Here is a 54984-nt window from a genome sequence, read left to right as displayed (position 1 = left end):
TGCCGATGCCGTCAAGTCGCGGCATCATCCGGTCGACGACATAAACGTCATAGCCGCCCTTCTGCGCCTCCAGCAGACCGAAGGCCCCGTCCACCGCATGGACCACGTCGTTGCCAGCCTCGGTCAGGCCACGCACCATCGCCGTGGCCGCCTCGGCGTCATCTTCAACCACCAGAATACGCATGGAATCAGCCCCTCAGATTCGGAATCGCCGCCGATGTTAGCGCATCGGCGGCGATGGGGGCAGTTAAGGCTTGTTCAGAGTCGTGATCATTCGCCGTCGTCAAATTTCAAAGGCGCGACGACATTGCCTTGCGGGGTGCGGATGAACAGCAACACGCTCGGTCGGCCAGCTTGCTTCGCGGCCGCGACGGCCGCCCGAAGGTCGGCGGCGGACGTCACGTTCCGGGTATTCACGCGGGTAATGACAAAACCGGCCTGCAGGCCAAGGCGCGCGGCGGGGGTCGAGCGGGCCACGTTCGTGATCATGACGCCGCTGACGTTGTCAGGCAGATTGTAGCGCGATCGCAGGGCGGACGTCAGCGCCACTACGCCCAGACCTTCTACCGGCTCCACCTGGGCGGCGGGCGGCTGGGTCTGAGCGGTACCGCCGGAACCCGAACCCTCATCGGCCAGCAATTCCTCTTCCGTAGGACGGGTCCCCGCACGGACGTTCAGCGTCTGGTGGCGACCGTTACGAATGACCTCAAGACGGATCGTTTCGCCGGGCCTCGCCTGGCCGACAAGTCGTGAGGCCTCTGTACTGTCCGCCACCGCTTCGCCGTTGACCGAGACGATGTAGTCATCGATACGCGCACCCGCACGGACGGCAGGCCCACCCTCCGTTACGCTCTCGATGAGAGCTCCCTTGAAGTCGCGGGGCTGGCCCAACGCCTCCCAGCCATCGGGGCTCAACGTTCTGAGGCCGAGACCGACATAGCCGCGTTCCACGCGACCGTTTTGCATCAGCTGTTCCGTCACGCCCTTCGCGATGGACGCCGGAATGGCGAAACCGATCCCGACAGATCCGCCTGTCTGCGAATAGATCGCCGAGTTCACGCCGATGACACGGCCGTAGATGTCGAATGTCGGACCGCCCGAGTTGCCCCGATTGATCGCTGCGTCGATCTGCAGGAAATCGACATACTGGGCCGTCTGGTTATCGACGTTCTGCCGGGCGAGGGCTGACACGATCCCCGCCGTGGCCGTGCCGCCCAGCCCAAAGGGATTCCCGACGGCGATGACCCAGTCCCCGACCCGGGGCTGGGCCTGTTCCTCAAACGAGACGAAGGGAAAGTCTGAACCCTCGACCTTGATCACAGCGAGGTCAGTGGCCTGGTCCCGTCCCACGAGGCGGGCGTCCATCTCGCGACCGTCGGCCAGCTTGACGGTGATCTTCTCCGCATTCTCGATGACGTGGTTGTTGGTGACGATGAAACCGTCCGCCGAAATCAGGAAACCAGACCCGGCCCCCATCGCCGTCGCGCCCTCATCCTCCGCACCCGGATCCTGATCCCCGCGCGGGGCTCCCGGAATCGGCACGGCTCCGAAGCCGGGAAGATTGAGCACCCCCCGACGCGAGCGCGGGATCCGCGTCTTGACGTCGATCTGCACCACCGCCGGAGCGACCTGCTGGAAGATGTCGGCAAAGCTGAGCGGCGCGCCCTGCGGCGGCGCAAAGGCCACGCCGGCGGCACCGGCTGACGGGATCAACTGCCCCACGGCCCGGGCCGGCTCGGCGTGAGCCCCCGGCCACTGAATGACGCCGCCCGCCGTCGCGGCGGCGGCAAAGGTCAGGCCGACGGCGGCCCCCAGAATGAATTCCTTACGCTTCATCATCTCGGGCGTGGATCCTTTCAGGCGGGTGCCGTGCACCCGTTCATCGGTGAATATAGGGCGGTCTGGCCCGGGACCAAACCATCAACATCAATTGAATGGTCCAGCTTGTTGCCTGTCGTTGGGCATAGTTGCGTCAGGATCAGGGCAAACAGCCTCATCCCGCAGCAGTTCAGCCAGTCGACGTTCCTCATCCGGCGACAGGGGCAGGGTCTCAGGACGTCGTCTTCGGGCCAGAACCATCAGCCCGCCACCGGCCAGCAATACCAGCGTCAACGGTCCGAACCACAGCAACCAGGTCCCCGCCCGGACCGGCGGACGGAACAGCACGAAATCACCGTAGCGGCGCACCAGATCGTCCCGGATGGCCTGATCCGACTGACCCGCATCGATTTCCTCGCGCACCAACCGGCGCATGTCGCCGGCGATGCCCGCCGGACTGTCGGCGATCGATTCATGCTGACACACGACGCAGCGAATCCCGTCGAACAGCCGTTGGGCCCGGGCCTCCTGCCGCGCATCGGCCAGGGGTCGGTCGGGAGCCGCCGCCGGCTCGGCGGCCATCAGTCCCACTGACGCCAGAGCGATCAACAGAGCCCGTCTCATCCCGGCTTCACCCGTGATTTCATGCCGACCCCGACCCGCAACCGCCGGTCCAGCAGCGACAGCAGGGCCCCAAGCGCCATGATCACCGGCCCGAGGAAGATCAACCGGGCCCACGGATTCCACCACACCCGCACGGTCCAGGCGCGGGCTTCCGTCTCCGTGGAGCGGCGCTCACCCATGACCACATAGACATCGTCCAGACCCCGGAAATCCAGTCCGACTTCCGTTGTGGTCTGACCACCGGCGGGGAAGAAACGTCGTTCAGCCACGACATCATGACCCTTGCCACCACCGCGAGGCTCGACTGTCAGCCGCCCCTGTTCGGCCAGGTAGTTCGGGCCCTCGACCATCTCGACCCCGTTCAGCCGCACGGCCCAGGGCCCGGCCTGAATTTCGCCGCCGATGGCCAGCGGAGCTGCCGCCTCGACCCGGTAGCTGGTCTCGACCACCGCGCCCATCACGAACAGTCCCAGACCAGCATGCGCCAGGGTCATGCCCCAGGTCCCCAGCGACAATTTCCTCAGACGACGACCGGACTGGGCCAGCGGTCCCCGGAACAGGCGCACCCGCTCGGCCACCTCGGCCAAGGTTCCCAAAATCAGCCAGGCCCCGATACCGATACCGGCGGCGGCCAGCGCGATTTTCGGTTCGAACAGCGCCCAGCCCGCCAGTCCCGCCAGCAGGGCCAGACCGGCGGCCAGGGCCAACCGCTGCATCACCCCCCTGATGTCACCGCGCTTCCACGCCAGCATCGGACCGGCCGGCAGGATCAGGAAGGCAACCACCATCAGCGGGGTAAAGGTGATGGCAAACCACGGCGGCCCCACCGAAATGGTCGCGCCGGACGCCGCTTCCAGGATCAACGGATACAGGGTGCCCAGCATCACCGTCGCCGCGGCGGCCGTCAGGAACAGGATGTTGAGCACCAGCGCGCCTTCACGGCTGACCGGGGCGAACAGCCCGCCGCCCTTCAGGGTCGGGGCCCGCCAGGCGAACAGGCCGAAGGCGAGTCCGGACGTCAGCCCCAGAATGGCCAGCAGCATCAGCCCCCGGTCCGGGTCCACGGCGAAGGCATGCACACTGGTCAGCACGCCTGAGCGCACGAGGAAGGCCCCCAGCATCGAAAAGGTGAAGGTCAGCAGCGCCAGGAACACGCTCCACCCGGCCAGGGCCCCGCGTCGCTCGGTCACCACTGCCGAATGCAGCAGGGCCGTCCCCGCCAGCCACGGCATGAAGGAGGCGTTCTCAACCGGGTCCCAGAACCACCAGCCGCCCCAGCCCAGCTCGTAATAGGCCCAGAAGGCTCCAAGGGTGATGCCGACCGTCAGCAACCCCCAGCTGGCCAGGGCCCAGGGTCGCACCCAGCGCCCCCAGGCGGGCCAGAAGCCGGACTGGGCCCGACCCTCGATCAGGGCAGCCACCGCCAGGGAAAAGGTCACCGAAAACCCGACATAGCCCGCGTAGAGAAACGGCGGATGGATGGCGAGCGCAGGGTCCTGCAGCAAAGGGTTCAGCGACGCACCCTGGAACGGAGCCGGGTCCAGCCGCGCGAACGGATTCGAGGTGAAGACGGCGAAGGCCAGAAACAGGGTCGACAGCGCCCCCTGCACCGCGACCGCCGAGGCCTTCAATCCGAACGGCAGTCCCCGGGCCCGGGCCAGGGCCCCGCCGAAAACGGTCATGACCAGGCACCACAGCAGCAGCGACCCCTCATGGCTGCCCCAGGCGGCGGCGACCTTGTAGAGCATCGGCTTGTCGGTGTGGCTGTTGGCCGCGACATTGGCGACCGAGAAATCGCTGACGGCGAAGGCGTGGATCAGCGCGCCGAAGGCCAGGACGACGGCCACGGCCGCCGCCAGGGCCGCCCCCTGTCCGGCCCCGGTGAGGACCGGACTGCGCCTGAGGCGACCGGCCGCCGACAGGCCCATCTGCAACGCCGACAACGTCATGGCCAGGATCAGGGCAAAGGCCCCGAATTCAACAATCACCGGTCAGTCGCTCCAGCTTCGGGTCGCCATTCACCCTTGATCTTCAGGCTCTCGGCCACCTCGCGCGGCATATAGGTTTCATCATGCTTGGCCAGAACCTGGGTCGCGCGAAAGCTGCGGTCGGGCGCGAACGCACCCTGGGCCACGATGCCCTGCCCTTCGCGGAACAGATCGGGCAGGTCGCCGCCATAAGTCACCCGGGTATCGGCCGCATTGTCCGTGATCACGAACTCGACCTGCCCGTCACTCCCGTGCCGGACGCTGTCGATCACCACCAGTCCGCCCAGACGCACCACCCGACCGGCAGGAGCCTTGTCCGGCGTCGCCTCGGACGGCGAGAAGAAGAAGGTCACCGTGTCGCGCATGGCCCACAGGGACAGGCCGACAGCCAGCGCCAGGACCGGCGCGACGGCGACGAAGATCCATAGCCGTCGCCGCGCCTTCGGTGATTTTGGCAACCAGCTCATCAGCGCCCGGCCCCGGCGGCCGCAAGCCGCTCCAGCAGATCGGCCCGACGGGGATCAGACGGCTCCAGCGCCGCGATCAATGGGGCCCAAACCGTACGGGCAGCCGCGACGTCACCCCGGGCCAGAGCGGCATCGCCCAGGAAATAGCGCGCGCCCAGCTGATCCGGATCGCGCCTGAGGGCCTCGCGGAAGGCCGCTTCGGCGTCGCCGCCGACAACGCCGTCCTGCGAGCGCACCAGACTTTCACCCAGCCGCGCCCAGCTGCGCGCATCGTCCGGCCGGATCTCCAGAGCCCGGCGAAAGGCCGAGGCCGCGCCGATCGGATCACCGGCCTCGAACCGGGCGGTCCCCAGCATGACCAGCGCTTCCTGATCACCCGGCCGGTCTTTGACCACCCGTGCCGCCACAGCGGCGATCTGCGGAGCTTCCAGCGTCGCCAGCTCCCCCATCCATTGATCAACCCGGCGGTCATAGGGTTGGTCAGTCATTCCCGGCGCGCCGACGGCGACATAGAGCCCCAGTCCGAGCGCGACGCACAGAACCACGCCTGCCAGAACCTGAAACCGGTCACCCGGCTGACCCGCCGGCGCGGCGCGGGCGTCCCGGCCCGCCGACAGCCAGCGGCGTCCGGCCTCGGCGCGCGCGGCAGCCCAGCCCGCCTCGTCCAGCAGCCCTCTGGCTTTAAGATCATCCAGTTCGGCCAGTTCGCGGCTGGCCAGGTCGGACGTCAGGCCCGACACTGTCTCCGCGCCCCGCCGGGCACCGGCCATCACCAGAAATCCGGCAAGCGCCGCTGTCAGGCCGGTCAAAATCCAGAACACTGTCATGATCGGGGGTTTAGAGCGCGGCGGAAGGAAGGGAAAGTGGTTCCGGGCTGGGCCGGAGGGCGACATCGTCGCAGTGGTTCAGATCAGGACGTCAGGGGTCCGGGCCATCATGGCGGTCCGCGACGCGACGGTCACACGACGCCGCAGGACGATGGCGGAACTCTTCTCGCCAATCAGCATCTGGAACTCTGCCGATACCCCGATCAGTTTGAGCACATGTTTGCTGTCACCTTCACCGCTGTTCACCGCGACGAACGCTTCCTCGGCATAGGTGCTCAGCCGCTGCATCAGGGCGTCAATCAATTGCCGGCGCTCGGACTCACACCCGAATATGGCCGCCGCTCCCCGCACCGCACCGACCAGATGCAGCAGCTTGCGGGCATCCTTCATGGCTTCGCTGTCGAGCGGTGCGTCCAGCTTCGGAGCCTGGCGCGTCATTCGACCGGTGATCGTCACCCGAACGAGCGGCAGGGCCTTGTCGACCATCTTTTCACTGGTCCGCAAAAGAGCGTTCAGCGTCTTGGATATGGCCACACGGGCATGGCGCGCGGACCGACCCCAGACACTGCCGGGCTCCAGTTCCAGGGTCGCATCCAGCTCTGCCAGGACACCTGCGCACCAGTTCACGTCTCTGATCACGTCCTGAACCGACCCGCCGGATGGCTTATAGGCCCCCACTCGTTCCACGCGCTGCGTCACACCCACGATCAGTCGATCCACGAACCCGGCCAGTTCAGAGGCGCTGAGAAAGGACTCCCGTCCGGCGGCACCGGACGTCTGGGTCACGATCCGCAAAATCATCACGGCATCCAGCAGATGCGCGAACAGAATTTCCAGAATGCGCTGTCCGCCATCCGGCATCACATTGGCGCTGTCACGGATCAGCAGCCGCAACTCGGCGAGCTGGTCGCCGTCCGGACGAGTCAACCAGCCATCCAGGGACTCCAGCCCCTGCCGGGCCAGGTGGCAGAGATCAAGACAGGCGGCCAGTTCCGCAAGCCCCTGCTCGCGCGCTTCGGGCGACGACAATTCGGGTGGCCAGACGACGTCGGGCTGGTCGCGCACGGCGGCGGCGGCGGCCACGCAGATCCGGTTCGCAACGATCACTGCACTGGGATCATCTCCCTCGATGCGATGCAGCAGGGCCGGTTCACGATTACTGGCAATCTTCCAGAGACGGGGCAGGACTCCGGCTGGAAAGATCAGCGACTCGATGCCATCCGAACGCGGGTAAAACATGGGCACGATCGGCGCGAGAACGATATTGCGCAGGCGGCGGTCATGGACCTCCTCCGCCAGCATGTCCGACAGCATGCGCGCCCGCTCACCCGGCATGGTGGCGACGGCCTTCGCCAGCTGGGCCAGCATGGGGTCCGCACACCGCTCAATCAGCGGTGCCATGACACTCTGAATAATCGCCTGATCGGCCATTCCGACGTCCCGCGGCCCCGGAATCGGGCCTCGTTTACCCCAACCTCACGGGATAGGGTTAATATCCACTTCCCGACAGGAATATCCTGAGGTTTCTACGTCAGGACTCGGCCGCCGGTAAATCCAGCATCACCTTCAGTCCCCCCATGGAACTGGCCGCCAGGGTCAACCGCCCGTCATAGGCGCGCACCAGATCATCGACGATGGACAACCCGAGCCCGGACCCGGGCGCACTCTCATCCAGCCGGGCTCCGCGCTTGAGCACCTCATCGCGCTGTTCTGCCGGCAGGCCCTCGCCGTCATCCTCGACCACAACAACCATCTGGCCGGATTGTGCCGCGTTGGCATGGGCCGTGATCCGGACGCGACGTCGCGACCATTTGCAGGCGTTCTCCATCAGATTGCCGAGAATTTCCTGCAGATCCTGCCGCTCGCCACGAAAAACGAGGTCATCAGGCGCACGCCAGTCGATCTCGACTCCCTTGGTTTCGAACACCTGCTCCAGCATCACGGCCAGCTCGTCCAGAACTTCGCCGATCGGGGTCCGTTCTCCGATCAACTGGGCCCGCGCCGCCGCGCGCGCGCGCCGCAGGTGGTGATCGACCTGGGCCTTCATGATCTCGGTCTGGCGTCGCACCATGTCCGGCAAGCCGCCGCTGGCGGTTCCCGCCTCCGCCAGCATCACCGACAGGGGTGTCTTCAGTGCATGGGCGAGATTGCCGACATGGGTGCGTTGTCGCTCCACCGTCTCCTGATTGTGGTCCAGCAGACGGTTGACCTGATCGGCCAGCGGCTGGATTTCGAGGGGATAGGTTTGTTCGATGCGGGCCGCCTTGCCCTTGCGGACGTCGGCGATTTCATTTCGCAGTTCGAACAGGGGACGCAGTCCGAATTTCACCTGGACGAACACGGCGGTCACCAGTCCCAGACCCATCAACGCCAGGGCCACCCAGGTCACCGCCGCGAACTGGCGGGTATCGGCCTCGACGTCGGACCGGTCGATCCCCGCCATAAACACCACCGGCCGGGTACGACCGGGCAGTTGTTTCATGCTGGCGGCGACCCTCAATGGCTCACCGCGCGGGCCGTCGGCATTGTAGGTGATGGTCTGGCCAAAAGCCCCCGCGAGCCGCTCCGGCAGGTCGGCGGGTACGATCAGGTCAGACCCCGTCAGCGATTCCGATCGCACCAGCACCGTCAGGTGTCCGTCCGCGCCCGGTTCGGCGACCGCCCAGTATTTTCCCGACAGGGGCCGCAATGACCGGGCATCCTTGATCTCGGCCGTGACCACGGTATCGGCGGTCGCATTCGAGGCCACCACCACCTCGTCGATCGTGTCGCTGAGCGTACTGCCCAGGCGCCGCAGCGCGGATTCCTGGAACAGGGAGGTCAGAACCAGTCCGGTCAGGACCAGGGCGATCAGGATCCAGCTCGAGGCCAGCCAGATCAGACGGCGAGTCAGCGACCGTTCCGTGCGGCCGAACCAGTGGCCCCGGGACCGCTTCAGGACCGCTTCGGCCGACTCGTCCCCCCCGGTGTCTGTCATGAATTCGCGATCACGCCGCGTCGGACTCACCGGCCAGCGGCGTCAACCGGTAGCCAAGACCGCGCACCGTCTCGATCCGGTCGGCCCCGATCTTCTTGCGCAAGCGGCCGACGAACACCTCGATGGTGTTGGAATCGCGATCGAAATCCTGATCGTACAGGTGCTCGACCAGCTCCGTCCGGCTGATAACCCGCCCCTGGTGCATGATCAGATAGTGCAGCAGCCGGTATTCCAGCGAGGTCAGACGCAGCGGTTCGCCGCCGACGCTGGCCCGGGCCGCGCGCGGGTCCAGTCGCAGGTCACCGCAGGCCAGCGTCGCCGAGGCGATACCGGCCGAACGCCGCAGCAGGGCCCGCAGCCGTGCCAGCAGCTCCTCGGTGTGAAACGGCTTGGTCAGATAGTCGTCGGCCCCGGCGTCAAAGCCGGCGACCTTGTCGGACCACGCCCCACGAGCGGTCAGGATCAGCACGGGCGTGGTCTTGCCGTCGCGGCGCCAGCGCTCCAGCACGGACACGCCGTCGATCTTGGGCAGGCCCAGGTCCAGCACCACCACGTCATAGGGTTCTGTGTCGCCGAGAAAATGTGCCTCCTCGCCGTCAGCGGCATGATCGACCGCATAGCCGGCATCGCCCAGCGCGCCCTTCAGCTGACGGGACAGGTCAACGTCATCTTCGACGAGCAGCACGCGCATTCAGCGTTCTCCAATGATGCGGCCGCTGCGCGCGTCCACGGTAATGTCGGCAATCCGGCCGTCCGGATAGGCCCAGCGCACCACAATAACATTGCCCCTGTAGTTGGCATTGAGATAGCGGCCGTTTCGACCCGACCGGACACTACGTTCGGCCTCGGCCAGGCTGATCCGTTGATCTTCCTCCTGCTGGGCCCCGCGATCACGCGGTTGCTCCTGACGGTCGCGCGACTGGGCGGCCGCATCGGCCATCGGCGCGGCGGTCATCAGGACGGCGAGAACAAGGATACGGATGCGGTTCATGCAGATTGGTCTAGGCCCCAGCCTCTGAACGGCGGCTGAACGTCCACTCTAGGGAAAATTAACCGTCATGGGCAGTCCGTTCCTCAACAGGAGCGCCCGTTGACCACGTCCCGGGACATGAACTGAAAATGACCCGGGCTGTTCAGGTCAGGCTCAGCGGCAAAGGTGCATGGTTAATCCAACGCAGCCCTCCCCGGCCTGCGACAAACGGAAGGACCGACCTGATGATCAAGAAAGCATTTCTCCCCGCCCTCGTCCTGGCAGCGGCCTCGGTCGCGGTTCCCGCCATGGCCCAGTCGTACGGTCATGCCCGTCAGCAATCCGGCTTCACCATCAGCATCGGCTCGAGCCCCGGCTATGGCTATAACTCGGGCTACAATTCGCGCTACAATTCCGGCTACAACCGCGGCTACGACCAGTCGGGCTGGCAGGCGATCAACCGGCGCCAGGCCAATCTCGACCGTCGTATCGACGTCGGCGTGCGCAACGGCCAGCTGACCCGGCGCGAGGCGATGAGCCTGCGTCGCGAGTTCAACAACATCGCCCGGCTCGAGTCGCGCTATCGCCGCAACGGCCTGAGCCGTCAGGAAATGGCCGACCTGGATCGCCGCTTCGACCGCCTGTCGGCGCAGATCCGCTACGAGCGTCGTGACCGCGAGACCCGCTACAACCGCAATGGTCGCAACGACCGTTACGACCGCAACGATCAGCATGAACGCCATGACCGGATCGATCACAACCAGCGGAACGACCGCAACGGTCGCCCGCACTAGACACCGGCCATCCTCCCGGGATGATGAGGGCGCGCTCCGCAAGGGTCGCGCCCTTGTCCGTGGTCAGGTCCGGATCACGCTGTCCAGCACGGTCACGGCCTGACCGCGGATCAGCACCCGCGCACCCGCCGCCTCGGTCTCGATCTCGCCGCCGCGCCCGGGGAAGGCCTGCAGAAAGCGCACCACCGGTCGTCCCAGCAGCTCGGCATACATCGGTCCCAACAGACAGTGGGCCGAGCCCGTGGCCGGGTCCTCATCCACGCCGCAGCCCGGGGCGAAAAAGCGGTCGATCACATCGACCCCGTCGCCCGCATCGGCCGGAGCGCAGACGATCACATGGCCGGCCTCGCCCGCCTCGCCCCGGATGGTCGCCAGCCGCCGGAAGTCCGGCGTCACCGCCCGCACCGCCGCCGCATCGGCCAGCACCACCACCAGATAACGCCCGGCCCGCACCTCGACCGGCCCCACCCCCAGCGCCTCGACCAACCCCTCGGGCACCGCCGTGCGCCGCGGCGGATCGGCGGGAAAGTCCATCTGATAGCCGTCGCCCCGCCGCTCGACCATCAGCGGCCCCGACCGGGTGTCGAAGGTCAGCCGCGCGGCCGTCGATCCCAGCTCGGCCAGCAGCACATGGGCCGCGCCCAGGGTGGCGTGTCCACACAGATCGACCTCGGTCGCCGGGGTGAACCAACGCAGATCGAACCGCGCCGGGTCCGCCGTGCGCCGCAGGAAGGCGGTCTCGGCCTGGTTGTTCTCCATCGCCAGCGCCTGCATCCAGCCGGCCTTGGGCCAGACCTCGAACGGCTCGACCACACAGGCCGGATTGCCCCGAAAGGGGGCGGAGGCGAAGGCATCGACGGTCCACTGGCGCATCAGGCGGGTCCTTGCGGTTGGACGATGGTGACCTCGGGCCAGCAACCTCGAGACACGCCCCGTAACATGTTGGGCCGCCGGGTCATGCCTTCAGCGGAATAATGACCTGCCGGATCAGCGAGCTGTCATCATCGATCTTCTCCGACCGGACGGCGTGAAAAATCAATCGCAATTTGAACCGGTCGGTCTCAAGCGTCGCCGCATACATTGGCCGCCCGATCTGCCTTCCCCAATCACTGGCTTCAGCGTCATCATTCAAAGCAGTGATGCCGGGGTAGGCGTTTGACCAGTTGGTTCCCCATATATAGCCGTCCATATCCTTAGAACGCTCCCAGTCGAGGAAGACGTCATCCCATGAGGTCGACCAACCCGACGGGGCCAGGGCCGTTTGGCAGTCCGCTCTAACCACATGCGTGAATGTTAGCCGATGTGTTCCCGGCCTTCCGCTTATGCAGTCCTGAATTATGAGCTGATAGTCTCGCCCGTGCGTGACGAAGCCATGATTGAGCACGGCAAAATCGCAATCTGGCAGCCATTCGGCCATCAGAGCGGTCAGAGGATGAACGTTCATACTGTTATCTCTCAATCTACGATCCACTCACGCCAGGCTGTTTCGACGGGGCCGCCATCAGGGCTTCACGACCGTCAACTCCGGCCAGCGACCCCGGGCATTCTCCACCGTCCGCTGCCATCCGCGCGCCACGCCCCGCAGCGGATTGGGCCGCAGGGTCATTGAGAACACATCCTCCAGCCCGAACGGCGCGGCGACGCTGATCGTGTCATCGGCCTCCAGCCGCACGCCGACGGCGAAGGCCGGGGCGACAAAGCGCGACAGGGCTGTGTCGGTGTCAGGCAGGGCGTCGTACGGCTCGCCGAACCTCTCTTCGAACCACAGATGCACGCGCGCCTGGTTGCGCACCTCGACCAGATCCCGCAGCGGCGGCTCGAAGGCGGCGGCGACGCGTTTGATCACCACGTCCTCGGCGTCCCAGCTGGTGTCCGGGTCGAAATAGCCCAGGTCATAGTCCTTGATGCCATAGCCGACCGGCCGCCCCGTCTGCGCATTCCACACCGCCTGATAGACGGCCCCGGAGAACACCCGCCAGTCCGGCAGGCCCAGCCCGCGCACCGTCGTCAGCACCTGCATCAGCTGCGGACTATCCCGAACGACCGCCGCCAGCTTTCTCTCCAGATCGCTCATGTGCGGTCCCTCAGCGGCCAACCGTGGTCCAGCGGTCCGTGCCCGCCGCCCAGACCCGGCGCGCGACGGATGGCCTCGAACACATAGGCCCGGGCCTCGGCCACGGCGGTTTCCAGCGACAACCCCTTGGCCAGTCCGGCGGCGCAGGCGCTGGCCAGGGTGCAGCCGGTACCGTGGGTGTGGCGGGTATCCAGACGCGGCCCTTCCATCACCGTTTCACCATCTGCCGTCAGCAACAGGTCGATGACCGTCTCGCCCGGCACATGGCCGCCCTTCATCAGCACCGCCTTCGCCCCCAGCGCCAGCAGGGCCTCCCCGGCCCGCCGCTGGCCGTCCATATCTCGCACCTCCAGCCCGGTCAGGGCCTCAGCCTCGGGCGCATTGGGCGTCAACAGCGCCGCGCGCGGCACCATCAGCGACCGGACCGCCGCGATGCCCGCCGCCTGCAACAGCGGGGCCCCGCCCTTGGCGATCATCACCGGATCGACCACCACCGGGGCGTCCGATGTGTCGAGAATGGCCGCGACCCGCTCGACCACCTCGGCCGTGCCCAGCATGCCGGTCTTGATCGCATCGGTGCCGATGTCGTCGAGCACCGCCCGCGCCTGGGCCTCGATCAAATCCAGCGGCAGCGGATGCACGCCATGGACGCCCAGGGTGTTCTGCACGGTGATCGCGGTCACAGCCGTGGCCGCATAGCCGCCCAGCATCGTCACCGCCTTGATGTCGGCCTGCAGCCCGGCCCCGCCGCCGGAATCGGAACCGGCGATGATCAGGACTCGGCCGGGAGATGGAGCAGGGACGGAAGCCATCCCCGTCAGATGCGTCAGGCCGGCCCGCCGGGCAAGCCCGCGCTCACCGCCGCCTGCACCGTCAGGGCCTGGACCGTCTCGCGCACATCATGAACCCGGATCACCGCCGCGCCGCGCTGCGCGGCCGCCAGGGCCAGGGCCAGCGACCCGCCCAGCCGGTCCCCGGCCTCGACCGCCGACGCATCGATCGTCTGGATCATCCGTTTGCGGCTGGCCCCGAACAACACCGGAAAGCCCGTCGCCACCAGCCGCTCCAGCCCGGCCGTCAGGGCCAGGTTGTGCGCCGGCGTCTTGCCGAAGCCGAGACCCGGGTCCAGCCAGATCTGCTCGCGCGCCACTCCGGCCGCCATCACCGCCGCCGCCCGCGCCGTCAGCCAGTCGCTCACCTCGGCGACCACATCGTCATAGCGCGGATCGGCCTGCATGGTCCGGGGTTCGCCCTGCATATGCATCAGCACCACGGTGCAGCCGAGCTCGGCGGCGACCGCCGCGCTGTCGGCCCCACCGAGGGCCGTCACATCGTTCCAGATCGTCGCCCCCGCCGCGACCGCCGCTCGAGCCACCTCAGGCTTCATCGTGTCGATGCTGATCGGCCCGGCCCAGTGCGCGCGCAGCCCGGCGATCACCGGCAGGACCCGGGCCATTTCCTCAGCGGCATTGACCGGCGCGGCTCCCGGCCGCGTGCTCTCGCCGCCGATGTCGAGGATGTCAGCCCCCTGTTCGACCAGTCGCAGCCCGTGCATCACTGCCGCCTCGACCGTGGCCAGCCGCCCCCCGTCCGAGAAACTGTCGGGCGTGACATTGACGATCCCCATGACGCGGGGCCGATCCGGCGTGACGGTGATCGCGGTCATTGGCTGCCTCCGCCGATCAGTCCGGCCAGGGCCTCCAGATAGGCCCCGAAGGCTGACCGCCCCCGGTCGGTGATCGTCACCCGGGTCAGCGGCCGGTTATCCTGAAACCGTCGGACGACCGCGACATAGCCGGCCGCCTCCAGCTTCTTCAGATGCATCGACAGATTGCCCTGGGTCGTTGCCAGCACCGTCTTCAGACGCGTGAATTCCGCGCTTCCAGCGTCGGACAGATAGACCATGATTCCCAGCCGCATCCGACCATGGATGAGGTCGTCGATCCGGCCCAGGTCAGAGATACTCATCCGGCTTCGTCCCTCGGATACGCGGTATGGGTTCAACCTGAACAATAAATCACAGACTGGTTTGTAACACAAACACAAAGCTCCGCGAAAAGGGCGCGCGAACCGGCCGCGCGCCCTTCTGTAGGTCGAACCGGACTCAGTGGACGGTCGGCACAGTCTCCGCCGCGGCCTCGGTCACGGGCGTGATCGGCACCGAGACCGAAGGCCCGGCGACGGGGAAACTGCTCTCGTCGCGGTTCGGGGCGATGCCCTTCTCCAGCAGATCGCGGATCTCGTCGCCCGACAGGGTCTCGTATTCCAGCAGGGCCTGGGCCAGCTTCTCGAGGTCGCCGGCCTTCTTCTTCAGAATCTTGCGCGCCTCGTCCCAACCGGACGTGACCAGCTTCTTGACCTCGGCATCGATGATCCGCGCGGTCTCCTCGGAGACGTTCTGGCTACGCGCCACCGAATGGCCGAGGAAGACTTCCTGCTCGTTCTCGCCATAGGCGACGGTGCCCAGTACATCGGAGAAGCCCCACTGGGTGACCATGCGGCGCGCCAGCTTGGTGGCCTGCTGGATGTCCGAGGATGCGCCCGAGGTGATGTTCTCCTTGCCGAAGATCAGCTCCTCGGCGACACGACCGCCGGCCATGATGGCGATGCGATCAACCATCTGCTGGTATTTCATCGAATAGCGGTCACCCTCGGGCAGCTGCATGACCATGCCCAGGGCCTGGCCGCGCGGCACGATGGTCGCCTTGTGCACCGGGTCGGCCATCTTGACGTTGATGGCGACGATGGCATGCCCGCCCTCGTGATAGGCGGTCAGCCGCTTTTCTTCCTCGTTCATCGCCATCGAGCGGCGCTCGGCCCCCATCATGACCTTGTCCTTGGCGTCCTCGAAGTCGCGGTGGGTGACCATGCGCCGGTCCTTGCGGGCCGCCGTCAGGGCCGCCTCATTGACCAGATTGGCCAGATCGGCCCCGGAGAAGCCGGGCGTGCCGCGCGCGATGGTCTTCACATTCACGTCGGCGGCCAGCGGCACATCCTTCATGTGGACGCGCAGGATCTTCTCGCGCCCCACCACATCGGGATTGGGCACCACGACCTGACGGTCGAAACGACCGGGCCGCAGCAGCGCCGGGTCCAGCACGTCGGGCCGGTTGGTGGCGGCGATCAGGATGATGCCTTCATTGGACTCGAAGCCGTCCATCTCGACCAGCAGCTGATTCAGCGTCTGTTCGCGCTCGTCATTGCCGCCGCCGACCCCGGCCCCGCGATGCCGGCCGACCGCGTCGATCTCGTCGATGAAGATGATGCAGGGCGCGTTTTTCTTGGCCTGTTCGAACATGTCGCGCACGCGACTGGCACCGACGCCGACGAACATCTCGACGAAGTCCGACCCCGAGATCGAGAAGAAGGGCACGCCCGCCTCCCCGGCCACGGCGCGGGCCAGCAGTGTCTTGCCGGTACCCGGAGGTCCGACCAGCAGCGCCCCCTTGGGAATTTTGCCGCCCAGACGCTGGAACTTGCCCGGGTCCTTCAGGAATTCGACGACCTCGGACAGCTCCTCCTTGGCCTCATCGACCCCGGCCACGTCGTCAAAGGTCTTGCGACCCTTGTGCTCGGTCAGCAGCTTGGCCTTGGACTTGCCGAAGCCCATGGCCCCGCGCGCGCCGCCCTGCATCCGGTTCATGATGAACAGCCAGAAGACGATGATCAGCCCGACGGGCAGCAACAGGCTGAGCGCGCCCATCCACCACGGCGACTTCATCGTCTTGACGTCGACCTGCGCGCCGGAGGCCCGGATCGACTCGACCAGTTCCAGATTCGGATAGGGGGTGGTGGTGACGAATTTGCTGTCGTCCTTCAGCGTGCCGGTGATCTCGTCACCCTTGACCAGCGCCTCGGTGATCTGTCCACCTTCCACAGCGGTGACCAGCTGCGAATAGTTGATAACGACCGGTTTGGCGGCAGCCTCGCCTGCGACACCGGGGGACAGCGCGCCGCCGCGTTGCGCGAGAACGGTCACGGCCAGAAGGCCCAGGAAGATGGCGCTGATAACGGCCATGTTGCGAAGGTTCATGCGGTCCTCGGTCACTCGTCTTGCGGGCCGGTTCAGCAGGGACGCCGCACCGGTCGGGAATAGGTCAGCCTGAAAATAGGAGGTCTCGAGCCATTGCGCCATGCAGCGCGTCACCGAGTCCCGTTTCATGCGTCGTTTGGTCCAGAGCCAGCGCCAGTCTTTGCCCGACCAGCGCCCGCACTTCGATCCCCGCCTTCCCTGCAAGAACCGGCGCACCTCCGCCATCCCGGATCAGGACAGGTACAGTCCCCCGCGCCGCAGCCGGCAAACGGTCCAGACGCCTGCGATCGTCGGCTGACAGGGACGCCAGCCGTCCGGCCGCCGCCACGACCTGCCAGCCCGCCGCGGCCGCCGTCAGCTCATACCGCCCGTCCCAGACGGCGGGAATCCCGGGTTTGAGCACAAGCGGTGGAACCGGCCGTCGTCCATACTCCCCCGCCTCGCGCATCAGGGTCACACTCCGGCCCTGCGCCACGATCCGCGCCCCACACATCACAGCGGTAAAGTCTTCGCCGGCCACCAGCCGCACCGCCAGCCCGTCCAGCCGCGTGCCGCGCGGGGGTCGTGAACCGCCGCCGGCACAGACGGCCGCCGCGGCCAGGGCCCGCAGACCTGTCGTTCTCGTCACCGTGACCATGCCTGCCGTCGTCACCACTGGCATCCGCCCGGAAATCCGGCGCACGGGCGGCACGGGCGTCACCACCCCCGGCCCTGTTTTCGCCAGCGCCTGTCGCGCCCGGCTGCGCCCGAACCGGATATCGACATTGCCCGGATCCTCGACCCAGCCCAGTCCGCGCGCACCCAGATAGGCACGGATCGACTCCCGGCGCTCGGACAGCAGGGGTCGCAACAACATCAGGCCCCGTCCCTCGGGCCAGGCCGGAGACGGCGACCAGACCCGGACCTTGCCCACGGTCGAGCCCCGCGCCCGCATCCAGTCGGCCTCGGCGACATCCGACAATGTATGGGCAAACAGGACCACCCGGGCCCCGGCCGCGCGCGCCGCATCGGCGATCAGGGCATGTCGAGCCGCGCGGGCAGCGGCTGGCAGGCCCGTCACTGGCCGGGGTCCGGTCCAGCGCACACCGTGCCAGTCCGCGCCGGCCACGGCCGCGGCCTCGGCTGCCAGCCGGTTCCAGCGCCCGCTGTCCGGATTCAGTCCATGATCGACGGTGATCGCCAGTAACCGGCGTCCGCGCCGCCCGGCCCACTGGCCGGCCAGATCCAGCAGGGCCATGGAGTCCCCGCCCCCGGACAGGGCGACGGCCACGGGCCGCTCGACCTCATGTTCGAGTCGCGCGTCCAGCCGGTCGAACACCCGCGCAGACAGACCTTCTCCGGCCGTCGTCGCTTCGGCTGTCAGGTCCGTCAGCTGCACCCGGCGCGGGTTTTGATCTGGGCCGCCCGGGCCCGCAGCGCGGGGGTCGCCCCTTCGGCATAGCGCCGGGTAAATTCGCCCAGGGCCCCGCAGGACTGGGTGTCGCGGTTGAGGACTTCCAGGGCCGTTGCCAATTTCAGGGTGGTTTCAGCCGCCCAGGCCGTACGCGGCCAGCCGCTCAGTGCGGCGGCATAGGCCTGGACCGCGCCGGCATGATCACTGGCGGCGGTTCTGAGATCGCCCAGCCGCAGATTGGCCTCGCGCGCCTGCGGCGTATCGGGCCAGGTCACCACTACCGTCTCCAGGGCGCGGCCACCGCGGGCGGCATCGTTTCCGGCCAGACGCACGGCCGCCGCCAGATCCTGGGCGGCGTCTCCGGTCGGGGAGTTGGATGTGATCGGCGCATTCAGCTCCGCCTCGGCACGGGCGACGTCCTCAATGGCCTTAAGCCGGCGCTCGGCATCGGTCAGACGCGAGCGCAGGGCCGCATTGTCGCGACCGGTCTCATCCACCAGGAAGGTCAGGCGTTCGACGTCACCGTTGACCCGCTGCAGGGTGGCCTCAAGATCATCCAGCCGACGATCCAGGGTCGCGACCCGCCCCTGCAGGGCCACGACCTCGGGGTCGGTCTGCAGGATGAAGGGCTCGCCCGCGGCACTCGCCTGGTTCAGGGCCCGGTCGACACGGCGCACCGTGCGCTCCAGCTGCTCCAGCCGGCGCTTGTCCCACTGGATCGGCTCATTGGAGGCGGACTGGGCGAAGGTCGTCCCGGCGATCAGGGCCAGGCCGACGGCCGTCAGCACGACCTTCTTCGAGCGGAACAGTTCAGGCTTCAACATCATGGATCAACGGTCCCACCGTTTTGCGGCAGCCGCAAGGCGGCCCTCCCCGTCACAGTGCGACGGAGAGGGTCCTTAACGTCAGCGCGGCGCGCCGGAAACGATCGCCGTATGGGCGTTGCGGTTACGGGCCCAGGCTTCCTCGTTCGACCCTTCAGCGATCGGGCGCTCCTTGCCGTAGCTGATGGTGTCGATACGGCCGGCGGGGATGCCGCGCTCGACCAGATAGTTGCGTACCGACTCGGCACGACGCGCGGCCAGGGCCAGATTGTACTCGCGCGTGCCACGCTCGTCGGCATTGCCCTCGATCCGCACGGTCACCTGCGGATAACGCTGCAGCCACTGGGCCTGGGCGTTGAGACGGGCAAAGGCCTCGGGACGGATCTGGTACATGTTGAGGTCGAAATAGACCCGGTCGCCGATGTTGACGACGAAGTCCTGCTCCGAGCCGGCCGCGGGTGCACCGACGTTTCCACCACTGACCGGTCCGGTCGGGGCCGTCGGATATTGCGGTCCTGCAGGAGCCGGAGTCGGCACCGAACCTTCGACCGGGCGACGCGGGGCACAGGCGGCCATGGCAGTAACGGCAACGCCGACGAGGGCGAGACGCATGAGGGTCGAGGTATTCATCGGGTCGTCTCCTGAATCTGAACTGACTGGAAAGTCTCAAGCTGGGCTATAATCGACTGCTACGGTTACACCAGCCAATTCACCAGCCACGATAACGAACAGTTGAGCGGATGGCTCCAAACCCACACCGGGTTCAGTTCGGACAACTGTCGGGCCCCTGGCCGAAGCCTATGTTCGAAGGCGGGCCGTCCAGCAACGGGGACCAGGCCGGATCCGAGCCGCGCCCGGCATAGCCCGCCTGGGACACGACCCGTCCGCTCAGGTCCACGGTCCACAGCCGGGCGTCGCCGCCGGGGGCCTGCCGCGCGAACATCACATACCGGCCGTTCGGAGCCCACGACGGGCCCTCCTCGAAATAGCTGGACGACAGCAGACGCTCGCCCGAGCCGTCGGTGTTCATCACCCCGGTCGAGAACCGCCCGCCCGACTGTTTGGTGAAGGCGATCATATCGCCGCGCGGGCTCCAGGCCGGCGAGGTATAGATGCCGCCGCCGCGCGAGATCGGGCGCTGGCCCGAGCCGTCCGATCGCATCACATACAGGCGCGGGGTGCCGGTGCGGTCCGAGTTGAACACGATCTGCGACCCGTCCGGGCTGAACGAGGGCGAGGTGTCGATGCCGGGATCCGAGGTCAGGCGTGACAGCTGCCGTGTCCGCAGATTGATGACCCAGACATCGGTATTGCCGCCCTTGATGATCGAGAACGCGATACGCGATCCGTCGTTGGAAAAGCGCGGGGCCAGCACCTGGCCGTCGAACTCGCCCAGGCTTTCGCGACGCCCGGTCGACAGATTGTACAGATAGATACGGCTGTAATCCCGGCCCAGCGCCACATAGGTGATCTGGTCCGGGTCCGACGTCGAGAAGCGCGGCGACATGATCACTTCGTCGCCCTGGGTCAGGAACACCGGATTGTAGCCGTCCTGGTCCGAGATGGTCAGACGGTTCAGCTTGTTCAGCTGGGTGCCGCTCTCGGCCACGAAGATGACCCGGCTGTCGAAGAAGCCCGATTCCCCGGTCATGCGCTGATAGACGACGTCGGCGATCTTGTGCGCGATCCGCCGCCACTGCTCGGGTGTGGCGGTGAATTGATAGCTGACCAGCTGGCACTGGCGGTACGGATCATACAGGCGGAAGCCGACGTCGTTGCGTCCGTCGGGTCGCGGCGTGACGCTGCCGTACAGCACGGCCTGGGCCCCGATCGCCGTCCACTGCGGGAAATTCGGGGCGTTGGCCAGGGTCAGGCCGGTCTCGACGAAACCGGCCGGATCCAGTGGCTCGAAATAGCCCGACCGGCGCAGATCCCCGCGCACCACGCCCGACAGCTCGGCCCCGTACTGGCCCGCGAACGGCACAACAGCGATCTGGAGGGGGCGCAGCACGCCCTGGTCGATCTCGACCTCGACCGGCTGTCCCGGCCGTGCCGGCGTCTGTGCCTGGGCCGCCAGCGGCACCGCCATGGCCAGGACCGCAACCGTAGCCAGAAGTCGTTTGAGACGCATGATGGGCTCCCGCAAATTCACGTTAGGTCAGTCCTTATCGCCAGACTGGACACCGAAGGCCAGTGATCCGCCTGAATGGGGCGACTTTGCGGTCGGCAAGGACTGCCGCCCGCCCGTCGTCGATCCTATCGCCCCCGACAGGCGCGTTCGGTGTTGAACACCAGTGGGAACTCTCCCCCCTCGAACCCGGACGGTACATCGAACGGTGCGGTCTGGCGCAGGGCCCGCAGGGCCCCATCGGCGGCGGCCCGATAGACCGGGTCCGACCGGGGCGACACCAAGGTCGGTCCATCGGTGATCCGCCCGTCGCGGGCGATAGTCACCTTGACCCGAATTTGCAGTTCATTGGCCCCGGGGACGTCACAGGGCAGAGTCCAGTTGGCATAGACTTGGTTGAAGAAGGCCGTCGATTGCGGCCCGGTCGCCTGCGACGCCGATCCGCTGCCGGTCTGGCCGGTCGGCGGGGTCCGGCCACGGGTGGGCGCGGTGCGCGGGGCCCCGGCCAGGGCGTCAAGATCGAGGCTGGGCTCCTCGCGGCGCGGGGCCGGGCGCGGCGGAGTCGGGGCCGGAGGCGTCGGACGGGTCCGTGGCGGCGTCGGTGTCGGCGTCGGTGCCGGTCGGGGCAGGGGCGGGGTCGGTCGCAACGGCGGCTGCGGTTCCGGCGGAGCGGGCTCCGGGGGAACGGGTTCGTTCACCGGGGCGGTGGTGGCGTCTTCATCGTTCGGGGTCTCGGCCGGATTGTCCGGGGCCGCAGCGGCGATGACCATGTCCGACACGATCGTCACCGGTACCGACGACACCAGCGGCGTCAGGTCGTCCTTGCGGCTGAACGACACGAAGGCCAGCGCGATCACCCCCGCATGCAGGGCGATGGATCCGACAATGGCAAGGCTGGGCCGGCGCAAGGCGTCAGCCCTCCGGGTCGGCCGCGGCGCTGGCCTGCGGGGCCGTATCGGTGATCAGGTTCAGCTTGGAAAAGCCCGTGGCGCTCAACCGGGCCATCACCCGGGCCACCGCCTGATAGGGAGCGGCACCGTCGGCGCGGATGAACACCGGGGTCTCGCGCCCGGTCTCGCCGGCCGCCTCGGCCACGCGCAGCGCCAGATCGTCCCAGCGGGTTTCGGTTTCCGCGACATAGATGGCACCGTTGCGATCGATCGAGATACTGACCGGCTCGTGGCTTTGCTCGACCGCGCTGGCCTCGGTCTTGGGCAGCTCGACCGGCACCCCGACGGTCAGCAGCGGGGCCGAGATCATGAAGATGATCAGCAGCACCAGCATCACATCGACCAGCGGCGTGACGTTGATCTCGCTCAGCGGCCGTTTGCGCGCCCGCCGCCGTCCCCGCACATGTCCGCCGCCCCCGGCACCACCCATCGCCATGGGTCAGACGCCCCGGCTGAAGCTGGTGTCGACAGCCGGTGCCGGTGCGGGCGGGATTGAGCCGCCCAGACGCCGCGCCACCGCGGCCTGCAGGTCATCGGCGAAACTCTCCAGCCGGCCGGTGAACTTGCCCGCGTCGATCGAGAATTTGTTGTAGGCGATATAGGCCGGAATGGCCGCCGCCAGACCGATGGCCGTGGCGAACAGGGCCTCGGCGATGGCCGGGGCCACCGTGGTCAGATTGGTGTTTCCGGCCGTAGCGATGGCGTCGAAGGCATTCATGATGCCCCAGACCGTGCCGAACAGGCCGATGAAGGGTGAAGAGGTCGCCACCACCGACAGCACGCCCAGCCCCTCCTCGATATGCTGACCTTCACGCGCGATCGTGGCGTCCAGCGCCCGGTCGATCCGGGCCATCAGCATATTGCCCTGCCCCTCGGTCAACGGGCCCTGGGCCCGGGCTTCACGCCAGTCGGTCACGGCGATGACCAGCATGCGCGGCAGGGCATGGGCCGGCTCGGGTCCGGCGCGATTGGCGATCTCCTCCAGCGGACGCCCGGAGGCAACCTCCCGCTCAAAGGCTTCGGCCAGACGGTTCAGGCGTGTGTACCGGAACGCCTTGTCGATGATGATGGTCCAAGACCACAGGGATGCGATCCCCAGGCCGACCATCACGACCTTCACCACCCAGTCGGCGGTCCTGAACAGCTCGACAGGGTTTATCATCGAGGCGTCGGCAGGCACGGTCATGCATTCGATCCTTCGCGCGGTTCACGCCCTATCCAGCGGGCAGGCGTGACCTTTGTATGGCATATGCCCCGGGTCTAGAGGCCTCTAGCCGAGCCGTCACCTGCATACACCTGACAGGATCGTGAACGGTCAAGCTTCTGGTGCCAGCCACGGCCCGACCTTGTCGATCAGGGCCCGTGTCGGCCGGCGGGGTCGCCCGTCCATATGGATACACACCACCACCACCTCGGCCCGGCACAGCACGTCGTCGCCGCGCTCCACGGTCTGCGAGATCAGCAGGCGCGGCCCCTTCACCGCATCATAGCTGGTGCGCACCACCAGGGCGTCGTCGATCCGGGCGGGCTTGTGGAATTTCAGCTCGAGGGTCGAAACCACAAAGGCCATCGGCTGATCGCCGTCCAGCAGGTCGGCGTGACCGATCCCCATCAGCCTCAGACAGTCCGACCGCCCCCGCTCCAGATAGCGGACATAGTTGGCGTGATAGACCAGACCGGTGAAATCGGTGTCCTCGTAATAGACCCGCACAGGCAGCAGATGATCGCGCCCGTCGAACCGGCCGGCGGTGGGAGAGTCGGTCATGGGTAATCAATCACTGGACGCGCACGGCAGGCGGCGATTCCGGAAAGCCCGGGCACTCGGCAGCGAACATGCTCGAAAACTCGGCGGGCAGAGGGTCTGAATCAAAGAGGATACGGTTCCGGCGCGATATGAATTTCCATCCCGGAGGCACGGCGATGTCCGTCACGACCCGACGGTCGACCCCTGCATAGCCGCACACCACCCCGTCAGTCCGCCCCGGCTCGATATAGAAAGGCTGCAGCCCGGGGTGGCGCTCGACCAGTTGCCGCTGCACACGGACGGCCACCGTCTCGCGCGGGCCGAAGCCATCGCCGCGGCTAATGCCCCAGAGAATACCGCCCCCCAGCAGCAGAACCGCAAAACCCAGCACCGCGATCAGCCTGTCGATCCGTATCGCCCGTCTTCGCATGCCGCCTCCGTCCGAAGCCCCAGCATGACCGGCTTTGCCGGCGGGGTGAAGGCCCTGCCTTGCGTCATTTTCCGCCGAACAGACCGCCCTGTTCCGGTCCGGCCGGCGGCGCGGTCAGGCCCAGATGCTCATAGGCCCGGGCACAGGCCATCCGCCCGCGCGGCGTACGCTGGATGAAGCCCTGCTGCAGCAGATAGGGTTCGATCACATCCTCGACCGCGTCGCGCGCCTCGGCGATGGCCGCCGCCAGCGTGTCCATCCCCACCGGCCCGCCGCCGTAGTTCTCGATCAGGGCCCGCAGGAAGCGCCGGTCCAGCGAATCCAGCCCCGCCTCGTCGACCTCCAGCCGCGCCAGGGCCCGCGCCGCCACCCGTCCGTCGATGGTCGCCGCCCCCTCGGCCCCGGCGAAGTCGCGCACCCGCCGCAGCAGCCGCCCGGCCACCCGCGGCGTCCCGCGCGACCGGCCGGCGATCTCGCGCGCGCCGTCGTCGGTCATGCCCACGCCCAGCTTGCGCGCCGCGCCGCTGATGACCCGCATCAGCTCCTCGGCCGTATAGAATTCCAGCCGCAGCGGAATGCCGAACCGGTCGCGCAGCGGCGTGGCCAGCAGCCCGGCCCGCGTCGTCGCCCCGACCAGGGTGAACGGGGCCAGGTCGATCCGCACCGACCGCGCCGACGGCCCCTCGCCGATGATCAGGTCCAGCACATGGTCCTCCATCGCCGGATAGAGGATCTCCTCCACCGTCGGGGCCAGCCGGTGAATCTCGTCGATGAACAGCACGTCGCGCGGTTCCAGATTGGTCAGGATCGCCGCCAGATCCCCGGCCTTGGCCAGGATCGGCCCCGAGGTGGTACGGAATCCGACGCCCAGCTCGCGCGCCACGATCTGGGCCAGGGTGGTCTTGCCCAGTCCCGGCGGTCCGAACAGCAGCACATGGTCCATCGCCTCGCCGCGCCCGCGCGCCGCCTCGATGAACACCTTCAGATTGCCCTTGGCCTGTTCCTGACCGACGAAATCCGCCAGCACCTGCGGCCGCAGGGCCCGGTCATGCGGTTCGCCGGGGGCCGGTTCGGCCGAAATAATGCGCTCGTCCGTCACCGCCCCAGCTCCTGCAGGGCCGCGCGGATCACCGCCGACAGATCAGCGTCCTCGCCCAGCCGCGTCAGGGCCTGATCGACCGCACGGCGCGCATTGACCTCGGCCACACCCAGACCCAGCAGGGCCGAGACCGCCTCACCGGTGACGCTGGGCAGCGAGGCCACGACCTCGGCATGCCCCCCCGCCCCACCGGGCGTGAAGCTGACCTCGCCCAGCGACTTGCCCTTCAGTTCGAGGACGATACGCAGCGCCAGCTTGGGACCGACGCCATTGGCCCGGGCCACAGCCGCCTTGTCATCACGCGCCACCGCCGCCGCCAGCTCGGCCGGCGGCAGCACGTCCAGCACGCTCAGCGCCGCCTTGGGCCCCACGCCCTGGATGCCGGTCAATGTGGTGAAGGCGCGCCGGTCGTCACGGGTCAGGAAGCCGTACAGGCGCGGCCCGTTCTCGGCCGACCAGCTGGACTCAATGTGCAGAGTGGCCTCGTCGCCCGGGGCCGGGAGCCGCTGCAGCGTCCGCGCCCCGCAGGCCACGACATAGCCCACCCCGGCACAGTCGATCAGGCAGTGGTCCGCCTCGACCTCGGCCAGCATGCCTCTGAGACGGCCGATCATCTGCTCCTCCCCCATTGGGGGAGGTGGCGCGGCGTGGCTTCGCGCCGTGACGGAGGGGGCTCACCACCGACACGGTGGCGCGGAGCGCCCTCCACCACCGCTTCGCGGTCCCCCGCCCCCAACGGGGGCGGAATAAGCAGCTTCAGCCGCCGCAGCTGCGCATGGGTGATGGCCACGGCCAGGGCGTCGGCCGCATCGGCCTTCACATCCCCCGCCGCCGGCAGCAGCCGTTTGACCATAAAGGCGATCTGGCTCTTGTCGGCGTGACCGGCCCCGACCACCGCCTTCTTGATCAGGTTCGGTGCGTACTCAGCCACGCTCAGCCCGGCCCGCGCCGGAGCCAGCATCACCGCTGCCCGCGCATGCCCCAGTTTCAGGGTCGAGGCCGGGTTCATATTGACGAACACCTCCTCGATCGCCGCCTCGTCACAGCCGTGGGCGGCACAGACCTCCCCCACCGCCTCCAGCAGATGCAGCAGCCGGTCACTGAACGGCGCGCCCTCGGGTGGGGTGACCACCCCGTGCGCGACCCAGCGCAGCCGCGACCCCTCGGCCACGATCACGCCCCAGCCGGTACGGCGCAGACCGGGGTCCAGACCCAGTATCCGGGTCGCAGCGGGAATCGGAACGTTCGTCATTCGTTCCATTCATGCCTCAAACGCGGTTACCGAACAATGACCAGCGTTTCCGTGGTCTCAATTGTCGCGCGGTATGACCGAAAATCCGGCCAGACTGGCACTGGTGGAAAACCGCCGGACCAGCGAGTCGATGTCCAGCGGCATCTGCCCTCGCGCCTTGATGTGATGCTCGTGCAGTTGACCGTCAGGACTGAGAACATGGCCGATCTGCATACATTTCAGACCATTCTCGGACAGCAGAACGCGCACGGCGGCCTCGTCCGGAGCGGCGCCACGGATCCAGCGCAGATGCACGTCCAGCACCCCGATATGGGGCAGTTGCGCGTCCAGCAGTCGCAGGATCGCCAGCACCGCCAGGGTGGCCACCGACCCGATCAGGGCCAGTTGCAGCATACCCACGCCGTACAGCACCCCGATCGCCGAGGTCACCCACAGCGACGCCGCCGTGGTCAGCCCCTTGACCGAAAACCCCTCGCGAAAGATCACCCCGGCGCACAGAAAGCCGATGCCGGTCAGCAGGCCGTGCGCCATCCGGGTCGGATCGATGACGACGTTCTGTCCGGGCAGGGAGGTGAAGCTCCACGAGCTCTGGTGCATGGCGGCCAGCATCAGCAGGCACGAGGTCATACACACCAGGATGTGGGTCCGGAATCCGGCCGGATGGCCATGATAGGTCCGCTCCACCCCGATCAGGCCACCGGCGACCATGGCCGCGCCCACAGGCCAGAACAGGCTAAAATCGATCATGGAATTCGCTCCGTTAACTGACGAATCCACAATCTAGAACCGCTTCGCCGGTTTGGACAAGGTGAAGCTTGCCGACGTGCCCGCCGGAACATTCGCAGCCGCCCGACCCCGCCGAATCGCAAGGGCTGGCAGGCGACCTTGCTCCGGTGCCCTACGGCTGCAGCGGCGTGCCTATCCGGCCTTGGCCTGGAACATGCCCGCGTCCTCGGCCGCGTCCGCGTCGAACTCGCGACCGCTGCGCTCACGCCGGGCCAGGTCGAGCGCCGCCGTGGCTATGGCGGAATCGGCTCGAACCCCCTCCAGCTCGGCCCGCAGCGTCGCGACCTGCTCGGTCAGGGTCTGAACCTGATCCTGATGCGCTGCCTGGGCGTTGCTCAGACGAGTCTGCAGCTTCGCCACCCGCTCCTCGCTTCGCGCCAGGGCTTTTTCCTGGGCGGTGGTCGAGCGGGACAGGGTCTCGGCGCGATCGACGGCGGCCAGACGGGCAGCCTCCATACCGGTATGGCGCTGACGGGACTCCTCGGCGGCCGCCTCCATGCCGCGGATACGCTCCATTGCCCGCTCCAGCGCGGTCTGCATTTCCTCGCTGCGGCGCTCGGCGGACTGTGCCGTCGCCTGCAATTCCACCAGACGACCGGCCTGATCGGCATTGAGGGTGTCCAGCCGGCTGGACCGCGACGACAGGGTCTCGAGCCGCGCGGCCAGGGCCGTCGCCTCGGACCGGGCGGCCTCGACCTGGTTTTCCATGCCGCGCAGGGCCCGGACGCTCTCGGCCTGCTCGGCCGTGGCGCGGGCACGTTCGCTGGCCAGCTGGCCTTCCATCGACGTCGCGGCCCTGGCCAGACCGGCCACCTCGATCGCGACCTCTTCCATGCGGCGCTTGAGCACCTCGTTCTCATCGGACGCCAGGCTGTAGTCACGGCCGAGCTGGGTGCGTGCCGCCTCGTTTTCCGTGCGCGCCGCCTCGAGCGCGTGGATCTGGGCACGCAGGTTGTCCTGGTCCTGTTCCAGTTCCCGGATGTGCTGTCCGTTGGTGCGCTCGGTCGCCTCGAGCGTTTCCGCCCGGGTCTGTGACTGGGACAGGGCGTTACGCAGCCGGTCCAGCTCCAGCCGGGCTTCCTGGATGCTGCTCGCCTGCTCCTGGCCGAGGGCCTGAAGCTCCTCGACCCGGGCCTCGGCGTTGGCGATGGCGGTCTTCAGTTCACGGTTTTCGGCGGTCAGGACCTCGACCCGCTCCCCCATCTCCAGATGGGTCGTGCGCAGGTTGATCAGTTCGATATGGGCGTCGCGGCGCGCCTGGAACTCTTCAGCCAGCGGCTGGCGCATATCGGCCAGAAGCGGTTCGAAGGTGCGGAATTTCTCGGCCAGGTCGGCCAGCTGGGACAGGCTGTCCTGAATGGCTTCATGGCGTTCGCCGATGATACCCGACGCCGCCTCGACAGCGGCCCCGTCCATGACATCGTCAACCGCGTCGCGCCCGTTCTGGGCCCGGGCGGCACGGCCGGCTCCACCTGAAAGAGCCCGGTCAATTTTGGACAACAGCAGCATGATCGCACCCCTGAACCGTAATAAGAGACCGGCACCTTCCGGACCAGAAGCGGTCCGGAATGGCTTCGGCGCGACTCAACGCCGTCCCGATCACTGATCAAAGGTTAATGAAAGTCGCCCCCCCTGTCGAGGCAACAACGTTCGGCCCGCAGGGCTATCCCCGACTGAATTTCATTCCGTGTACTGAACCACCCCCTCGTCAGCGACGTCCTCGCCCGAATAAACCGGCGACACATCGCCCGGTCCCCCGGCCCAGACCCTCGAAGGCGATCCGGATGGTGTGACACGGCCCCCTCAGCCGTGGGCGTCGACATAGGCTTCGGGCTCCTTGTTGACCGGCCTCACCCCGGTGATGTGCGTCGCGACAAAGGCGGCGAACCGCACACCCAGGGCGTGGCGCGTCTCCAGCGGGGCGTTACGGCGGAAGTCGGTCAAACCCTGCCGCTCCTCCTCGCCCATGTGTTTTGAGTTGACCACATTGGCCTCGCCGACCGCCTCGACCCAGGCCTTGCTGCCGACCCTGTGTTCGCCGACCGCCCGGACCGCGTCGCGCAGCTTGTTGTGGTCCTCGATGGCGTCGACCGTCTCCGGCCCCGCATCATCGCCCTCGGCGTCGTTGGCGGCCTCGCCCACCTTCAGCAATTCCGGATAGAAGAACCGCTCCTCGGCCTCGGCGTGGGCATCCAGAAAGGCCGACAGCCGCCCCCACACCGCCGTCAGCGCCTCGGTGTCCCCGGCATCGATCTGTTCGAGGATCGAGAACAGTCGCCGCTGCTCGGCGTGGTCGTCGAGGATCAGCTGGGTGATGTCCATAAGGCGGCTCCGGTGTGAACGGTGAAGCTGCAGTACGCGCCCTTCGCCCCCTGGTTCCGTGAGAACGACTCGCGTCACCTATTCCAGCCGGAACGCCACCGAGTATCTGATCATTGCGTCGACCGCCTCACCGTCGACCGTCCCGGGCTGGAGGCGGGCCTGCACGGCCCCGACCAGGGCCGCTTGGCCGAAGCCCGCACCGGCCGGTGTCTCGCTCAGGATCCAGCACGACGGAATGTGGCCGTCGGCTGTCACCGGACATTGCAACTCGACCCGGCCACTCTCGACCCCCTGCCTTAGCGCAAGGGTCGGGTATTCGGATTGGGGGGTGACGAGCCAGGTCGGGCTGACGATGACCCGGCCCTCGCCGTTCGCGTCTGTTTCCGGCGGCGAAACGGCCGGTATGGTGGGCGGCACACCGGGGAGCGGCTCCACGACCAGCCGGGGCCCGTCGCCCTCGACTGCCTCGGCGACGGCGGTCTTCCACCAGTCGTCGATCACCTGCCTGTGCGCACCGATGACCTGAAAGCCGATTGTCGCCAGTCCGGCCAGCCCGATGGCGACGATAGCTGCGCAACTCCACGCCAGAACGGCGAGCCAGTCGGACCGGCGTTGTGCCACGGCGACCGGTTCCGGCGCGCCGGACGGTGCCTTCTCCCCGATATCGCCCCCCGGCGTCGTCATCCCGCGTACTGGGTCATGTCCTCGTCCGAGACATCCTCGTTGGAATAGACCGACGACACATCATCCTCGGCGTCCAGCGCGTCGAGCAGCTTCATCAGCGTGCCGACCGCTTCGCCCGTCACCGGCACCTCGGACTGGGGCTTCCAGACGATGGCGGTGGACTTGGCGTCGCCGAGAAGTTTGGACAGGGCCTCGGCCACCTCGTTCAGGTCCTCGAAGGCGGTCCAGATCACGTGACCCGGCGCGTCCTCATAGATGTCCGGCTTGACCAGATCGCTCTCGACGTCCTGGGCCCCCGCCTCGATGGCGGCCTCCATAACCGCATCCTCGGACCCGGCCTCGGCCGGATAGTGGATCCGCCCGACCTTGTCCCACATGAAGGCGACCGAATTCATCTCGCTCAGCGCCCCGCCGTTCTTCTTGAACGCGGTGCCGATGTTCGAGGCGGCGCGGTTGCGGTTGTCGGTCAGGGCCTCGACGATGATGCCGACCCCGCCGGGGCCGCGGCCCTCGTAGCGGACCTCTTCCATCGTATCGACGTCGCCGCCGGCAGCCTTCTTGATGGCCCGGTCGATCACGTCCTTGGGCAGGCTCTCGGCCTTGGCATTGTTCACCGCCAGACGCAGGCGCGGGTTCAGCGCCGGATCCGGCATCCCCCCCTTGGCCGCCACCGTGATGTCGCGTGACAATTTGGAGAACAGCTTGGATCGCACCGCATCGGCGCGCCCCTTGCGGTGCATAATGTTCTTGTATTTGGAATGGCCGGCCATGAGTCTATCGTCTGATCTGGCGAAAACGTGAGGCGGGCCGTCTAACCCGGACCGCGCGCCTTGTCACCACGGGCCGTGTCCGGAACCGCGACCCTGACCTGTGATATTGAGTCCTTTACCCCGGCCGGAGCTGCCTGATGACCGCTGAAGACGTCCTCTACGATGCCGCCAACTATCTGGGCGACGAGCTCGATGGTGACGACCTCGTCGACTGGGCTCCGCCGCGCCCGTTCACCGTCACCCCGGCCGCCGCCACCGGCACCCTCGTCGCCGCCTTCGCCCTCGGCGTGCTGACAGCCGTCGGCGTCCTGGCCCTGATGGGCCGGATCGAGGACTAGCCGGACCGGCCTGACGGCTGAAATCTCAACCACCCGGCCACACCGGATCCGCCTTCCGGCCGACCGTCCGCCGGGTGATTCACCCCATCCATGACGGGAACTTCCGCAAAATCGAAGGGGCTGACTCCGTCCAGACAGGCGACGTTGATCCCGTATTCATCGGGATTCGAACGCCGCCGATGGTGGGTATAGATGCCGCAGACGGAACAGAAATGATGCTCCGCCGCGCCCGTATTGAAACGGTAGCCGCTCAGTTTTTCGCTGCCGGTCAGGACCTGCAGATCACCATACCGGGCCGTCACCGCCACCGCCCCGCGCATCCGGCAATAGGAGCAGTCGCAGCGTCGCGCGCTGGCCAACCCCCCACTGAGTCGAACACGAAACCGCACAGCCCCGCAGTGGCAACCGCCTTCACAGAGGTCTGGCGCGCGCTCCGTCATCACACCTTCAACGACTCCAGAAACCCGCGCATCGCATCGGTCAGCGGCACCGGCTTCTTGGTCTCGCGGTCGACATAGACATGGACGAAATAGCCGACCGCCGCGGCCTCGTCCTCGGCATTGCGGAACAGGCCGATCTCATAGCGCACCGAGGACGAGCCGACATGGGCGACCCGCACCCCGGCCTCGATCTGGTCGGGAAAGGCCGTCGGCGAAAAATAACGGCAGCCGGTCTCGGCCACCAGTCCGATGACCTCGCCCTTGTGGATGTCGATCTGCCCGGCCACCACCAGCAACCGGTTCACCGCCGTGTCGAACCACGAATAATAGACGACATTGTTGACGTGGCCGTAGACGTCATTGTCCATCCACCGCGTCGAGATCGCCTGAAAGCGCCGGTAGTCGCTCCGCTTCGTCCGTTCGATCGTGCCTGACATGAATTCTCCCCTGTTGCGCTATCGCTCGGTGCGCGGCACCTCGCTGCCTGAGCGCGTTGGCGCGCTTCATTGCCCTGACGCTCGGGCTTGGCGAACGCCGCGTCAAGCGCCTAGCGTTCCCCCATGAAAACCCGCGCCGCCGTCCTCCGCACCCTGGGTGCGCCCCGCCCCTATGCCGACAGTCGCCCACTGGCGATCGAGACCGTGAGCCTGGACCCGCCCGGCCGCGACGAGGTGCTGGTGGCGATCCGGGCCGCGGGCCTGTGCCATTCGGATCTCAGCGTCATCAACGGCGACCGCCCCCGGCCCCTGCCCATGGCGCTGGGCCACGAAGCCGCCGGCGTGGTCGAGGCCCTGGGCGAGGGCGTCACCGACCTGGCCGTCGGCGACCATGTGGTCATGGTCTTCATGCCCAGCTGCGGCCACTGCAATCCCTGCGCGGGCGGCCGTCCGGCCCTGTGCGAGCCGGGGGCGGTGGCCAACGGCAAGGGCGAGCTGCTGGGCGGCGGTACACGGCTGCACGGTGCCGACGGCGACCTCAACCACCACCTCGGCTGTTCCGCCTTCGCCGAGCGGGCCGTGGTCTCGCGCCGCTCACTGGTCAAGGTCGACGCCGACCTGCCCTTCGCCGAGGCGGCCCTGTTCGGCTGCGCCGTCCTGACCGGGGTCGGGGCCGTAGTGAATACCGCCGGCGTCCGGGCCGGCCAGTCGGTCGCCGTGGTCGGTCTCGGCGGGGTCGGCCTAGCCAGTGTGCTCGGCGCGCTCGCCAGCGGGGCCTCGCCGGTCGTCACCGTCGACCTCAGCGAAGACAAGCTGGCCCTGGCCCGCAGCCTCGGTCCGGTCCACACCGTCAATGCCGCCGACCCCGACGCCGTCGACCAGGTCCGCGCCCTGACCAATGGCGGCGCGGACTTTGTGTTCGAGATGGCCGGCTCGGTCCGCGCCCTGGAGTCCGCCTGGAAGATGACCCGCCGCGGCGGCACCACCGTCACCGCCGGCCTGCCCCCGCCCGAGGCCGCCCTCGCCGTCAATGTCGTCAATCTGGTCGCCGAGGAGCGCACCCTGAAGGGCAGCTATATCGGCACCTGCGTCCCGTCCCGCGACCTGCCCCGCTACGTCGCCCTCTATCGCGCCGGCCGCCTGCCCGTCGACCGCCTGATGAGCGGCAGCATCGCGCTGGACGACATCAACGAAGGCTTCGACCGCCTGGCCGCCGGCGAGGTCGTGCGGCTGGTGGTGGAGTTTTAGCCACCGGACATCCCTCCCCCTCCCGTCATCCTCGGGCTTGTCCCGAGGACCCATCGTTCAACAGACCCCAGACCCGGATCAAGGCGCACCCCTGATGGCGGCAAGCCCTCAACCGCTCGTGCGTCGGAGAAATGGGTCCTCGGGACAGGCCCGAGGATGACGGGATCAATAGGGGAACCTCACCCCTCCAGAATCGCGTCGACTTCATCGCGCATCGGCAGCTTGGCCTAGGGGTCGATGGTGTGCCGTGGGTAGTCGTCGAGTTGAACGATAAGGCCTTGATCAACCCAGACATTGGTTAGCCGGCGACCATTGCTGAATGCAACCCTGTACTGGGCTTCCGCGCAGTTCTCACTCATCAACTCGAATGGATTGAGGTTGCCCTGCGAACCATCGCGAACCGGAGGTCCACAGCGCACATCCAAGACTCCGCCGATACGGTCATCAATCCCGTACCCGAAGGCGGTCGAGACCGGCTGCCCAACGCAAACCGCCCCTCCCGCGACACACTGGACCTTCTGACCACCGACAGACTGATTGACGGCCCATTCAACGAACGGCCGCGTCGCATAGCCCAGCCCGAGAGCCAGAACGGCGGTAATGAAGACAGCGAATCCGGTTCGCATGTGCAGGCTCCTGTGAAGCTAGGCCGTACCACACCGGGAAGTGGCTGACGTTGCAAGTCACCCCTCCATCATCGCCTCGACCTCATCCCGCGTCGGCAGCGACGGCTGGGCCCCCGGCCGCGTCGCCGCAATCGCTCCGGCGGCGCAGGCGAACCTCAGCGCGGCTTCCGGCTCCATCCCTTCCAGCAGGGCGACGGTGATGGCCCCGACGAAGGTGTCGCCGGCCCCGGTGGCGTCGACCGCCGTGACCTTGGGCGGTGCCGCCTCGGCGATCAGGCCGCCGCGCTGGAACAGCTGCGCCCCGCGCGCGCCCAGGGTCACCACCACCCGGCCGCCGCCGCTGTGCAACAGGTCACCGTAATAGGCGGCCTCGGTCTCGTTGACGACGATCAGATCGGCCCGCCGCAGCAGGGCCTCGGACACCGGCGCGGCCGGGGCCAGGTTGACGCAGACAAAGCCGGTGGCCCGGCCGACGGCGGCCTCGACCGTCGCCACCGGCAGTTCCAGCTGCAGGATCAGCGGCCCCTCGATCCGTTGCGGCAGCTGTTCCGGCGTCACCCGATAATTGGCCCCCGCCGCCACCACGATCTGGTTCTCGCCCGACGGGTCGACGGCGATCAGGGCGACGCCCGTCGGGGCCTCGGCGTCGGTGATGACCCCGGCCACATCGACGTCGGCCTCCAGCAGCAGGGCCAGGGCCTCGCCGGCCATGCCGTCGCGCCCGACCCGACCGATCATCGTCACCTCGGCCCCCAGCCGCGCCGCCGCCAGGGCCTGGTTGGCTCCCTTGCCGCCCGGATGCCGCGCCAGCGTCGCCCCGGTCACCGTCTCGCCCGGTCCGGGCAGATGCGGCGCGCTGGCCACGAAATCCAGATTGATCGAGCCGACGACGGTGATCCTCACGGCAGGCGCTCCAGACTGGCATTGATCCGCGCGAACACACCGCCGGCGTCGACCGACACCGCCCAGTGATGCCGCGCCGTGGCCGCATCGACGCGGAACTCCACCGCCGTATGGCCCCGGGTCAGGTCGCTGACCGTCTCGACCTCGATCCGGCACGGCTTCAGCCCGAACAGATCCCGGTCCAGCAGCCAGGCCACGGTGCACGGATCATGCAGCGGCCCCGCATCCCAGCCGACGATCTCGCGCTCGACCCGCTGCGAGAAACGCAACAGCTCGCCCGCCGTCCGCGCCGACTCCCCACCCAGCACCTCGATGGCCACGATCCGGTCCTCCGAGACCCGCACCTGATGGGTCACATCCAGACCAAAGACGGTGATGTCGCAATCCGAAGCGAAGACCTCGGCCGCCGCATCGGGATCGGCATAGATGTTGAACTCGGCCGAGGCGGTGATGTTGCCGCCTTCGGATCGCGCGCCACCCATCACCGACACCGGACCCAGATGCGCCGCCAGCTTCGGCTCCAGCCGCATCGCCAGAGCCAGATTGGTCATCGGCCCCATGATCGCCAGCGCCACCGACCCCGCCGGTCGCGCCATCACCAGATCGACGATCGCCTGCGCCGCCGGCCCCGGGGCATTGCCCACACGCGGCTCGAACGGCGTCATGTCGCCGATGCCGCCCTCGCCGTGGAATTCCGCGGCCGCCACCGGCTCCCGCACCAGCGGCCGGTCGGCCCCGGCATGGACCGGCACGTCCTCGCGCCCGGCCAACTGCCGCATGATCCGGGCGTTGCGCGCGGTGATGTCGCCCGGGACATTGCCGCCCACGGTAGTCACCGCCAGCAGCTCCAGTCCGGGCGACCCGAAGGCGAGGAACAGACCCAGGGCGTCGTCGACACCGGGGTCACAATCGATAATCAGGCTTTGCTTTTTCACCGGCCCAGCTTTGCCGGGCGTCGGCGGGATGGGCAACTGTTTCTAGCGACAGGCCTTCACACAGGCCCGGGCCAGCACATCGGCCGAATCGATCAGCGGCACCGACACGTCCTTGGGGCCCAGCAACAGCGGCACCTCGGTGCAGCCGGCGATGACCCGCTCGGCCCCGCTGGCCACCAGGGCCGCCGCCAGCCGCCGCATCTCGGCACGCGGGGCCTTGCCGGTGTCGCCGCGTTTGACCGCCGCGATACAGGCCGTGAAAGCCTGACGGTTGGCCCCGACCAGTCGCACGATCTTGGCCCCGTTGCTCGACAGGGCCGCCGTATACAGGGCCTCGCCGCCCGGCGTGGCCAGAACCCCGACCTTCTTGACCTCACCCTCGGTCGCCACCGCCGTCGTCTCGGCGATCATGTCGATGAAGGGCAGGCCGATGCCGCGCAGGCCGGTCGACTGGGCGTGGGCCGTGTTGCACGGCATGGCCAGAATCTGGGCCCCGGCCTCGCGCAGCCGCGCCGCCATCTCGCCCAGCATGTCGTCGGCCGCCTGCGGAGCCCGGTTACGATCGGGCACCTGCGGATTGATGTCGACCAGCATGCGGATGTGGTCCTGATCGCCGGTGGCCGGAGTCAGGGCCTGCACCCGCGCCAGGAAGGCAACCGTCGCCGCCGGCCCCATTCCACCCAGAACACCCAGTACCCGCATCGTCAATTCTCCCTGCCGCCGCCTTGCCAGTTGGCCGCGAACTCGTCCTTATGCCCCAGAATGCCGGAGAAACGTAATGCCCATCGATCCCGCGGTCCCGACAGCCCTGATTACCAATGACGCCGTCGTGCTGGGCCTGCTGGCAGCGATCCTGGCCTTCGTCTTCTGGAGCGCCGACCTGAAGACCGGTTGGGTGCGGAAATTCTACGCGATCTTCCCCCCCATCCTGCTGTGCTATTTCCTGCCCTCGCTGCTGACCACCTTCGGTGTGGTCGATCCCGAGACCTCGAAACTCTATTTTATCGCCTCGCGCTTCCTGCTGCCCGCCGCCCTGGTGCTGCTGACCGTCTCGGCCGACCTGCCCGCCGTCATCGGCCTCGGGCCCAAGGCCCTGATCATGTTCTTCACCGGCACCGTCGGCGTGATGATCGGCGGGCCCGTGGCCCTGTTGCTGACCAGTATCATCGCCCCCGACCTGATGGGCGGGGCCGGACCCGAGGCCATCTGGCGCGGCATGGCCACCGTGGCCGGCAGCTGGATCGGCGGCTCGGCCAACCAGACCGCCCTGTATGAAATCTACGGCGCGGGCCGCGACACCTTTTCGATCTGGATCGCCGTCGACGTCATCGTCGCCAATATCTGGATGGCCGTCGTGCTGTGGATCGCCGCCAACCAGCGCCGCGTCGACCGCCTGTTGCGCGCCGACAGCTCGGCCGTCGACCGGGTGCGCGACAAGGCCGAGGCCTATGAGCTGGCCCATGCCCGCATCCCCGCGCTCAAGGATCTGGTGTTCATCTTCGGCGTCGGCTTCGCCGCCGTCGGCCTCGCCCATGCCATCGCCGATCCCCTGTCGGCCTGGTTCGGCAGCCATTTCGAGATCGCCCAGCGCCTGTCGCTGGATTCCAGCTTCTTCTGGCTGGTGCTGACCGCCACCGCCATCGGCGTCGCCCTGTCCTTCACCCCGGCGCGTCGGCTGCAGGGCGTCGGGGCGTCCCGGGTCGGTTCGCTGCTGGTCTATGTGCTGATCGCCACCGTCGGGCTGAACATGAACATCGGGGCCATCCTCGACTCGCCCGCCTATTTCGTCATCGGCGCGGTGTGGATGCTGGTCCACGTCAGCCTGATGGTCGCCATGGCCTTCCTGATCCGCGCGCCCAGCTTCTTCCTCGGCGTCGGCTCGATGGCCAACATCGGCGGGGCCGCCAGCGCCCCCGTCGCCGCCGCCGCCTTCCACCCCTCCCTCGCCCCGGTCGGCGTCCTGCTGGCCGTGGTCGGCTATATCGTCGGCACCGCCGCGGCCTGGTTCACCGGCCTGGTCATGATGCAGATCGCGGCGGGGGCGGGGTAGGGCGGCGCGCCGCCGGCGTCATGACCTCAGCGAACGAGTTCGCTGTGGCGCGCTTCGAAGACGGCGAAATCCTCGACCACATCGACGTTCAGCGCCCGGGCCCGCTCCAGATCGTCGCGTCCCCCCGCATCGCCCAGCGCCAGACGCGCCAGCCCGCGACCATAGAGCGACGGTGACAGATTGGGCGCGGCTGCCAGCGCCTGCTCGTAATCGGCCCTGGCGTCCTCGTAACGACCCAGTTGCAGCAGCACCATCGCGCGGCTGTCGATGATGCCGGCCTCGCCGGAGGCGACCGCGATGTCGCAATCGGCCAGGGCCTGTTCGAGGTCGAAACCGCTGATCGCCTGATTCCAGCAGACATTGTTCATCAACGATGAATTCCCGTTCGCCATGCGACGCAAGACGGCGAAATCCGCCCGCGCGCCCGACTCGTCACCGGAAAGCGCCCGCACCTCACCCCGCAGCGACATCAGGCTGAAATCGTCTGGCGAGGCCACGAGACCGGCATCCAGCGCTTCCAGAATGTCCCGATACTGCCCTTCACCCTTGCCGATCCGGGCCAGCGCCCCAAGGGCCACGCCGTTCGCAGGCGCGGTGTCGAGTTTCGCCTTGATGATTGTCCGGGCTTCGTCCGTGCGATCGAGACGCGTCAGGGCACGAAGCTCTCCGAACAGGCCGACGTCTGACGACGGCAGGGCAATCTTGAGCGCCCGGTAATCCGACAGCGACCGGCCCCAGCGCCCGATCTGGTAATAGGAGGCCCCGCGCGCCGACAGGGCCGTGCCATGGCCGGGGTTCAGCCGCAGGGCGACAGAGAAGCTGATGATGGCGTCGGCAAAGCGGCCATCAGCCATGGCCACCCGTCCCTGGCCGACCGTTGCTTCCACATCTGCGGGATCAAGATCGACGGCGCTGTCAAAGTCCAACTGCGCCCCCTCAAGATCTTTTGCCTCAAGACGAACACCCCCGCGCGTGCGCAGAGCCTCGACATTATCCGGCTCCTGTTCAATGACCGCGTCCAGCAGGGCGAGTGCCCCCTCGGTGTCGCCCGTGCCCCAGAGACTCCGGGCACGCTTGATCAGATCGGCGACGGCGGCATCGCCGGGATCGAGGCGGGCCAGATCGGCCTCGGTGGGGATATAATGGGCCGGAGCCCGAAACCGCAGCGTCGTATCGACCATATTCTCGGCGCGTGACCGGGCATCGGCCATGTCCTTGGCAGACAGTTCGGCGGCCAGGCTGGTGGTGGTCAGGGTGATGTCCGCCACCCCGTCCTGCAGGGTCGCGCGCCGCTCCATACGATATCCGCCCGCCTCCACGGTCTGGTCTCCGCCTTCGATCTGAAAGCCTTCCCCGCCACCCGGCAGGCGAATGTGGATCGTCATCCGGTTCAGATAGGGGTGGGCCAGGGTATAGGGCGCGTCCGCATAGGGGGCGAAAACCCCCTTCCGCTCGGCCTGATAGGGGATGGATATCGCGGCCTCCGGCACCGCCATGATCCGCCCACCCGTACTGTTCACCCAGCTCATTCGGGCCGCACCCCGGATGATGAGGTGGAAGGTGTTGGTGTCATCGTCATAACGGGTATCGAAGGACACCAGTCGAGCCTGCCCGCTCGGATCATCCATGGCGCTCGCCATCATGGTTTGCAGCTGATCGGCGGGGATGGCGCTGAACTTCTGGCGAGTCGTGATCGCGGCGTCGCCATAGTAGGTCATGTCCACCGTGGTGGTCGCCTCGGCGTCCAGTCCGGCAGTGGCGTCGGTCTCGACCACGGTTTCGAAGGTGGGCACATGCGGCGAAGGCTGCTCGATACGCACCATCTCCGCCCCCTGCGCGCGCACAGGCAGGGCCCAGTGATAGGAGGGCGGGCTGAGATCGGCCAGGCTGCGATCACCGACCCGGGTCCCGTCGAGCCAGTACGTCTGTCCGTCGATCGTCGCCCGCACCAGAACATGGTCGAACCATCCGACCAGCGGCGACCGTTCCGGCAGGCCGTCACCGTTGTCCATACTGACCATCGCAGCCTCGGCCTCGATGCCCAGGCCGTGAAGCAGGGCCAGCAACAGGACCGTCTTGCCCTTGCAGTCACCATAGCGGTAGCGCCAGACCTCATCGGCGGACATGGGCACATAGCCGCCCTCGCCCATTGAGAGCGCGAGATAGCGAACCCCGTCCTGCACCAGCCGCAGGGCCGCGGCGGCGCGGTCGGTATCGGTCCCGTGTGCCGCCCGGATACGCGCGATCTCGGCTGCGAGCGGCGACTCCGGCTCCAGCGTCGCCGCGCGTTCATACAGGGGGGCCATCAGAACCGACGCTGCGCTCCAGTCGGCCATATCGGTAAATTGTGTTGTCCGGGTCAGATAGAACCGGCCCGGCAGGTCGTCAGGAAACTGTTGGGGCGCGAGGTCCCGGGCCTCGATTTCGAACGTCCAGTTCTGACCGTCGCGGCGGGGACGGACATCGGCCCACGGAGCGGTCGCCGCGACATGCAGCGACAGATCCGCCGGCCAGCTGGCGCGCAGCCGGTAGTAGTCGACCGGTCGGCCGGTCCCCAGACTGGTCAGGGCCTCGTGATGCGGGGCCAGAACACCGCCGTTGTCATGAATGGTGAAGGCGAATTCCAGAACGTCGCCGACGCGCAGGTCCCGCGGCTGCAGGGTCGCCGTCAGCTGGCCGTCCAGCATCGAGGACTCCAGATTGTTCTCGCGACGCAGGGTCTGGAAGGCCTGATCCGCCAGCACGTCGATCACCTGATCGCCACGGAGGATGCGAACTCCATGCACCTGAAGCGTCTCGCGCGGTGGGCTCCAGACTGCGCTGACGGTGCTGACCTGGGGCAGGCCCTGCCGGTTCTGCACCTTCATGCGCCGGAAGTAATAGGTGTGCTTGCCCTCGGCGTCGAACCGCACCTGGTCGTCGACCGCCAGCATGCGAATCGCCGCGTCACTGGCCTGCGATGGCCCGGCCTGTTGCGGTACCGGCACGACCCAGGCCGGTACCGGGGCCCGCTCCACCTCCTGCGCCGATGCCGGCCCTCCGGCCAGAATCATCCACGCAGCCGCCAACGCAACCAGAACTCGCAACATGTCACCCCCACCCTTTTGACGACCGGCTTAGCATGAAAAACGGAAAGTGCCAGCGGCCTCGGTGACTCGCGGCAACCGCGTCCGCCGGGCCATGGCCGGTCCGCATCCTGCCGGTCGGAGTCCCCTGTCAGTTGATGATGCAGATCAGGGCGGGCGCTGACCTTTTCTCTCCCTGCGGGATCACATCACCCGCTGTCGTCATCCCGGACAAGCCGCGCAGCGGCGCGATCCGGGACCTACAACGCCCCCTCGATCTCGCCCTGATAGCCGAACAGCCCCTGGGCCCCGCCGGTGTGCAGGAAGACCACGGTCTCGTTCTCGAACGCGCCCGTCTTCGCCAGGGCGATCAGCCCCTTCATCGCCTTGCCGCTATAGACCGGGTCCAGCACGATGCCGTCGGTGCGGGCCGCCAGTTTCAGCGCCTCGATCACCGCCCCGTCGATCAGGCCGTAGCCTTCGCCGACATAGTCACAGTCGGCCACCACCATGTCGGCCGTCACCGCATCGGGCCGCCCCAGCAGGGCTGCCGTCTCGCGCGCCAGCTTCAGCACATTCTCTTCCTGCTTGGCCTTCGGGGCCCGAACCCCGATGCCCAGCACCGGGATGTCCGCCCCCATCACCGCCAGCCCGGCGACCAGACCCGCATGGGTCCCGGCGCTGCCGGTCGCGGTGATGATCCGGTCGACGGCCATGTCCAGCTCATCGGCCTGGACCACGATCTCGCGGGCGCAGTCGACATAGCCCAGCGCCCCGACCGGGTTCGAACCGCCACCGGGAATGATATAGGGCTTGCCGCCCCGGGCCCGCACCTCGGCCGCCGTCTTTTCCAGCTCGGCCGGCATGTCGCTGCCGCCCGGCACGGTGCGGATCACCGCCCCGAACAGCCGGTCCATCAGCACATTGCCGTTGCGGGTATAGTCGGTCGCCGTCGACCCGGTCCGCTGTTCCAGAATGACCTCGCAGGCCAGCCCGTGGGCCGCCGCCGCCGCCGCCGTCTGGCGCACATGGTTCGACTGCACGGCCCCCTGGGTGATCAGCGTATCCGCCCCCTGTTCGAAGGCGTCACCCAGCAGGAATTCCAGCTTGCGGGTCTTGTTGCCGCCCCCGGCCAGACCGGTGCAGTCGTCGCGCTTGATCCAGATCTCGACCCCCAGCGCCTCGCTCAGCCGCGGCAAGGGCTCCAGCGGCGTCGGCAGATGGGCCAGGCGAATACGGGGAAAGCGGGCGAGATGCATGGGCGGGCTCCAGGGTTCGGCCCGTTCTAACGCGCCCATTCGCGCGAAGCGACGCCCAATCCATGCCCTGTCTGCATCCCCTCAGTCCGCGTCGGCCTCGACCGGAGCCGCCGCCACCGGCAGGGACCGTCCGTTCAGGGCCGCGTCCAGCGCCTCGCGATCCAGCTCGCCCTCCCAGCGCGCCACCACGATGGTGGCCACGGCATTGCCGATGAAATTGGTCAGGGCCCGGCATTCGCTCATAAACCGGTCGACGCCCAGGATCAGGGCCATGCCCGCCACCGGCACGCTGGGCACCACCGCCAGGGTCGCGGCCAGGGTGATGAAGCCGGCCCCGGTCACCCCCGCCGCCCCCTTGGAACTCAGCATGGCCACGCCCAGCAACAGCAGCTGTTCGCCCGGCGACAGCTGCACCCCCACCGCCTGGGCGATGAACAGGGCCGCCAGCGTCATATAGATGTTGGTGCCGTCCAGATTGAACGAATAGCCGGTCGGGATCACCAGCCCGACCACCGACTTGTCGCAGCCGGCCGTCTCCATCTTCTGCAGCAGACTGGGCAGGGCCGCCTCCGACGAGGAGGTTCCCAGCACCAGCAGCAGCTCGGCCTTCAGATAGCGGATCAATTTGAAGATCGAGAAGCCGTTGAGCCAGCCGATGGCACCCAGCACCCCGACCACGAACAGGGCCGCGGTCAGATAGAAGGTCCCGACCAGGGCGGCCAGGTTGATCACCGAGCCGATGCCGTATTTGCCGATGGTGAAGGCAAAGGCCCCGAAGGCCCCGATCGGGGCCGCCCGCATCAATATGGCCACCAGTTTGAAGAAGGCCGCCGAGGTGCTCTCCAGCACGCTCATCAACGGGGCTGCCCGCTCACCGACCATGGCCAGCGACACCCCGAACAGGATGGCGAAGAACAGCACCGGCAGGATCTGGCCGCCGGTAAAGGCTCCGACCACGGTCTCGGGAATGATGGCCATCAGGAAGCCGGTGACCGTGGTTTCGTGGGCGCTGGCGACATAGCCGGACACCGCCGTCGTATCGAGGCTCGCCGGATCGACGTTCATTCCCGCCCCGGGCTGGATCGTATTGGCCACGACCAGACCGATGATCAGGGCCAGGGTCGAGACCGCCATGAAATAGGCCAGCGCCTTGGCCGCCACCTTGCCGACCCGGCCCAGGTCGCGCAGATGGGCGATGCCGGTGCTGACGGTCAGGAAGATCACCGGGGCGATGATCATCTTGACCAGACGGATGAAGGCGTCGCCCAGCGGTTTGAGGCTCTCGCCCACGCCCGGCCACAGATAGCCGATCAGCGCGCCCAGACTGATGGCCACCAGCACCTGGACATACAGCTGGGCCCACAGCGGCGTCTTCGGCGGGAGCGGCCCCTGACCGGGGGCGGGAACGGCGGGCGAAACGCCCGGAGCGGCCTGGATCACGTCACATCTCTCCCCGACGATTCGGGCCATTGACGCGGCATATGTCGGTCAGCGCAATCAGGGATTTCCCCCGGGAACCAATTTCGCCGAACGCGGTTTACCCACTGGATCTCCCGGATGACCTCCTGAGCCCGGAAGTCCCCGGCGGCCCGGCCCTGTCAACGCCCCCCCGACCTAGGCCGGGTCGCCCCCCTTTCCGCTTCGCCGGGAACTTCGGACGTTCGGGGGTCCGCGACGATTCCAGCCCGGCACTGTGAAAATTCACAGGTTTGCCGACCCGACCATCCGGGTCAGTCTGGGTCCGACGCAACCGGGCGGGACGGCGCATGCAAGAGACACTCGAAAAAGACAAGCTGACCCTGCGGGAATCGGCGATCCAGCATGTGACCTGCGGTCGCTGCGGTGTCCCCTATGACTATGATCACACGGCCGAGGCTTCGGCAGCGGCCGGATATTCCATGACCGGTCGCGAGATCCCGTGGGAGGAGGCCCGTCAGAAGGCCGGCGCACGGCTGACCCGCCGGTTCGAGCGCGGCAAGGTCGTGCCCTGCCCGGACTGCGGAACCCTGACTCCCGCCATGCAGCGGCAGCAGATCAAGGCCGCCCTGCAGGATCTCGGCGTCGTCGCCATCGCCCTGCTGGTCGCCTGGGGGGTAGCGCTGGCCATGCTGGAGTCCGGGGCCCTGGCCTGGGGCATCGGCATCCTCGCCCTGCTCACTGCCCTGGGCTTCACCCTCAAGCTGCTGAGCCTGCCGTTCGGCGGCTATCACGAAAAGATCGGCCGGCCGGCCGGGACCGCGTCGACCGACGGCGGCGACCTGTTCGACAGTCTGCGCCTGCCGCCCAAGGACGCCCGTTCACACCTCTGACCCCCTCAGTATGGAGCCTTCCATGGGCCGCAAGCTGACCCTGACCCAGACCGTCCACCGCGACGTCCATTGCCGCCGGTGCGGTGCCGATTATTTCTATGACAAGGTGCTTGAGGCCACGACCGGCATCGGCGGGAGCCCCACGGCCGAGTCGGAGGCCCACATCCGCGCCGAAAAGGAAATGACCCGGCTCCTCGCCGACCCGTCCGACAGCATCGTGCCCTGCCCGGCCTGCAAGGCCCTGACCCCGGACATGCAGCGCACCCACCTGCTGGTTCTGGTCTTCGTCGTGGTCGGGACCCTCCTGTGCCTGGGCGTGGCCTTCGGCCTCATGCTGATGGCCCTGGAGTCCGGCGTCCTGATGTGGTGGCTGATCCTGCTCGCGCTGGGCGGGGCCCTGATCGGCGTCTGCATGCTCGTGGCCTGGCCCTTCGGCCTGTTCAAGGAGAAGATCGGCCGCATGGCCCCGCTGCCGGGTGCGGCGGTCACGCCGGACGATATTGAACCGGAGACGCGCCCGGCGTAGGGTCGCCCCGTTCTCCGGGGGGCCGCGTCAGGCGGCTGAGATAGGGCCGCGCCCTGACCCGTCGAACCTGATCCGGGTCATGCCGGCGAAGGGATGGGAATATCGTCCGGTGTGAGCCGGGCCCCAGGAGATCCGGTCCGGTCCGCGGGCCGGGCTCGCCCCGGCGTCGGCGACCTCTCACCGGAGGCTCGCTATGGACCGTTCCCGCTTTCTCGCTGCCCTCATCGGGCCGACCCTTGCGGTCGCCTCGCTCAGTATTCTGCTCAACCGGAGCCGGCTGGCCGACTGGATGCTGGCCGCCGACCCCCTGTTCATCCTGATGGCCGGGGTCATCACCCTGCCGGTCGGCCTGGCCATCGTCATCACCCATCCGGTCTGGCGCGGCTGGCCGACGATCATCACCGTGTTCGGCTGGCTGGCCGTGCTGGGCGGGGCGGTCCGCATTCTGGTCCCCGGCTGGATCAGCACCATCGCCCCCCACCTCGTCGCCGCCGGCAATCCCTTCCTGACCGCCGGCATGGCCGTCGGGCTTCTGCTCGGCCTGGTCCTCAGCGCCATGGCCTTCCGCGCGCCCCGCGCCTGATCCCCCGTTTCTCCCGGAGCCCCCTCATGAACATCGCCGTCACCCCGCCCGAAACGTCCGAGGCTCAAGAGGCTCAAGAGGCTCAAGAGGCTCAAGCAGCGAGCGACCGCGTCGCGAGCGATAGCCACGACCAAGGTGTCGATCTCCCGCTCAAAGACGCCCGCGACGAGGTCATGCGCGAGACCGGCACCATCCCCACCGGTGAGCGCGCCGGCAGCCACAAGGTCTATGCCGCGGGCGAGCTGTTCCCCGACATCCGCGTGCCGTTCCGCGAGGTGGCCCTGCACCCGTCGGCCAATGAGCCGCCGCTGACCATCTACGACCCGTCCGGCCCCTATACCGACCCGGCTGTGACCATCGACATCACCAAGGGCCTGCCCCTGGTCAAATCCAGCTGGCAGCTGGATCGCGGCGACATCGCCCCCGTCCTCAACCCGCGTGAGGTCAGGCCCGAGGACAACGGCCACGCCAGCGGCAAACACCTGGCCCCGCGCTTCGACACCTCCAACCACAAGGTGTTCAAGGGCGTCGAGGGCCGCCCGGTCACCCAGTACGAATACGCCAACGCCGGCATCATCACGCCCGAGATGGAATACGTCGCCATCCGCGAGAACCTGCGCCGCGAACAGACCGCCCCCTGCATCCGCGACGGCGAGGATTTCGGGGCCAGCATCCCCGACTTCGTCACGCCTGAATTCGTCAGGCAAGAGATCGCCCGCGGCCGCGCGATTATTCCCCACAACATCAACCACCCCGAGGTCGAGCCGATGATCATCGGCCGCAACTTCCTGGTGAAGATCAACGCCAACATCGGCAACTCGGCCGTCCTCTCCAGCGTCGACGACGAGGTCGACAAGCTGGTCTGGGCCACCCGCTGGGGCGCCGACAACGTCATGGACCTGTCGACCGGCCGCAACATCCACAACATCCGCGACTGGATCGTGCGCAACAGCTCGGTCCCGATCGGTACCGTGCCGATCTATCAGGCCTTGGAGAAGGTCAACGGCGTGGCCGAGGACCTGACCTGGGAGGTCTATCGCGACACCTTGATCGAACAGGCCGAACAGGGCGTCGACTATTTCACCATCCACGCCGGCGTGCGCCTGCCGTTCGTGCCGATGACCGCCAAACGCGTCACCGGCATCGTCTCACGCGGCGGCTCGATCATGGCGAAGTGGTGCCTCAGCCATCACCGCGAGTCCTTCCTCTATGAGCATTTCGAGGACATCTGCGACATCATGCGCGCCTATGACGTCAGCTTCAGCCTCGGCGACGGCCTGCGTCCCGGCTCCATCGCCGACGCCAATGACGAGGCGCAATTTGCTGAGTTACGCACTCTTGGCGAGCTGACCAAGATCGCCTGGGCCAGGGGCTGCCAGGTCATGATCGAGGGCCCCGGCCACGTGCCGATGCACAAGATCAAGGCGAACATGGATGAGCAGCTGAAACACTGCCACGAGGCGCCCTTCTATACGCTCGGGCCCCTGACCACCGACATCGCCCCGGGCTATGACCACATCACCAGCGCCATCGGCGCGGCCATGATCGGCTGGTTCGGCACGGCCATGCTCTGCTACGTCACGCCCAAGGAGCATCTGGGCCTGCCCGACCGTCAGGACGTCAAGGACGGCGTCATCACCTACAAGATCGCCGCCCACGCCGCCGACCTGGCCAAGGGCCACCCCGCCGCCCGCCTGCACGACGACGCCCTCAGCCGCGCCCGGTTCGAGTTCCGCTGGGAAGACCAGTTCAACCTCGGCCTCGACCCCGAAACCGCCCGCAAATACCACGACGCCACCCTGCCCAAGGAAGCCCACAAGACCGCCCATTTCTGCTCCATGTGCGGCCCCAAATTCTGCAGCATGAAGATCAGCCAGGACATCCGCAGGGATGCCCAGGCGCAGAATGACGCGGGCGAGAGTTTGGCTGCGGAGGCGGAGAAGGGGATGGCGGAGATGAGCGCGAAATTCAGGGCGGGGGGGAGTGTGGTGGAGGTGAAGGTCTAAGGGGGCCCGCCACCTCCTCCAGCCCTGCATCCCGCCGTCAGACGCAGTCGATCTTGACTTCCAGCGCTTCGATTCGCCTGTGAGCCCCGGTCGAGCCAGCCGGCAGTCCGTCGTAGTACCAGGAACTCCAGCCACCGGCGTTGGTGCCCAAGACGTCCTTCCGCGTGTGCACCCTGTAGCCGATCGTGCAGCAAACCGGAGCCAGGATCAGCCGGAACTCGACCGCTTCCATCCTTCGCGCATGGTTAGTGATACCGCAATCCGACCCGGCCGGCGTCCAGGGCGTCCAGCCGGCAATCTGCATGTGCGCGCGGTACTCCAGCGCGGTCCCGGGGACTACCGTCCCGGTCAACCAGGCCCGCATCGCCTGCACCCGCCGGTGCTGTCCGGTGGTCCCGGCCTCGCCGCCGTTGCTGATCACCCCCGACCACCAACCGCCATCCTGTTGGAAGAAGAAGTGTCGGGTATAGACCTCGTAAGATATCTCTGGACACGGCAGGCGCGGCACATCCTGACCGGCGCACAAGCCGTTCTTCGCCGTCAGTTCACCAAGGAGTGCCAGACCGACTGGCGATCGCTCGGAGTTGGTGACGACCACCGTAATCTCGTTGTCACCCGCCTTGAAGTGGGTGTTGGTTGCGAAGACCACCGGGGAGCTGAAGTTCGGTCCGCCTGTCTGCACGGGTGAAATCTGGTGCCCGTTGAGGAAGACATTCGCGAAGTAGTCGGCCAACAGGCTCAGCTTCAGGCTCGGCTGCGAGAAGCCCGTGCACAGCTTGAACGGCAGGCGGAAGGTGTAGTTTCCCGCGGCCAGCTCATCACCCGGCTTAACCCACAGCGACCCGGCCGGCGGGGCCGCCCACGGCCCGATCGGCAGGCTCAGCGTCGCAAGGTCGAAATTCGCTCCCGCCGCCGGTCCCTTGACCTCCCACGGGGCCACCCCGGTGCTGATGTCAGCGTCGAAATCCTCACACGCCGCCAGGCGGCGCGGGCATACCCGTTCAGTGTGGAAGGTCGCTACCGACCCCTCCTGCGTCTGGGCGCTGCCGTAGACGGCAACGACGTCCAGCTCGGTCGGGCTCTCAATAACCAGCCAGCCCTCGACATGCCCGTCCTTGCCTCCCAGTCGCTGCATAATGTCGGCGTTGTCGATCTCCAGCGCCTCGTCGGCGCAAAGGGTTGCCTCGGCGAAGTCGCTGATCGGCCCCACTTTCAGGCCGGGCAGGCCAACGGCCACCTTCCAGCGAAAGGTCACGCAGTCGCAGCGCGAGAAATTGTGGATATTGGTCTTGGTGTAATAGCGGCCGGGCGGCAGTGGGGGATTCCTCCCCTTCGCCACCACGCCGCACACGATCTTCACCGCGTACTGAAAGTCGGTTCGCGTGCCCGTCAGGGGCTCAGAACAGCAGCTGCAGCCCATGGCTTAAGTCTCCTGTCGACGTTCGACGAACATCGCTCTCCGCTTATGTTAACCCTAAGTCAATACGTGCGGCTTTCTCGATCATGGGTTGCAGATCGTCGATCTCGCTTTATCCTGCGCCTACTCTTGCGCCAGCGCCCATCCTCCCGCCGCCAATCACCCGCTTCGAGTTCCGCTGGGAAGACCGGTTCAACCTCGGCCTCGACCCCGAGACGGCGCGCAAATACCACGACGCCACCCTGCCCAAGGAAGCCCACAAGACCGCGCATTTCTGCTCCATGTGCGGCCCCAAATTCTGCAGCATGAAGATCAGCCAGGACATCCGCCGCGATGCGGCGGCGCAGAACGATGCGGGCGAGTCCCTGGCCGCCGAGGCCGAGAAGGGGATGGCGGAGATGAGCGCGAAATTCAGGGCGGGCGGGAGTGTGGTGGAGGTGAAGGTGTGAGGGGGCGTGCCTAGCCACACTACGCGCAAAGGCGCACGCATCAGCGCCACCTATGCGCGAGAGATGGTTTAGCTTATGTCATTAGGCGAAGCAGTTAGCGGAATCCGATGACCATCCCGAAAGTCTTCATTTCGTATTCCCATGACTCGGACGTCCACAAGGAATGGGTTCGACGACTAGCGACAAGTCTCATGGAGAATGGCGTCGAGGTTGTCCTTGATCAGTGGGATTTGGCATTGGGGCAAGACCTCTCGCTCTTTATGCAAGAGGGAATTTCTTCGTCTGATCGAGTCTTGATGATCTGTTCCGACACCTACGTCGCCAAGGCCGAAGCCGGAAAAGGTGGAGTAGGATTCGAGAGACTTATCGTGACCAAGGAAGTCATCGCCTCGATAGAAACCAAGAAATTCATACCGGTGGCGCGAGGAAATGCAGCGGAGCCGAGAACGCCAAACTTTCTTGGACCAAGACTATACGCGGACTTCAATTTCGAAGACGGCTATCATGCAAGATTGGATGAAGTTTTGCGCGAAATCCACGGCGTTCCGCAAAACCCCAAACCTGCTATCGGGCAGAACCCATTCTCTGGTGTCGTTGCGGCCTCCACGGAGACACCCAGAGAGGCCGGGCCAACGGGGAGAGTTTCCGGCGGAAAGTCCCTGTTGGATGATGAGTGGTTCAACAAACATCAGGATGCTGCAAAGGCAGGTGCATCTGAGCTAAAAATTAAGGGCACGTTATCGCTGAGATTTGGCCTTCATGAGCCAATTGAGAAGTCTCAAATAGAGTTGCTCGAAGCTATAGACAGCTCAACAATCAGTACATTTGGCTGGCCTATTGGCGTTACCCTTAGAAACGTTGAAGGATTTAAACCTCGACCATCAGGAGATGGCATTCGAGCCGAAATTGCCATAAAACGAGAAGCAATCACGGATCGAGAATCTTACGACTATTGGGCGGCTAGAAAGAATGGGGACTTCTACTTCCTTCAGAATCTATTTGAAGATCAAAGAACTGAAGGAAAAATTTTCTTTAACACAAGAATTATTCGAGTCACCGAGTCATTAATGTTTCTAGGGCGGATGGCGGAGAAGCTCGGCGTTCCGGAGGAAACAAAGTTCAGCGCCAGATTTGTTCATGATGGACTTAAGGGGCGCGTGCTATCTGCAGTTGGCAATCGAACTATCTTTGATAGATCTCGAGCAGATGAAGATGTCGTTTCTACAGAAATAATATCAACCGTTGGGGATATTGCTCCAAAACTAGACGCTTTGGTTAAGCAGGTATGCGCTCCATTGTTTATGATGTTTGATTTCGCAGAATTTGGCGACCCTATATACACAGATATAGTTCGAAGATTTGAAAAAGGCGAGGTTTCCTAGACATCGAGATTGACGTAAGTCGATACAGGACCATCGGGATTGATGCTGAGTGATGCCCACCCTCGTCCTCCTCGCCGGACCGAACGGTGCCGGAAAAACGACCTTCATCAACGGCTTCCTGCGGGAGCGGGCGGAGGCATTCGCCTTCGTCAATCCGGACGAGGTCGCCCGCGATCTGCCGGGCACGGGTCCCCAGCGCGATCTGGCCGCCGGGCGGCGGGTGCTTGAGCGGCTGGATCAGCTGTTCGCCCAGCGGGCCGATGTGGTGCTGGAAACCACCCTGGCCACCCGCGCCCACGCCGTTCGCATCCGCGCGTGGAAGGCGGCGGGATATCGGGTGGAACTGATCTATCTGGCCTTGCCAACAGCGGAGGACTCGATTGCCCGCGTGGCGCGGCGTGTCGCCGAAGGCGGCCACAGCATTCCCGAGGATCGATTACGTCGCCGCTTTGATCTCAGCCTCGAATACCTAGATGCGATCTACAAGCCGCTGGTGGACCAGTGGGAAATGTGGGTCAGTGGCGACGACGCTTACGATCTGCTAGATTGGGGATCACGATGAACACGATCTTCGACCGCGAAACGATCTTGAAAGGCCTCCGGCGTGCCGCCGATATGGCCAAAAACGGCACGCGCGAAGAGAAGTCGGGCAAATTCCTGCCGCCGCCCGGCTGGAAAGGCCGCGTCGTCACCGCCACCGACGACGGCCTGTCGAAACCGAAAAAAGGCAAGGCGGCGTAAGCTCCGCTACCCCCTCGTCTCCCTGATCTTCCGCCACCGCGCCTCAACGAACGCAAACGCCCCGAACGCCATCAGCCCCACCGCCGTCGCCCCCAGCATCCAGCTCCCGCCCGGCTGTTTCTCCACCGCGTCCAGCGCCTCGCCCAGACTGGTCACGGGGCGCGGTCCATCTTCCTTCTCCCCTCGTGGGAGAAGGTGGCTCGCAGCGCGAGACGGATGAGGGGGCTGGTTGAGGTCGCTCAGGGGTCGCCGGTGAGTCCCTGTCCGGCAGCCCCCTCATCCGCCCCCTCACGGGGGCACCTTCTCCCACAAGGGGAGAAGGCTCAGGTTTCGCCCGCGATCTTCCGCAACGCCTCCTCGAACACCGCCACCGGCTGGCCGCCGCTGATCAGATATTTGCCCTCGACCACCACCGCCGGCACGCCGCTGATGCCGCGCGCCACCCACAGGGCCGCTTCGGCCCGCACCTCATCCGCATAACGCCCCTCGGCCAGCACCGCGAGCGCCTCGGCCCTCGTCACCCCCGGGCTTGACCCGAGGGCCTTCGCCGCCGCATCGGCCAGCACCTCCGGGTCGGTCAGATTGCGGCCCTCGGTGAAATGGGCGTCGAACAGCGCCATCTTCAACGCCCTCTGGTCAGCCATGGCCTGCGCCGTCGTCACCTCCGGGCGCGACCCGGGGGCGGCCCAGTACAGCAGCCGGTGGGCATCAAAGGTGTTCCAGATCCGGCTGTCGGGCCCGGTGTTCATGGTGAAGCCGACCTCGGCCGCCCGATCGTGGATCATCTGCCGCGCCCCGGCCGACTGTTCGGGGGTCGAGCCGTATTTGCGCCCGACGTGCTCGACGATGTTCTCGCCCTCGGGCGGCATCTGCGGGTTCAGTTCGAACGGCTGGAACGTGATCTCGGCGTCGATCCCCTCGCCCTTCAACGTCTCCAGCGCCCCCTCCAGCCCGCCCAGCCCGACCACACACCAGGGGCAGACCACATCCGAAACAAAATCGATCTTCAACGTGCGGGTCATGGCGGGGCTCCTTGGGGGGAGACCCGATATAGGGCGCACCCGCGCCGGGGCCAGTGCCGCGTCTCCTCCCCATTCCATGGGGAGGAGGACCGCGCAGCGGTGGAGGGGCACTAGCCTCACATACCGACCGGGGACACTGACCCACCCCATGGGGAGGGGGACCGCGCCTTTAGCCCTCGGACTTGATCCGGGGGGGGTGGAGGGGCACTAGCCGCGCACGCCAATCTTGTCGTCATCCTCCGGCAAGCCGCGCAGCGGCGCTGACCGGAGGACCCAGCGGCGCCCACGCGAAGCGTGGGCGAAACGCCCCCGTCGCCCCGCCCGCCCCATCGCGCTGCCGCGCGCCGCTGGGTTCTCCGGTCGCTGCGCGCCGGAGAATGACGACGGCGGGGTCCACCCCGTCACATACCACCGGTTCACAAACCGGCCCCACAGGCCTAACCTGCCGCCATGACCCATAACGCCCTGACCCCCGCCTTCGCCCCTGCCCTCGCCCTCGCCGCCGCCCTCGGCCTGGCCGGCTGCAGTCCGGGGGGCGGGGCCCCGGCCGATGCGCCCCAGGCCCCGGTCGCCGCGCCAGTTGTGGCCCAGAACAACGCCCTGCCCGACGCCCTGCTCGAGGCCGACGGCTTCACCCCGGCCAATCCCGGCGGCCACGGCACGGCACTGAAAATGACCTTCGGCCAGCCCCGGGCCGAGATCATCGACTTCATGACCACCCTGCACGGCGGCACCGCCCCGACCCTCAGCCACAATGACGAATGCGGGGCCGGGCCGATGAATTTCGCCCGCTGGAGCGACGCCTTCACCCTGGCCTTCCAGGACGGCAAATTCGCCGGCTGGTGGGCCGACGAGCACGCCCCGTCCGGCTTCTCCACCCTGGACGACATCCGCGTCGGCTCGACCCTGGCCCAGGTCCGCGCCGCCTGGCCCGAAGTCCAGGTCATGAACGACTCCATCGGCCCCGAATTCCACGCCGCCGGCCTGTCCGGCACCCTGTCCGGCACCGCCCCCACCGCCACCGTCACCGCCCTCTGGGCCGGTGCCTCCTGCATCTTCCGCTAGGGCCGACCCATCGTCATCCCGGCGGCGCGCGATAGCGCGATCTGTTCAGGCAGGGACGCTGAGCCCCTCTCCCTGGGGAGAGGGGTTGGGGAGAGGGGGTACGGTGTCCCCATGATCGCACCATAACCCCTCACCCTTTGACGCTTCGCGCCGCCCTTCGGGTCGCGCCAGAACGACGGCGGTCGCCGCCGTGCGCTCAAGCCCTCTCCCGCCGGGAGAGGGATGACATGCGAGGTGTTTGCGAAAAATCCGCCTAATCCTCCCCCCCAATCCCTTGCCCTGCACCACCTTGCCCGTTTCTCCAGCCCATTCCCCCACCCCCCTTCCAGCCACACCGATAATACCCCCGTCCCGTCGCAAGGAAGGGCCGCCTGGCCTGCGACCTGGTGTGCGGCGGGAGTGGAGAAGCGGGGGCAGGGGCGGGGGGGATACCCGTCCGGTCCGGGGATTCTGTCGCAAGCAGGACCCGCCCGTCAGCGGCACTGCGGTAAGGCGCCAAGACCGCCACCCGACGCAGGCTGCTGAAAACTCGCCACGCGGAGCGTCAGTCTTCGTCGAAACGGTAATCCATCAGAACACCGGGCGAAGGCCCGGCGCTCCGCCTGCCCTTCCATCACCGCCGCCGGTCCGGCGCGGTCGATGACCCGTACCCGGGGCCCAATGTTTACGTCTTGCAGACTAACACGCTACAGTTGGCCAATGTCCGCCGAACCCGCCCCCGCGCTCGCCGCCGCGCCCGACCCGCAGATCGCGCACGATATGGCCGCCATCGACCGCATCGCCGCGGTGCCGTCGATCCTCGAGGTGATCACCGCCGTCACCGGCATGCGTTTCGCCGTGGTCGCCCGGGTGACCGAGGACAATTGGACCGCCTGCGCCGTTCACGACAATGTCGAATTCGGCATGGATCCCGGCGACGATCTGGCCATCGAGACCACCTTCTGCGACCGGGTGCGGCGTCAGGATACCCCGGTGATCATCGACCATGTCGCCAATGACCCGGTGTTCCACGACCATCCGGTACCGGCCATGTACGGCTTCCAGAGCTATATCTCGGTGCCGATCACCCGCCCCGACGGGGCCTTTTTCGGCACCCTGTGCGCGCTTGATCCGAATCCGGTCGAGATCTCGCGGCCCGAGCGGATCGAGATGTTCCGCCTGTTCGCCGAAATGATCGGCCGCCAGCTCGAGACCGCCGAACGGCTGACCGAGTCCGAGGCCGCCCTGCT

58 protein-coding genes, 2 pseudogenes and 1 riboswitch (2 of these 61 running past the window's edge) are annotated in these 54984 nt (G+C 67.1%); of the genes and pseudogenes, 14 read left to right on the top strand and 46 right to left on the bottom strand.

Annotation, left to right across the window (positions count from 1 at the left end; all coding sequences use genetic code 11):
- The 10 genes from AAC050_RS09395 to AAC050_RS09350 form a co-directional block, all read right to left on the bottom strand.
- On the bottom strand, window positions 1–184 hold the beginning of the coding sequence (locus AAC050_RS09395) for a response regulator transcription factor (RefSeq protein WP_339914820.1). The gene continues 488 nt to the left of window position 1, outside the view; only the first 184 of its 672 coding nucleotides appear in the window; it begins with the start codon at window positions 182–184; its stop codon lies beyond the left edge, outside the window.
- Between the two features lie 86 nt (window positions 185–270).
- Window positions 271–1839, bottom strand: a complete 1569-nt coding sequence (locus tag AAC050_RS09390) for a Do family serine endopeptidase (RefSeq protein ID WP_339914819.1) — start codon at window positions 1837–1839, stop codon at window positions 271–273.
- Between the two features lie 87 nt (window positions 1840–1926).
- On the bottom strand, window positions 1927–2442 hold the full coding sequence (locus AAC050_RS09385; protein WP_339914818.1) for a cytochrome c-type biogenesis protein: 516 nt from the start codon (window positions 2440–2442) through the stop codon (window positions 1927–1929).
- On the bottom strand, window positions 2439–4430 hold the full coding sequence (locus AAC050_RS09380) for a heme lyase CcmF/NrfE family subunit (RefSeq protein WP_339914817.1): 1992 nt from the start codon (window positions 4428–4430) through the stop codon (window positions 2439–2441). Before AAC050_RS09380 ends, AAC050_RS09385 begins: the two co-directional genes overlap by 4 nt.
- Entirely contained in the window at window positions 4427–4897 is a 471-nt protein-coding gene (gene ccmE, locus AAC050_RS09375) for a cytochrome c maturation protein CcmE (protein WP_339914816.1), read from the bottom strand. The genes AAC050_RS09380 and ccmE overlap by 4 nt, the downstream gene beginning before the upstream one ends.
- Window positions 4897–5724: a c-type cytochrome biogenesis protein CcmI gene (gene ccmI / locus AAC050_RS09370; protein ID WP_339914815.1), complete on the bottom strand. Its 828-nt coding sequence runs from the start codon at window positions 5722–5724 to the stop codon at window positions 4897–4899. The genes ccmE and ccmI overlap by 1 nt, the downstream gene beginning before the upstream one ends.
- A gap of 78 nt (window positions 5725–5802) precedes the next feature.
- The gene (locus AAC050_RS09365; RefSeq protein ID WP_339914814.1) at window positions 5803–7155 is read right to left on the bottom strand and encodes a hypothetical protein; all 1353 of its coding nucleotides are present in this window, start codon (window positions 7153–7155) and stop codon (window positions 5803–5805) included.
- 100 nt (window positions 7156–7255) lie between these two features.
- Window positions 7256–8701, bottom strand: a complete 1446-nt coding sequence (locus AAC050_RS09360) for a sensor histidine kinase (protein ID WP_339914813.1) — start codon at window positions 8699–8701, stop codon at window positions 7256–7258.
- A gap of 10 nt (window positions 8702–8711) precedes the next feature.
- Window positions 8712–9392: a response regulator transcription factor gene (locus tag AAC050_RS09355; protein ID WP_339914812.1), complete on the bottom strand. Its 681-nt coding sequence runs from the start codon at window positions 9390–9392 to the stop codon at window positions 8712–8714.
- A complete protein-coding gene (locus AAC050_RS09350; protein ID WP_339914811.1) occupies window positions 9393–9692 on the bottom strand; it encodes a hypothetical protein in 300 nt (99 codons plus the stop codon).
- 224 nt (window positions 9693–9916) lie between these two features.
- On the opposite strand from AAC050_RS09350, the gene AAC050_RS09345 reads away from it, so the two are divergent.
- Window positions 9917–10465, top strand: a complete 549-nt coding sequence (locus tag AAC050_RS09345; RefSeq protein ID WP_339914810.1) for a hypothetical protein — start codon at window positions 9917–9919, stop codon at window positions 10463–10465.
- A gap of 63 nt (window positions 10466–10528) precedes the next feature.
- On the opposite strand, the gene AAC050_RS09340 is transcribed toward AAC050_RS09345, so the two are convergent.
- From AAC050_RS09340 to AAC050_RS09225, 24 genes and pseudogenes are all read right to left on the bottom strand, one after another.
- Window positions 10529–11338 (bottom strand): PhzF family phenazine biosynthesis protein, encoded by an 810-nt coding sequence (locus AAC050_RS09340; protein WP_339914809.1) that lies wholly within the window; start codon window positions 11336–11338, stop codon window positions 10529–10531.
- Between the two features lie 82 nt (window positions 11339–11420).
- Window positions 11421–11909 (bottom strand): hypothetical protein, encoded by a 489-nt coding sequence (locus AAC050_RS09335; RefSeq protein WP_339914808.1) that lies wholly within the window; start codon window positions 11907–11909, stop codon window positions 11421–11423.
- A gap of 57 nt (window positions 11910–11966) precedes the next feature.
- The gene (locus AAC050_RS09330) at window positions 11967–12539 is read right to left on the bottom strand and encodes a nucleotidyltransferase family protein (protein ID WP_339914807.1); all 573 of its coding nucleotides are present in this window, start codon (window positions 12537–12539) and stop codon (window positions 11967–11969) included.
- Window positions 12536–13351 carry a bifunctional hydroxymethylpyrimidine kinase/phosphomethylpyrimidine kinase gene (thiD, locus tag AAC050_RS09325; protein WP_339914806.1) on the bottom strand — a complete coding sequence of 272 codons (816 nt, stop codon included), beginning with the start codon at window positions 13349–13351 and terminating at the stop codon, window positions 12536–12538. The genes AAC050_RS09330 and thiD overlap by 4 nt, the downstream gene beginning before the upstream one ends.
- 14 nt (window positions 13352–13365) lie before the next feature.
- Window positions 13366–14205, bottom strand: coding sequence for a dihydropteroate synthase (gene folP / locus AAC050_RS09320; protein WP_339914805.1), 840 nt, complete (start codon window positions 14203–14205; stop codon window positions 13366–13368).
- Window positions 14202–14507 carry a transcriptional regulator gene (locus tag AAC050_RS09315; RefSeq protein ID WP_339914804.1) on the bottom strand — a complete coding sequence of 102 codons (306 nt, stop codon included), beginning with the start codon at window positions 14505–14507 and terminating at the stop codon, window positions 14202–14204. The genes folP and AAC050_RS09315 overlap by 4 nt, the downstream gene beginning before the upstream one ends.
- 136 nt (window positions 14508–14643) lie before the next feature.
- A complete protein-coding gene (ftsH, locus tag AAC050_RS09310; protein ID WP_339914842.1) occupies window positions 14644–16572 on the bottom strand; it encodes an ATP-dependent zinc metalloprotease FtsH in 1929 nt (642 codons plus the stop codon).
- Between the two features lie 64 nt (window positions 16573–16636).
- On the bottom strand, window positions 16637–17950 hold the full coding sequence (gene tilS, locus AAC050_RS09305) for a tRNA lysidine(34) synthetase TilS (RefSeq protein WP_339914803.1): 1314 nt from the start codon (window positions 17948–17950) through the stop codon (window positions 16637–16639).
- Window positions 17941–18792, bottom strand: coding sequence for a tol-pal system protein (locus AAC050_RS09300; RefSeq protein ID WP_339914802.1), 852 nt, complete (start codon window positions 18790–18792; stop codon window positions 17941–17943). The genes tilS and AAC050_RS09300 overlap by 10 nt, the downstream gene beginning before the upstream one ends.
- Window positions 18793–18870: 78 nt before the next feature.
- Window positions 18871–19419, bottom strand: coding sequence for a peptidoglycan-associated lipoprotein Pal (pal, locus tag AAC050_RS09295; protein ID WP_339914801.1), 549 nt, complete (start codon window positions 19417–19419; stop codon window positions 18871–18873).
- 133 nt (window positions 19420–19552) lie between these two features.
- The gene (gene tolB / locus AAC050_RS09290) at window positions 19553–20920 is read right to left on the bottom strand and encodes a Tol-Pal system beta propeller repeat protein TolB (RefSeq protein ID WP_339914800.1); all 1368 of its coding nucleotides are present in this window, start codon (window positions 20918–20920) and stop codon (window positions 19553–19555) included.
- A gap of 125 nt (window positions 20921–21045) precedes the next feature.
- Complete coding sequence (locus tag AAC050_RS09285) at window positions 21046–21825, bottom strand: hypothetical protein (protein ID WP_339914799.1); 780 nt, start codon at window positions 21823–21825, stop codon at window positions 21046–21048.
- 4 nt (window positions 21826–21829) lie between these two features.
- Window positions 21830–22303 carry an ExbD/TolR family protein gene (locus tag AAC050_RS09280; protein ID WP_339914798.1) on the bottom strand — a complete coding sequence of 158 codons (474 nt, stop codon included), beginning with the start codon at window positions 22301–22303 and terminating at the stop codon, window positions 21830–21832.
- 3 nt (window positions 22304–22306) lie between these two features.
- Window positions 22307–23053 carry a protein TolQ gene (tolQ, locus tag AAC050_RS09275; protein ID WP_339914797.1) on the bottom strand — a complete coding sequence of 249 codons (747 nt, stop codon included), beginning with the start codon at window positions 23051–23053 and terminating at the stop codon, window positions 22307–22309.
- Between the two features lie 129 nt (window positions 23054–23182).
- Complete coding sequence (gene ybgC, locus AAC050_RS09270; protein WP_339914796.1) at window positions 23183–23632, bottom strand: tol-pal system-associated acyl-CoA thioesterase; 450 nt, start codon at window positions 23630–23632, stop codon at window positions 23183–23185.
- Window positions 23633–23642: 10 nt separating this feature from the next.
- On the bottom strand, window positions 23643–24041 hold the full coding sequence (locus tag AAC050_RS09265) for a hypothetical protein (protein ID WP_339914795.1): 399 nt from the start codon (window positions 24039–24041) through the stop codon (window positions 23643–23645).
- Window positions 24042–24105: 64 nt separating this feature from the next.
- On the bottom strand, window positions 24106–25140 hold the full coding sequence (ruvB, locus tag AAC050_RS09260; protein ID WP_339914794.1) for a Holliday junction branch migration DNA helicase RuvB: 1035 nt from the start codon (window positions 25138–25140) through the stop codon (window positions 24106–24108).
- Entirely contained in the window at window positions 25137–25754 is a 618-nt protein-coding gene (gene ruvA, locus AAC050_RS09255; RefSeq protein ID WP_339914793.1) for a Holliday junction branch migration protein RuvA, read from the bottom strand. Before ruvA ends, ruvB begins: the two co-directional genes overlap by 4 nt.
- Before the next feature lie 149 nt (window positions 25755–25903).
- Window positions 25904–26392 (bottom strand): annotated as a pseudogene (ruvC, locus tag AAC050_RS09250) (crossover junction endodeoxyribonuclease RuvC); the annotation flags it as partial.
- Between the two features lie 57 nt (window positions 26393–26449).
- Window positions 26450–27139, bottom strand: a complete 690-nt coding sequence (locus tag AAC050_RS09245) for an MgtC/SapB family protein (RefSeq protein WP_339914792.1) — start codon at window positions 27137–27139, stop codon at window positions 26450–26452.
- A 171-nt stretch (window positions 27140–27310) separates the two neighbouring features.
- Complete coding sequence (locus tag AAC050_RS09240) at window positions 27311–28687, bottom strand: hypothetical protein (protein ID WP_339914791.1); 1377 nt, start codon at window positions 28685–28687, stop codon at window positions 27311–27313.
- A gap of 294 nt (window positions 28688–28981) precedes the next feature.
- Window positions 28982–29500, bottom strand: a complete 519-nt coding sequence (locus AAC050_RS09235) for a hemerythrin domain-containing protein (RefSeq protein WP_339914790.1) — start codon at window positions 29498–29500, stop codon at window positions 28982–28984.
- A gap of 78 nt (window positions 29501–29578) precedes the next feature.
- Window positions 29579–30184, bottom strand: coding sequence for an energy transducer TonB (locus AAC050_RS09230; RefSeq protein WP_339914789.1), 606 nt, complete (start codon window positions 30182–30184; stop codon window positions 29579–29581).
- A complete protein-coding gene (locus AAC050_RS09225) occupies window positions 30181–30954 on the bottom strand; it encodes a YebC/PmpR family DNA-binding transcriptional regulator (RefSeq protein WP_339914788.1) in 774 nt (257 codons plus the stop codon). Before AAC050_RS09225 ends, AAC050_RS09230 begins: the two co-directional genes overlap by 4 nt.
- Window positions 30955–31091: 137 nt before the next feature.
- Here AAC050_RS09225 and AAC050_RS09220 point away from each other — a divergent pair, with 137 nt between their 5' ends.
- Window positions 31092–31292 (top strand): hypothetical protein, encoded by a 201-nt coding sequence (locus AAC050_RS09220; protein WP_339914787.1) that lies wholly within the window; start codon window positions 31092–31094, stop codon window positions 31290–31292.
- Here the strand turns inward: AAC050_RS09220 and AAC050_RS09215 are convergent.
- Together AAC050_RS09215 and AAC050_RS09210 are read right to left on the bottom strand one after the other, a co-directional pair.
- Window positions 31289–31732, bottom strand: a complete 444-nt coding sequence (locus AAC050_RS09215) for a GFA family protein (RefSeq protein ID WP_339914786.1) — start codon at window positions 31730–31732, stop codon at window positions 31289–31291. The two genes, AAC050_RS09220 and AAC050_RS09215, sit on opposite strands and share 4 nt — an antisense overlap.
- Window positions 31732–32169, bottom strand: a complete 438-nt coding sequence (locus AAC050_RS09210) for a thioesterase family protein (protein WP_339914785.1) — start codon at window positions 32167–32169, stop codon at window positions 31732–31734. Before AAC050_RS09210 ends, AAC050_RS09215 begins: the two co-directional genes overlap by 1 nt.
- Before the next feature lie 123 nt (window positions 32170–32292).
- Here AAC050_RS09210 and AAC050_RS09205 point away from each other — a divergent pair, with 123 nt between their 5' ends.
- Window positions 32293–33417, top strand: a complete 1125-nt coding sequence (locus tag AAC050_RS09205) for a zinc-dependent alcohol dehydrogenase family protein (protein WP_339914784.1) — start codon at window positions 32293–32295, stop codon at window positions 33415–33417.
- Between the two features lie 227 nt (window positions 33418–33644).
- On the opposite strand, the gene AAC050_RS09200 is transcribed toward AAC050_RS09205, so the two are convergent.
- Genes AAC050_RS09200 through AAC050_RS09185 form a run of 4 tightly spaced genes read right to left on the bottom strand, consistent with a single transcriptional unit; the run spans window position 33645 to window position 36583 of the window.
- Entirely contained in the window at window positions 33645–34043 is a 399-nt protein-coding gene (locus AAC050_RS09200) for a hypothetical protein (protein ID WP_339914783.1), read from the bottom strand.
- Window positions 34044–34100: 57 nt separating this feature from the next.
- Window positions 34101–34946 carry a ribokinase gene (locus tag AAC050_RS09195; protein WP_339914782.1) on the bottom strand — a complete coding sequence of 282 codons (846 nt, stop codon included), beginning with the start codon at window positions 34944–34946 and terminating at the stop codon, window positions 34101–34103.
- Window positions 34943–35881: a nucleoside hydrolase gene (locus AAC050_RS09190; protein WP_339914781.1), complete on the bottom strand. Its 939-nt coding sequence runs from the start codon at window positions 35879–35881 to the stop codon at window positions 34943–34945. The genes AAC050_RS09195 and AAC050_RS09190 overlap by 4 nt, the downstream gene beginning before the upstream one ends.
- A gap of 42 nt (window positions 35882–35923) precedes the next feature.
- Window positions 35924–36583 (bottom strand): amino acid racemase, encoded by a 660-nt coding sequence (locus AAC050_RS09185; protein WP_339914780.1) that lies wholly within the window; start codon window positions 36581–36583, stop codon window positions 35924–35926.
- A 76-nt stretch (window positions 36584–36659) separates the two neighbouring features.
- Here AAC050_RS09185 and AAC050_RS09180 point away from each other — a divergent pair, with 76 nt between their 5' ends.
- Entirely contained in the window at window positions 36660–37931 is a 1272-nt protein-coding gene (locus AAC050_RS09180) for a DUF819 family protein (RefSeq protein WP_339914779.1), read from the top strand.
- Between the two features lie 26 nt (window positions 37932–37957).
- Here AAC050_RS09180 and AAC050_RS09175 read toward each other — a convergent pair whose 3' ends face one another.
- The 3 genes from AAC050_RS09175 to AAC050_RS09165 form a co-directional block, all read right to left on the bottom strand.
- Window positions 37958–41020, bottom strand: a complete 3063-nt coding sequence (locus tag AAC050_RS09175) for a DUF3857 domain-containing protein (protein WP_339914778.1) — start codon at window positions 41018–41020, stop codon at window positions 37958–37960.
- 236 nt (window positions 41021–41256) lie between these two features.
- The gene (locus AAC050_RS09170; protein ID WP_339914777.1) at window positions 41257–42255 is read right to left on the bottom strand and encodes a D-cysteine desulfhydrase; all 999 of its coding nucleotides are present in this window, start codon (window positions 42253–42255) and stop codon (window positions 41257–41259) included.
- 81 nt (window positions 42256–42336) lie between these two features.
- Window positions 42337–43620 (bottom strand): dicarboxylate/amino acid:cation symporter, encoded by a 1284-nt coding sequence (locus AAC050_RS09165; RefSeq protein WP_339914841.1) that lies wholly within the window; start codon window positions 43618–43620, stop codon window positions 42337–42339.
- Between the two features lie 401 nt (window positions 43621–44021).
- Here AAC050_RS09165 and AAC050_RS09160 point away from each other — a divergent pair, with 401 nt between their 5' ends.
- The 4 genes from AAC050_RS09160 to thiC all read left to right on the top strand — a co-directional run bounded on the left by AAC050_RS09160 (window position 44022) and on the right by thiC (window position 47679).
- A complete protein-coding gene (locus AAC050_RS09160) occupies window positions 44022–44564 on the top strand; it encodes a hypothetical protein (RefSeq protein ID WP_339914776.1) in 543 nt (180 codons plus the stop codon).
- 22 nt (window positions 44565–44586) lie between these two features.
- Complete coding sequence (locus tag AAC050_RS09155; RefSeq protein ID WP_339914775.1) at window positions 44587–45090, top strand: hypothetical protein; 504 nt, start codon at window positions 44587–44589, stop codon at window positions 45088–45090.
- Window positions 45091–45095: 5 nt separating this feature from the next.
- A riboswitch (TPP riboswitch) is annotated at window positions 45096–45202 on the top strand.
- An 81-nt stretch (window positions 45203–45283) separates the two neighbouring features.
- The gene (locus tag AAC050_RS09150; protein ID WP_339914774.1) at window positions 45284–45673 is read left to right on the top strand and encodes a hypothetical protein; all 390 of its coding nucleotides are present in this window, start codon (window positions 45284–45286) and stop codon (window positions 45671–45673) included.
- A 173-nt stretch (window positions 45674–45846) separates the two neighbouring features.
- On the top strand, window positions 45847–47679 hold the full coding sequence (gene thiC / locus AAC050_RS09145; protein WP_339914840.1) for a phosphomethylpyrimidine synthase ThiC: 1833 nt from the start codon (window positions 45847–45849) through the stop codon (window positions 47677–47679).
- A 37-nt stretch (window positions 47680–47716) separates the two neighbouring features.
- On the opposite strand, the gene AAC050_RS09140 is transcribed toward thiC, so the two are convergent.
- Window positions 47717–49099: a hypothetical protein gene (locus AAC050_RS09140; RefSeq protein WP_339914773.1), complete on the bottom strand. Its 1383-nt coding sequence runs from the start codon at window positions 49097–49099 to the stop codon at window positions 47717–47719.
- 161 nt (window positions 49100–49260) lie between these two features.
- On the opposite strand from AAC050_RS09140, the pseudogene AAC050_RS09135 reads away from it, so the two are divergent.
- The 4 genes and pseudogenes from AAC050_RS09135 to AAC050_RS09120 all read left to right on the top strand — a co-directional run.
- Window positions 49261–49545 (top strand): annotated as a pseudogene (locus tag AAC050_RS09135) (phosphomethylpyrimidine synthase ThiC); the annotation flags it as partial.
- A gap of 107 nt (window positions 49546–49652) precedes the next feature.
- Window positions 49653–50927, top strand: coding sequence for a toll/interleukin-1 receptor domain-containing protein (locus tag AAC050_RS09130; RefSeq protein ID WP_339914772.1), 1275 nt, complete (start codon window positions 49653–49655; stop codon window positions 50925–50927).
- 52 nt (window positions 50928–50979) lie between these two features.
- Entirely contained in the window at window positions 50980–51489 is a 510-nt protein-coding gene (locus tag AAC050_RS09125) for a zeta toxin family protein (protein ID WP_339914771.1), read from the top strand.
- A complete protein-coding gene (locus AAC050_RS09120; protein WP_339914770.1) occupies window positions 51486–51668 on the top strand; it encodes a hypothetical protein in 183 nt (60 codons plus the stop codon). Before AAC050_RS09125 ends, AAC050_RS09120 begins: the two co-directional genes overlap by 4 nt.
- Window positions 51669–51674: 6 nt before the next feature.
- Here AAC050_RS09120 and AAC050_RS09115 read toward each other — a convergent pair whose 3' ends face one another.
- Both AAC050_RS09115 and AAC050_RS09110 read right to left on the bottom strand, forming a co-directional pair.
- On the bottom strand, window positions 51675–51824 hold the full coding sequence (locus tag AAC050_RS09115; protein ID WP_339914769.1) for a DUF1206 domain-containing protein: 150 nt from the start codon (window positions 51822–51824) through the stop codon (window positions 51675–51677).
- A 167-nt stretch (window positions 51825–51991) separates the two neighbouring features.
- Window positions 51992–52690, bottom strand: a complete 699-nt coding sequence (locus AAC050_RS09110; RefSeq protein ID WP_339914768.1) for a DsbA family oxidoreductase — start codon at window positions 52688–52690, stop codon at window positions 51992–51994.
- Window positions 52691–53140: 450 nt separating this feature from the next.
- On the opposite strand from AAC050_RS09110, the gene AAC050_RS09105 reads away from it, so the two are divergent.
- A complete protein-coding gene (locus AAC050_RS09105) occupies window positions 53141–53755 on the top strand; it encodes a hypothetical protein (protein ID WP_339914767.1) in 615 nt (204 codons plus the stop codon).
- A 699-nt stretch (window positions 53756–54454) separates the two neighbouring features.
- Window positions 54455–54984 carry the beginning of a GAF domain-containing sensor histidine kinase gene (locus tag AAC050_RS09100; protein ID WP_339914766.1) on the top strand. It continues 682 nt past the right edge of the window, so the window shows 530 of its 1212 coding nt (coding positions 1–530); the start codon lies at window positions 54455–54457; its stop codon lies off the right edge, out of view.

This window comes from uncultured Brevundimonas sp. (genome assembly GCF_963974615.1).
Taxonomy (GTDB): domain Bacteria; phylum Pseudomonadota; class Alphaproteobacteria; order Caulobacterales; family Caulobacteraceae; genus Brevundimonas.
The sequence above is the reverse complement of the archived record's forward strand: the minus strand, read 5'-3'. Positions and strand labels throughout refer to the sequence as shown.

Excerpts from the sequence above, each read along its gene's own strand:
- AAC050_RS09390 (WP_339914819.1), bottom strand. The coding sequence starts at position 1,839 with ATGATGAAGCGTAAGGAATTCATTCTGGGGGCCGCCGTCGGCCTGACC.
- AAC050_RS09385 (WP_339914818.1), bottom strand. The coding sequence starts at position 2,442 with ATGAGACGGGCTCTGTTGATCGCTCTGGCGTCAGTGGGACTGATGGCC.
- ccmE (WP_339914816.1), bottom strand. The coding sequence starts at position 4,897 with ATGAGCTGGTTGCCAAAATCACCGAAGGCGCGGCGACGGCTATGGATC.
- ccmI (WP_339914815.1), bottom strand. The coding sequence starts at position 5,724 with ATGACAGTGTTCTGGATTTTGACCGGCCTGACAGCGGCGCTTGCCGGA.
- AAC050_RS09365 (WP_339914814.1), bottom strand. The coding sequence starts at position 7,155 with ATGGCCGATCAGGCGATTATTCAGAGTGTCATGGCACCGCTGATTGAG.
- AAC050_RS09360 (WP_339914813.1), bottom strand. The coding sequence starts at position 8,701 with ATGACAGACACCGGGGGGGACGAGTCGGCCGAAGCGGTCCTGAAGCGG.
- AAC050_RS09355 (WP_339914812.1), bottom strand. The coding sequence starts at position 9,392 with ATGCGCGTGCTGCTCGTCGAAGATGACGTTGACCTGTCCCGTCAGCTG.
- AAC050_RS09350 (WP_339914811.1), bottom strand. The coding sequence starts at position 9,692 with ATGAACCGCATCCGTATCCTTGTTCTCGCCGTCCTGATGACCGCCGCG.
- AAC050_RS09345 (WP_339914810.1), top strand. The coding sequence starts at position 9,917 with ATGATCAAGAAAGCATTTCTCCCCGCCCTCGTCCTGGCAGCGGCCTCG.
- AAC050_RS09340 (WP_339914809.1), bottom strand. The coding sequence starts at position 11,338 with ATGCGCCAGTGGACCGTCGATGCCTTCGCCTCCGCCCCCTTTCGGGGC.
- AAC050_RS09335 (WP_339914808.1), bottom strand. The coding sequence starts at position 11,909 with ATGAACGTTCATCCTCTGACCGCTCTGATGGCCGAATGGCTGCCAGAT.
- AAC050_RS09330 (WP_339914807.1), bottom strand. The coding sequence starts at position 12,539 with ATGAGCGATCTGGAGAGAAAGCTGGCGGCGGTCGTTCGGGATAGTCCG.
- thiD (WP_339914806.1), bottom strand. The coding sequence starts at position 13,351 with ATGGCTTCCGTCCCTGCTCCATCTCCCGGCCGAGTCCTGATCATCGCC.
- folP (WP_339914805.1), bottom strand. The coding sequence starts at position 14,205 with ATGACCGCGATCACCGTCACGCCGGATCGGCCCCGCGTCATGGGGATC.
- AAC050_RS09315 (WP_339914804.1), bottom strand. The coding sequence starts at position 14,507 with ATGAGTATCTCTGACCTGGGCCGGATCGACGACCTCATCCATGGTCGG.
- ftsH (WP_339914842.1), bottom strand. The coding sequence starts at position 16,572 with ATGAACCTTCGCAACATGGCCGTTATCAGCGCCATCTTCCTGGGCCTT.
- AAC050_RS09300 (WP_339914802.1), bottom strand. The coding sequence starts at position 18,792 with ATGATGTTGAAGCCTGAACTGTTCCGCTCGAAGAAGGTCGTGCTGACG.
- pal (WP_339914801.1), bottom strand. The coding sequence starts at position 19,419 with ATGAATACCTCGACCCTCATGCGTCTCGCCCTCGTCGGCGTTGCCGTT.
- tolB (WP_339914800.1), bottom strand. The coding sequence starts at position 20,920 with ATGCGTCTCAAACGACTTCTGGCTACGGTTGCGGTCCTGGCCATGGCG.
- AAC050_RS09280 (WP_339914798.1), bottom strand. The coding sequence starts at position 22,303 with ATGGCGATGGGTGGTGCCGGGGGCGGCGGACATGTGCGGGGACGGCGG.
- tolQ (WP_339914797.1), bottom strand. The coding sequence starts at position 23,053 with ATGACCGTGCCTGCCGACGCCTCGATGATAAACCCTGTCGAGCTGTTC.
- ybgC (WP_339914796.1), bottom strand. The coding sequence starts at position 23,632 with ATGACCGACTCTCCCACCGCCGGCCGGTTCGACGGGCGCGATCATCTG.
- AAC050_RS09265 (WP_339914795.1), bottom strand. The coding sequence starts at position 24,041 with ATGCGAAGACGGGCGATACGGATCGACAGGCTGATCGCGGTGCTGGGT.
- ruvA (WP_339914793.1), bottom strand. The coding sequence starts at position 25,754 with ATGATCGGCCGTCTCAGAGGCATGCTGGCCGAGGTCGAGGCGGACCAC.
- AAC050_RS09245 (WP_339914792.1), bottom strand. The coding sequence starts at position 27,139 with ATGATCGATTTTAGCCTGTTCTGGCCTGTGGGCGCGGCCATGGTCGCC.
- AAC050_RS09240 (WP_339914791.1), bottom strand. The coding sequence starts at position 28,687 with ATGCTGCTGTTGTCCAAAATTGACCGGGCTCTTTCAGGTGGAGCCGGC.
- AAC050_RS09235 (WP_339914790.1), bottom strand. The coding sequence starts at position 29,500 with ATGGACATCACCCAGCTGATCCTCGACGACCACGCCGAGCAGCGGCGA.
- AAC050_RS09230 (WP_339914789.1), bottom strand. The coding sequence starts at position 30,184 with ATGACGACGCCGGGGGGCGATATCGGGGAGAAGGCACCGTCCGGCGCG.
- AAC050_RS09225 (WP_339914788.1), bottom strand. The coding sequence starts at position 30,954 with ATGGCCGGCCATTCCAAATACAAGAACATTATGCACCGCAAGGGGCGC.
- AAC050_RS09220 (WP_339914787.1), top strand. The coding sequence starts at position 31,092 with ATGACCGCTGAAGACGTCCTCTACGATGCCGCCAACTATCTGGGCGAC.
- AAC050_RS09215 (WP_339914786.1), bottom strand. The coding sequence starts at position 31,732 with ATGACGGAGCGCGCGCCAGACCTCTGTGAAGGCGGTTGCCACTGCGGG.
- AAC050_RS09210 (WP_339914785.1), bottom strand. The coding sequence starts at position 32,169 with ATGTCAGGCACGATCGAACGGACGAAGCGGAGCGACTACCGGCGCTTT.
- AAC050_RS09205 (WP_339914784.1), top strand. The coding sequence starts at position 32,293 with ATGAAAACCCGCGCCGCCGTCCTCCGCACCCTGGGTGCGCCCCGCCCC.
- AAC050_RS09200 (WP_339914783.1), bottom strand. The coding sequence starts at position 34,043 with ATGCGAACCGGATTCGCTGTCTTCATTACCGCCGTTCTGGCTCTCGGG.
- AAC050_RS09185 (WP_339914780.1), bottom strand. The coding sequence starts at position 36,583 with ATGCGGGTACTGGGTGTTCTGGGTGGAATGGGGCCGGCGGCGACGGTT.
- AAC050_RS09180 (WP_339914779.1), top strand. The coding sequence starts at position 36,660 with ATGCCCATCGATCCCGCGGTCCCGACAGCCCTGATTACCAATGACGCC.
- AAC050_RS09175 (WP_339914778.1), bottom strand. The coding sequence starts at position 41,020 with ATGTTGCGAGTTCTGGTTGCGTTGGCGGCTGCGTGGATGATTCTGGCC.
- AAC050_RS09170 (WP_339914777.1), bottom strand. The coding sequence starts at position 42,255 with ATGCATCTCGCCCGCTTTCCCCGTATTCGCCTGGCCCATCTGCCGACG.
- AAC050_RS09160 (WP_339914776.1), top strand. The coding sequence starts at position 44,022 with ATGCAAGAGACACTCGAAAAAGACAAGCTGACCCTGCGGGAATCGGCG.
- AAC050_RS09155 (WP_339914775.1), top strand. The coding sequence starts at position 44,587 with ATGGGCCGCAAGCTGACCCTGACCCAGACCGTCCACCGCGACGTCCAT.
- AAC050_RS09150 (WP_339914774.1), top strand. The coding sequence starts at position 45,284 with ATGGACCGTTCCCGCTTTCTCGCTGCCCTCATCGGGCCGACCCTTGCG.
- thiC (WP_339914840.1), top strand. The coding sequence starts at position 45,847 with ATGCGCGAGACCGGCACCATCCCCACCGGTGAGCGCGCCGGCAGCCAC.
- AAC050_RS09140 (WP_339914773.1), bottom strand. The coding sequence starts at position 49,099 with ATGGGCTGCAGCTGCTGTTCTGAGCCCCTGACGGGCACGCGAACCGAC.
- AAC050_RS09130 (WP_339914772.1), top strand. The coding sequence starts at position 49,653 with ATGACCATCCCGAAAGTCTTCATTTCGTATTCCCATGACTCGGACGTC.
- AAC050_RS09125 (WP_339914771.1), top strand. The coding sequence starts at position 50,980 with ATGCCCACCCTCGTCCTCCTCGCCGGACCGAACGGTGCCGGAAAAACG.
- AAC050_RS09120 (WP_339914770.1), top strand. The coding sequence starts at position 51,486 with ATGAACACGATCTTCGACCGCGAAACGATCTTGAAAGGCCTCCGGCGT.
- AAC050_RS09110 (WP_339914768.1), bottom strand. The coding sequence starts at position 52,690 with ATGACCCGCACGTTGAAGATCGATTTTGTTTCGGATGTGGTCTGCCCC.
- AAC050_RS09105 (WP_339914767.1), top strand. The coding sequence starts at position 53,141 with ATGACCCATAACGCCCTGACCCCCGCCTTCGCCCCTGCCCTCGCCCTC.